The organism is Pseudomonas sp. TZ252 (genome assembly GCF_056110345.1).
On sequence record NZ_CM148566.1, the window covers coordinates 1905577 to 1962352 of the forward strand.

Here is a 56776-nt window from a genome sequence, read left to right on the forward strand (position 1 = left end):
TGTTCGGCGTTGTAGTTCTTCAGGTAGCGCTCGTTGGTGGTGCCGGCGGTGGTCACCACGTTCTTGCCCTTGAGGTCGTCGAAGTGGGCGATGCCGCTGTCCTTGCGGGTCAGCAACTGGCCCTTGACGTAGATGAAGCCGTAGGAGAACGCCACCTGTTTCTGCCGCTCGGCGGTGACCCCGGTGGAGCCGCACTCCAGGTCGACGGTGCCATTCTGCACCAGAGGGATACGGGTCTGCGAAGTGACCAGGTTGTACTTCACCTTGAGTTCCGGCTTGCCGAGGGTGCTTTTGAGCCGCTCCACCACCTTGTCGGCCAGTTCCACCGAATAGCCCATGGGCTGGCCGCTGTTATCGCCAAGGTAGGAGAAAGGCACCGAGGCATCGCGATAACCCAGGGTTATCGTGCCGTTGTCGGCAACCTTCTTCAGGGTGCCGCTGAGTTCCTCGGCCTGCGCGGCGCCGATGGCGAGCGACAGGGAGAGTGCGAGAGTGCTGGATACAAGGATTTTCATCGGAGGTTCTGCCTCTTTTTTCTTATGGCTATGGAAAGTAAGTCAGCCCCTGGCCGCCACCACGGTGATCTCCACCAGCACCGACGGACGCGCCAGCTCCGCCTGGACGGTGGTCCGGCTGGGCGCCTGGCCGGTCGGCAACCACTGGGTCCAGACCTCGTTCAGGGCGGCGAAATCGCGGGCGATGTCCTTCAGGTAGATGGTCGCGCTGAGGATACGCTCCTTGCGCGACCCGGCCTCGGCCAGCAGCGCGTCGATCTTCGCCAGCACCTCGCGGGTCTGGCCATGGATATCCTCGGCCTGGCCCGGCACCTGGCCGGAAAGAAATACCAGGGCGTCGAAGCAGACCGCGGCGGACAGGCGGTCGTTGGTGGCGATACGGGTCGGTTCCATGGGAGTGCTCCAGGTCGAGGGGAATTCAGCCAGCCAGCGCGCCGCGCGGAAGCAGGCCAGAGGTATCGATGCTCGGCGGGCGGCGGCCGATCTGCTCGGCCAGCAGGCGCCCGCTGCCGCAGGCCAGGGTGAAGCCGAGCGCGCCGTGGCCGAGGTTGAGCCAGAGGTTGCGGTAGCCGCCGTTGCCCACCAGCGGTACCCCGGTGGGCGTGGCCGGGCGCATGCCGGCCCATTCGACGGCGGCGTCGAAATCGCCGCCCTGCGGGAACGTGTCTCGCGCCTGCTGGCGCAGCAGTGCCAGGCGCGCGGGCTCGAGGCCGGGGTCGAAGCCGACGATGTCGACCATCGCGGCGATCCGCAGCCGCTCGCCGATTCGCGCGTAGACGATCTTGCGGTCGTAATCGGTGATGCTGGTATCCGGCGCGCGGTGCTGCGCGCCGACCGGCAGGGTCAGGCTATAGCCCTTGAGCGGGTATAGCGGCAGGCGCAGGCCCGGCAGCATCAATTCGGCGCTGCGGTAGCCGGCGGCCAGCACCACATGATCGGCCTCGATGAGATCGCCGCCGACCTCGACGCCACGCACCGCCGCGCCGCCCTCGACGATCTTCGTCACCCTGCGGCCATGCAGTTGCCGGCAATGTCCGGAAGCCTGCAAGCGCTCGGCAAGTTGCACGCAGAAGGCATGGCAGTCGGCGACCTCCTCGTCCGGCGTGTGGATGCCGCCGACGAAGGGCGCGTCGGACAGGGCCGGCTCCAACTCGCGGCACTCGGCGGCGGACAGGACGAATTGCGCCGAGGGATCGGCCAGGCCCTGGCGGGCCCGCGCAAAGCTGGCCGGTTGGCGAAACGCCACCAGCTTGCCGTTGCGCCGCCAGTCGAAGCCATCGAGGCCATCCTCCTCGCGCCAGTCCTGCAGGGTGCGCTGGCTGAGCAATGCCAGGCGCAGCAGGTGCGCGGCATTGCGGCGGTTCAGCGAGCCGCGGCAGGCCGCGAGGAAGCCCAGCAGCCAGCGCCACTGCGCCGGATCAAGACGCGGCCGCAGGCGCAACGGCGCATCGTTGCGCAGCAGCCAGCCGAGCGCCTGGGCCGGCACGCCGCTGTCGGCCAATGGCGCCACGTAGCGATAGGACAACTGCCCGCCATTGGCGTAGCTGGTTTCCAGCCCGCCCCGCTCGCGCGCTTCCACCAGGGTCACGTCGAATCCTTCGCGAACCAGGGCGTAGGCCGTGGCCAGGCCGACCACGCCGGCGCCGATGATGCAAACCCGCTGAGCCATGACAATCGTTATCCAGGTGTTTTCCAGGGCTTCGACGATAGGCGCGGATGACAGCGGTAGGACAATGAATAAAGATGGCCAGGGTATAAATCCAGGTTATGGGATCGCGCCGATGAAGCTCCGCCATATCGAAGTGTTCCAGGCGATCCGCCAGGCTGGCTCGGTCAGCGGCGCCGCACAGTTGCTGCATGTGTCCCAACCGGCGGTGAGCAAGGTCCTGCAGCACGCCGAGCAGCAACTGGGCTTCCCGCTGTTCTTGCGAGTGCGCGGCAAGCTGCTGGCGACTCCGGAAGCGCTGGAACTGGAGCGCGAAGTGGCCAAGCTCAGCGATAGCCTGCAGGCGGTGCGGCGCCTGGCGCAGAACCTGCGGCGCCAGCCGGGCCACAGCCTGCGCATCGGCGCCACCCCGGCCCTGGCGCTGTCGCTGCTGCCGCGGGCGATCGGCGAATGGAGCGCGCGCTATCCGCAGAGCGGCTGCGAACTGGCCACCTTGCATTCGCGCGAGCTGGTGCAGGGCCTGCTGATGCGCGAACTGGACCTGGCCCTGAGCCTGAAGCAGCCGGAACACCCCGGCCTGCGCGGCGAAGCCATCGCCAGCGGCGTATTGGTGGCCCTGGCGCCGCGCGAACACTGGCCCGAAGCGGAACGCCGGCAGCCGCTGAGCCTGGCCGGGCTGGCCGGCGAAGCGCTGATCGGGCTGTCCACCGCCGACCCGCTGTTCGCCCGCCTGGAGGATTACCTCAGCGCCGTGGAGCCACCGCCGCAGGTGAAGATCGCCGTGCAGACCTACGCCCTCGCCCGCGCCCTGGTGGAGGCTGGGGCGGGCCTGGCGCTGGTCGATCCCTTCACCGCCCTCGGCGCCGACCCGCACAGCACCGCGATCCGCCCATTGAGCCCGGCCTTCCCGGTCACCCTCTACGCCATCACCCGCGCCGACGAAACCCCGCCGCACACCCTCGCTCCGCTGCTGCGGATGCTCGCCCGCCAGGCCGAGGAGCGTTTGCGGGCCGTGCAGATGTAGCATTTGCCGCCTGGCCTGCCGCTGGAAACCTTGGACGTCGTTCTGGCCCACGCCTCGCGTACTTACCGCTCCGGCTTCCAGTCTGGGTGGTCCGCGTCGTAGCCCTGGGTGGGGTGAGGAGGCAGAGGATGGTCTTCTATCAGATGGGGGAAACGTAAGTCAGGGTCGGCCTCAAGCTTTTTGTAGATTGAATAATACGCTTCTTGCAACTTTTCGTCGGGGGCGTACCACATTGCACTTGCAGGAGGAGTCTCACTTCCGAAGACTCGTGATAGGAAAAAAGCCGCGCTCTTGCCCCCCTGAGAGACTGACGCCTGATAATAAACCAGTGCCTTTGGGAAATTGTGCTCCACTATCTTGTAATACGCTCCCAACTCATAATTAGCCGGCGCATAGCCCTGGCTAGCAGCACAGTGAGTATACGCCAACCCCAAATCCTTTTTTTTGGCCACATATATATAAAGCTTACCTAGTTCGGTTAGCGCCGGCGGATTTCCTAGGTTAGCAGCCTTATCAAGAAAAGTAAGTCCGTCAGTTGCAGGATTCTTGACCCCGGCACGATTACCGATCATTGCCCCCATATTATAGAAACCTTGAGGAATCTTCAGATCGATCATTTTCTGGTAAAGGTCTAGAGCTTTCTGAGTGTCCTTCTCCACACCTCCCGGCCAACCGGTACGATAGAGGTTCGCCAAGTTATGCATGGCCTTCCAGTGGCCACGCTCCACTGCCTTGCTGTAAAGCTCGACGATACGGCCCCAGGGCCGCAGAGTATCGGGCTTGGCCAAGGCGGCTGCTTCGCGGTACCAGACATCGGCTTGCGAATCCAACGGCGGCAGATGGCCTTTTTCATTAACGCAGACAAACGATTTGCTGTTGGCCATCACGGGGACGGCTGCAAGACACAGCACGGCCCAAAGTCCAATAGCCATCAGCCGCATCACTGCTCCGGTTTCCAGTCAGGCCGATCTGCGTCGTAGCCCTGAGTGGGATGAGGTGGTAACGGATGCTCCTTCATCAGGTTGGGAAAACGTAAATCAGGATCAGCTTCAAGCTTTTTATAGATTGAATAATATTCCTTGTGTAGTTTTTCATCGGGGGAGTACCACATTCTGTCAACATCGGGACTGGTCTTATCAAAAACTCCGGACATGAAGAGGGCAGCATCATCATTTCCTTGACTGGCAGCAAGAAGATAATATCTTGCTGCTTTTGGAAAGTTGTGTTCAACGAGTTCGTAGTAACTCCCCAACTCATAGTTTGCCGGAGCATAACCCTGACTCGCAGCACATTGGGTATATGCCAAACCCAACTCTCTGTTTTTGGCCACATAAATATAAAGCTTACCCAGTTCGGTTAGCGCCGGCGGATTTCCTAGGCTAGCAGCCTTATCAAGAAAAGTAAGACCATCAGTTGCAGGATTATTGACCCCGGCACGATTACCGATCATTGCCCCCATATTATAGAAACCTTGAGGAATCTTCAGATCGATCATTTTCTGGTAAAGGTCTAGAGCTTTCTGAGTGTCCTTCTCCACACCTCCCGGCCAACCGGTACGATAGAGGTTCGCCAAGTTATGCATGGCCTTCCAGTGGCCACGCTCCACTGCCTTGCTGTAAAGCTCGACGATACGGCCCCAGGGCCGCAGAGTATCGGGCTTGGCCAAGGCGGCTGCTTCGCGGTACCAAGCATCGGCTTGCGAATCCAACGGAGGAAGATGGTCTTTTTCATTAACGCAGACGAATGATTTGCTGTCGGCCATAACGGAAACTCCGAAACTCAGCAGGAAAGTGAACAGATAAATAGAGATACGCATCGCTCAGTCCACCGTAAAATTGGGACTATAGGGTGTGGTGACATCCCAGAACCGCAATAAATGGGTCGTTAGAGATTCACCATTTCGCTGCTGCTTCCAGTTCTTATCCATCTTCTGATTCCACAGCTTGAAGTTTTCTTCGGTCGTTTCGGCCAACTTATAAGCATGTGCCCCCCACAACTCCTCCCGCATCGCCCTCGCCAAATCCGGATTGGGTTGGGCAACCCCCAATTCGCTGTCGCTATGCATGCTGCGGACATTGATATTGGCCGAGCTGAGCAGGGTATAGAGGTCGTCCACCAGCAGCAGCTTGGAGTGCACGTAGATGTGCTTGTAGCGCGCCTTCAGCGGCGGCGCCCCGAGGGCGGCCTCGGCTTCGGCGGACATGCGTACTGGCGGCGGGCTGCCGGGGGCGGGGTCGCTGGTGGCCAGGGTGGCGATGACCACCTTGAGGCCGGGCACGTCGGCGAGCTGGTAGGGCTTGTCGTCCTCGCCGGTGTTCTTCGCCAGTTCGGGAATGTCCTGCGCGCCGAGACCGCCGAGGCGTTGCTCGACTTCCGGCGTCACGCCTTTCTCTTCGAGCGCCTCGATCTTGCGTTGCAGCCGTTCGATGTTGTTTTCCTGGCCGCGCCGGACATAGGGATCGGGGTGCGGGTTTTCCCTGAGCTGCTTCAACTGCTCGCGCTTTTCCCGCAGGTCATGCGCCAGGTCGCGCTGCACTTGCGGCATCAGCTGCTCCTGGCCCACGCCTTTCATCATGTCGTAGGTGGTCTTCGAGGCGTCGCTGGAGTCGGGGGTGTTGGTCACGACGAACAGGTACAGGTCGCCGGGCACGCCCCGGGCCTTGCGGGCCTGCGCGGTCTTCCGCAGGCGCTCGGCGAAGCCGGCATAACGGAAGTACTGGTTTTCCATGTAGACGTAGTCGGTGGCATTGCCCAGGGCCTTGAGATAGTGCTCCAGGATCGAGCGCTCGCCGTCCTGTGGCTGGGTCCGGCAAATCTGCGCAACGCTGTTGCTGGCGGGCGTGGCGATCTTCGGCAGCGGCAAGGCGTCGCGCTCGGCGGTCAGCGATGGCGTCGAGAACCAGCGCTTGTACCACGGCGTCTCGAGGTCCCAGGCCTCGCTGAAGTTGCGGCTGAGGTCGGCCAGCACCGGTCCCTGGACCTGCATGGAGATATCCTGCCAGGGCCCGAACCCGGGATCGCGACCGGCGGCGCGGTCGTCGAACAGGTGGGCACTGGTGTCCCAGTAGTTGCGGTGCATGTTGTGACCCATGACGAAGCCGATGGCCTGCGGGCTACCATAGTCGACCAGGACCATCTTCTGGTGATGGCTGGCGAACTGGGTGAGTACCAGCAACTGGCCGATGCCCAGGTCGTCGATGCCATCGGCGCGCAACAGGTGGATCAGGCTTTGCAGCCGCCCGTTGACGAGGCGTACCTGCTCGCCGTTCATCACCGGCCTGGCCGTCTGCTCGAAGTCGCGGGTACGGAACTCGACGTTCTGCAACCCACCGCCGCGTACCGCCTTGAACCAGTCGCGGGTGAATATCTGCCCCCAGGGATCCTGGCGGGTGCCGCCGGAACCGCGCTTGCCGCCGTAGCCCTGGGCCTCGCTGCTGTCGAGAGTGCGCTGGATCTCGGCGTTCTCCGCCTCCAGCTCGGCGATGCGCGCCCGCGCGTGGGCGGCGCCCCGCGGGTCGAAGCTCGGCAGCCTGCCTTCGCGGTGCAGCCGTTCCGAGCGTTCCAGGGCTTCCTGCTGCCGCGCGATGAGGTTGAGGTTATGCTGGCGCCGCTGCTCCAGCCGCAGCACCTCGTTGTCCACCGCACTGCCGCTGGCGACGCCCGAGCCCACCCAGGTGCCGCCGGAACCGCCGACGCCGGCCCCGGGGATGGTGTTTTCCTTGAGCCTGGCGAGCTGGTTGCTCCAGACCAGCACCCGCGCCTGCACTCCTTCGCGGCCCTTCGTCTGCAGCAATTCGCCGATTCGCGGTCCGTCGGGGCGCTTGAAGCGCATGGCCGGGTCGAAGCCCCAGGTGATGATGTCGATGCTGTGCCGGGCCGCTTCCATCGCCGCATGCACCGCGTCGAAGGCCGCCTGGCCATTGATCAGCGGCTTGATGTGCACACCCGCGCGCGGTGGGTAGAAGGCCTTGTTGGCGAACCAGTCGAGGGTCAGCCGGACGCTGCCGGCCTGTTGCGCGTACAGCTTGAGGGTCTGCGGTTTGTACAGGTCGCTCATGGCGTGGGCTCATCCTTGTCGGCGGCGCCGGGCCGCGAGGCGTCGCGCCGGTAGGCGTCCGGGGCGGAACGCGGCTTGTGCTGGGGCATTTCCGCCCGGTAGTCGCGGAACCCCTGTTGGGCGAGCCGATCGTCGACCTGCAGTGCGTCCGGCCGGTCGACCATCTCCACTTCGTAGGCGTGGCCATTGGCCGTCTCGATACGATAGGTGCGTTCGCCCGGAAGCGGTTCGAAGCTGATTGCGCCGCCTTCGTCGGCGATGCCCTCCTCCTTGAGGGCACCGTTGGCGTAGAGCCGATACGGTTGCCTGGCCGCCGATGCCACGCCGGGCAACGGACTGAGTTCGAAACGTAGGAGTTTCTGCGGCGCTTCGCCGATCTTCTGGGCGATGGCTCCCAACAAGGCGCCTCCCGCCGCCGCGGCGTCGGCCGCGAGCGGTTGCAGCGGCGACAGCGCACGAACGCCGCTACCGATGCCGGGGCTGCCGCCGCTGTTGATCATCACCTGGGCGCCGTCGAGGGTGACACCGCCCGGGTCGAGCCTGGCGAAGCTGCCACCGCCCTTTAGGGTCAGCTCCATGCCTGCCTCGATCACTACCTTGTCGCCGGCCTTGAAATGGATCTCGTCGCCCGCCTCGACGAACTGGCCGGTGCCGATCCTCAGGTGCAACGCGTCGGCGACGCTGAGGTGGTCGGCCGCCTTCAGTTCGACCTTGCGGTCGGCATGGACCGTGCGCTGTTCCTCGGCCCTGAACTCGCTGTAGCTATCACCCTCGACCGTGTCGTGGCGCTCGTGGCCGACGCGGATCTTCTGGTCGTGCTCGATGTTCTCGTCCCAGTCGCGCTGGGCGTGGACGAAGATCTGTTCCTGGCCCTTGCGGTCCTCGATGCGCAGTTCGTTGAAACCGCCGCCGCCGGGGTAGCTGTCGGTCTTGAAAACGCTGCGGGTCTTGTTCTGCGGCAGCTCGTAGGGCACCCGGTTTTCGCTGTGGTAGAGGCAGCCGGTGACCAGCGGCTGATCCGGATCGCCCTCCAGGAAACCCACCAGGACTTCCATGCCCACCCGCGGGATGGCGACGCCGCCATAGCGCTTGCCCGCCCAGTTGGAGGCGACGCGCAACCAGCAACTGGTGTTGTCGTCGGCCTGGCCGAGGCGATCCCAGAAGAACTGCACCTTGACCCGGCCGTATTGGTCGCAGTGGATGGTCTCGCCGGCGGGGCCGGTCACGACCGCTGTCTGGCAGCCCAGCACGCGTGGCCTGGGATGCTCCAGCGGGGGGCGGAAATGCGCGCTCCAGGGAGTGGCGACGAAATGGTTGCGATAGCCCTGGCGGAAATCGCCCTGGCCCTGCGCGACGTCGCTGTCGATCGACTCTTCCAGTACCTGCGGCTGCCGCCCTTCGTGGAGAACCTCGGTAAGCAGCCAGAGATCGTTCCATTCGCCGCGGGGATGCGCGGACAGCGTCAGGAAGTGTCCGCTGAGCAGCGCCGGTTCGTCGCTTTCGCCCCTGGCCTGTAGGTAGTCGGCGCGATGCCGTTCCAGCGCGCGACGGCTCAGGTGCTTGCCGCGCTCGCGGTGGGTGAAGCGGCCGGGATAGTCGTAGTCCTCCAGGTCCGGTTGCTGCGCCCCGGGCTGCGGGCCATGGGCGGCCTGCATCTGCAACGCGGGTTGCTCGAAGTCGTAGTCGCGCCGGGTAACCCGGCTGGCACGGGTGTCGAAGCGCACGCCGAAGCGCTTGACCACCGGCTGGTCGGCGACCAGCCCGGCGTCCTGCACGTAGGCGACGGGGCGTTGCAGCCGCGGAAAGGAGGTCTGGTCGTCGCCGAAGACCAGCACATGGCCCTGGGCAGAAAACTCATGGTGGTAATGGATGCCCTCCTCCTCGCAGAGCCTGCTGAGGAACGCCAGGTCGGTTTCGTCGTACTGCGTGCAGTATTCGCGGGCCGGGTACGGCGTCGGACCCAGCTGGAAGCGGTAGGCGTCGGCGAGAATGCCGTGGCCCTCCAGCACCCGACCGATGATTTCCGGCACGCTGAGGCGCTGGAAGATGCGTTGGTCGCTGCACAGCCCCAGGTAGGCCAGGCGCGGCTCCAGGGTCGCGCGATAGCCGGTCAGGCGCTTGCCGGAGTCCCCCTGGGCGATGCTGGTGAGCTGTCCGTGGACCCCTTGCCCGCTCGGCGAGAGGATCAGGAAGGCCGGCTGGTGCAGCAGCGCGTCGAGGTCCAGGTCGGATCGCTCGCTGACCAGTTCCAGGTCGAAGCGAAAGGGCTGGCTGATGGCTTCGCGACCGCGGAAGGCGAGTACCTGGAAGTCGTGCCGGAGGTTTTCGATGCGAAGGCTGAAGTGCGTCTGGTTGGCGGGGGCGAACATTCACTGTCCTCTTGGAAACGCAGCCGTGCGTTCCTGGCGTATTCGGTTCCGGGCGCGACGCGCGTGCGCCCGCGCGATGGAAATGCTGGCCGAGAGGATAGAGGAGAACAGTTGTGCAACTCTTTGCGCACTCGGCCTCCCGGCCGCATCAACGCTGACCTCAATAAATTTGTAACAGAAAATTTCCAGAATGCCGACGCGGACGCCCCACCCCATCCGCGGCCTTCACGTCCGCCAGGACGGGCCAGGCGTCCGCCGCCTCCGAGCACCTCAGGCGTAGCGCTCGCGACCCCAGGCGAGGAGGCTTTCCAGCAGTTCGCGGATGACTGCGCGGGTCGCTTCGGCGAGGTCCGCGCGGTAAGCGAACGGGGCCTGCTCGTCCATGTAGGTGCACTGCGCCAGCTCCAGCTGGACGGCATGGACGTGCTGCTCCGGCTGGCCGTAGTGGCGGGTGATGTGGCCGCCCTTGAAGCGCCCGTTGAGCACATGGCTGTAGCCTTCGGCGGCAGCGCAGACCGCCTCCAGGCGGGCCGCCAGCGCTGGATCGCAACTGGCGCCGGCGTTGGTGCCGAGATTGAAGTCGGGCAGTCGGCCGTCGAACAGGTGCGGCACGTGGGAACGGATCGAGTGGGCGTCCCAGAGCAGCGCGTAGCCGAACTCGGCCTTCAGCCGCGCCAGTTCCTCGGCGATGGTCCGGTGGTAGGGCGTCCACACTTCGGCCAGGTAGCGCATGCGTTCCTCGGCGGACGGCGCCATGCCTTCGCGGTAGAGCGGCCGGCCGTCGAACAGGGTGTCCGGATACAGGCCGGTAGTGGCGGTGCTGTACAGCGGCTTGTCGTCGGAAGGGCGGTTGAGATCGACCACATAGCGCGAATAGTGGGCAGCCAGGGTGCTGGCGCCCAGTTCCTCGGCGAAATCGTAGAGCCGGGGAATGTGCCAGTCGGTATCGGTCAGCGCCCGCGCCTCCTCCACCAGGCCGGCGTCCACCGCCGGGGTCAGGCGCGTGCCGGGGTGCGGCATGCTGATCAGTAGCGGCACACGGCCGCGCTTGAAACTCAGGACTTCATCCACGGTATACCTCCTCGGCGTGGCGAATGACGCGTTTCGGCAGATCGCCGCCCAGCCAGTAGGCCAGCTCCGCCGGACGCTCGATGTCCCAGGCGACGAAGTCGGCCAGCTTGCCGACCTCCAGGCTGCCGTGGCTGGCTTCCAGCCCCAGCGCCCGGGCGGCGTGCAGGGTGACACCGGCCAGCGTCTCCTCCGGGGTCAGGCGGAACAGGGTACAGGCCATGTTCAGCATCAGGCGCAACGACAGCGCCGGCGAGGTGCCGGGATTGAGATCGCTGGCAATGGCCATGGCCACGCCGTGCCGGCGCAGGGCATCGATCGGCGGCAGCTGGGTCTCGCGCAGCAGGTAGAAGGCGCCCGGCAGCAGCACCGCGACGGTACCCGCCTCGCCCATGGCGCGGGCGTCGTCCTCGGTCATGTACTCCAGGTGGTCGGCCGACAAAGCCCGGTAGCGCGCCGCCAGGCTGGAACCGTGCAGCGAGGATAGCTGCTCGGCGTGCAGCTTCACCGGCAGGCCCAGCTCGCGGGCGGCGATGAATACCCGCTCGACCTGCGCCGGGGAAAACGCCAGGTGCTCGCAGAAGGCGTCCACCGCGTCCACCAGTCCCTCCCCGGCCAGCGCGGGGAGCATCGTCGAGCAGATATGCTCGATGTAGTCGTCGGCGCGCCCGGCGTATTCCGGCGGTAGCGCATGGGCAGCCAGGCAGGTGCTGCGCACGGTCGCCGGCAGGCGTTCGCCGAGGCGGCGGATGACCCGCAGCATCTTGCGTTCGCTGGCCAGGTCGAGACCGTAGCCGGACTTGATCTCCAGCGCCGTCACGCCGTCGCGCAGCAAGGGCTCCAGGCGCTTGCGCGCGCTGGCCAGCAATTCTTCCTCGCTGGCCTCGCGGGTGGCGCGTACGGTGCTGGCGATACCGCCGCCGGCGGCGGCGATCTCGGCGTAGCTGACGCCCTCCAGGCGCTGCTCGAATTCGCCGCTGCGGTTGCCGCCGAACACCGCGTGGGTGTGGCAGTCGATCAACCCCGGGGTCAGCCAGGCGCCACCGAGGTCGATGCGTTCGGCGTAGTCGCCGGGCGGCAGTTCGGCGCGCGGGCCGATCCAGTGGATCAGCGGACCGTCGGTGACCAGGGCGGCGTCCTCGACGATCGAGTACTTGCCGCCCTTGAGGGTGGCGGCATGGCAATGCTGCCAGAGTCGTTTCATTGCAGGTCTCCTATGCTCGCGGCCAGCCGGGCGAGACTCTTCCGCTCGCCTAGGATGGCCGCCGCGCTGGCGATGTCGGGAGCCAGCCAGCGGTCGGTGTCGTACGCGGGCACGCGCTCGCGCAGGATGCCCCAGGCCGCCGCGGTGCCCTGGCCGAAGCGTTGCGGGGCGAGGAATTCGAAGGCCTGGGCGGCCAGCAGGTACTCGATGGCGAGGATCCGCCGGAGGTTCTCCAGGGCCCTGCCAAGCTTGAGCGCGGCACTGGTGCCGAGGCTCAGGTGGTCCTCCTGGAGCGCCGAGGTGACGAAGTTGTCGACCACCGCCGGCTGCGCCAGCTGGCGGTTCTCGCCAGCCAGGGAGGCGGCGACGTACTGGGTGATCATCATCCCCGAGTTGACTCCCGGCTTGCCCACCAGGAACGCCGGCAGGCCGCTGACCAGCGGGTTGACCAGGCGATCCAGGCGCCGCTCGGCGACCCCGCCCAGCTCGGCCACGGCGATCGCCAGCAGGTCGGCGGCCATCGCCACCGATTCGCCGTGGGGATTGGCCTGGGATACCACCCGGTAGGCCTCCGGCGTACCCAGCAGCAGCGGGTTGTCGGTGGCCGAGTTGAGTTCGGTCTCTATCTGCCGCGCCGCGTGGGCCAACTGGTCACGGCAGGCGCCATGGATCTGCGGTATCGAGCGGATGCTCAGGGCATCCTGGGTGCGGATGCCGCGGGCGTTCTCCAGCACCTGGCTGCCAGCCAGCAAGGCCCGCAGATTGGCGGCGACCCGCTGCATCCCGGGATGCGGCTTGAGCGCAACGATCTCGGCGTCGAACGCCGACAGTTGGCCGCGCAGGGCCTCGAAGCTCATCGCCCCGATCACGTCGGCCCACTGCGCCAGGCGCTGCGCGTCGTCCAGGGCCAGGCAGGCGAGGCCGGTCATGCACGGCGTGCCGTTGACCAGGCAGAGCCCGTCCTTGGCTCCCAGGCGCACCGTCGCCAGGCCTTCCGCCGCCAACGCGGCGGCGGCCGGCACGACGCTGCCGCGGTAGCTGACCTCGCCGATGCCGAGCAGGGCGATGCCGACGTGCGCCATGTGGGTCAGGTAGCCCACCGAGCCCTGGGCCGGCACCTGCGGGGTAATGCCGTGGTTGAGCAGCGCCAGCAGCCCTTCCACCAGCGAACGGTCGAGCCCGGACTTGCCCTGGCTGTAGTTGGCGACGGCGGCACAGATGATCGCCCGGGTCTGTTCGTCGCGCAGCGGCTCGCCGACCCCGCAGGCATGGCTGAGCAAGGTGTTGCGCGACAGCTCGGCGAGCTGCTCGCCTTCCAGCAGGACGTCGCACAGCGCGCCGAGGCCGGTACTGATGCCGTAGACACGCTCGCCGTTGGCGACGATACGGCAGACGATGGCGCGGGCGTTGTCGATCCGTGCCCAGGCCGCCGCCGACAGTTCCAGGCGCGCACCGTGCCGGGCCACCGCGACCAGTTCCTGCCAACGCAGCGGACCGTCGCCGAACACGACGCTCGGTAGGTCGCTCATAGGTTCGCCACCCGCCGCTGGACGAAGCGGTCGACGTAGTCGTCGGCCGGCTGGTGGAGGATTTCCCGTGGCGTGCCGACCTGGATCAGCTGGCCGTCCTTGAGGATCGCGATGCGGTTGCCGATGCGTACCGCCTCGTCGAGGTCGTGGGTGATGAAGACGATGGTCTTGTGCAGGGTTTTCTGCAGTTCCAGCAACTGGTCCTGCATGTCCGCGCGGATCAACGGGTCGAGGGCGCTGAAGGCCTCGTCCATGAGAATGATCTCGGTGTCGGCGGCCAGCGCGCGGGCCAGGCCGACGCGCTGGCGCATGCCGCCGGAAAGCTGGTGCGGATAGGACTTCTCGTAGCCCTTCAGGCCAACCGTGGCGATCCAGTGCAGGGCCCGCTCGTGGCACTGCGCCCGGCTTTCGCCGCGAACCTTCAGGCCATAGGCGACATTGTCGAGCACGCTCTTGTGCGGCAGCAGGCCGAAACTCTGGAACACCATGCTGATCTTGCGCCGGCGGAATTGCCGGAGGGCTTCCATGTCGTAGCGCAGGATGTCCTCGCCATCCACCAGGATCTCGCCGCTGGTGGGGTCGATCAGGCGGTTGAAATGGCGCACCAGGGTCGACTTGCCGGAACCCGACAGGCCCATGATCACGAAGATCTCGCCAGCACCGATGGTCAGTGACAGGTCGTTGACGCCGACCACGCAGCCGGTCTGCGCCAGCACTTCGGCCTTGCTGCGTCCCTGGCGGATCAGGACCAGCGCGGCATCGGCGCGCGGGCCGAAGATCTTGAACACGTTCTTCACTTCGATCTTGTTCATCTGCGCACCGCTCATTTGCTCGTCTCGTGCCGGGAACGGCCATAGGCCTGGGTGATGCGGTCGATCACCACCGCGAGGATGACGATCGCCAGGCCGGCTTCCAGGCCCTTGCCCACGTTCAGCGTCTGGATGCCCACCAGTACGTCTTCGCCGAGGCCGCGGGCGCCGATCATCGAAGCGATCACCACCATCGACAGGGCCATCATGGTGGTCTGGTTGATCCCCGCCATGATGCTCGGCAGGGCCAGCGGCAACTGCACGCCGAACAGCTGCTGCCAGCGGTTGGCGCCGAAGGCGTTGACCGCCTCCATCACCTCGCTGTCGACCTGGCGGATGCCCAGGTCGGTGAGGCGGATCAGCGGCGGCGCGGCATAGATCACGGTGGCGAAGATCGCCGGCACCTTGCCCAGGCCGAACAACATCAGCACCGGGATCAGGTACACGAAGCTGGGCATGGTCTGCATGATGTCCAGCAGCGGCATCAGCACCGCGCGCAAGCGGTTGCTGCGCGCGGCGAGGATGCCCAGGGGGATGCCGATCAGCACCGAGATGAAGGTCGCCACCAGCATCAGCGCGAGGGTCTGCATCAGCTTGTCCCAGAGGCCGACGGCGCCGACCAGGAACAGCAGGCCGGTAATCACCAGGGTCGGCAGCAGGCGCCGGGTGGCGTGCCAGGCGATCGCCGCGACGATCGCCAGCAACAGCCACCAGGGCGTGGCGCGGAGCAGCCCTTCGAGGTTGACGATGGCCCACAGCAGGGTGTCGGAGATCTTGCGGAACAGGTCGCCGTAGTTGGTCACCAGGGCGTCGACCCAAGCGTTGACCCAGTCGGCGATGGAAAATGTCAGGCGTTCGGGAAACATGGTCTGCTCTCGTCGGTCGTGGGTTCAGAGTGCCGCTTCGATCTTCTTCGCCGCGTCCTCGTCGACCCAGGCGTGCCAGACCTCGGGGTGCTCCTTGAGGAACTCGCGCGCCAGGCGCGCCGCATCGATCCGGTCCTTGGCCATCCGCGCCAGGTCGCTGTTCAGCAGCTCCGCCGGCAGGTTGACCTTCTCCAGCACCGCCACCAGCTCCGGCGCCTGGTCGTGGAAGGTCCGCGACAGGCCGACCTGGATCCTGATGCGCTTGTCGACGCCGGGCCTTTCCTCCAGGCGCACCAGGTCGGCGCGGCCCATCAGCGGCGTCGGCGACCAGTAGTAGAACAGGATAGGCTCGCCGCGCCGATAGCTCGACAGCACCGCCGCGTCCAGTGCCGGGCCGGTGCCCGGACGGAAATTGGTGAACGTCTCCTCCAGGCCGTAGCTTTTCAGCATCTCGCTGTTCTCCAGCTCGCAGGTCCAGCCGGCCGGGCAATTGTAGAAGCGCCCCTTGCCCGGCTCTTCCGGGTCGCGGAAGACCTCGGCGTACTGCGCCAGGTCGGCGATAGAGCGCAGCTTCGGCGCCTTCGCCTCGAGCTTGCGCTGCGGGTCGCCCTCGATCACGTAGCGCGGCACGTACCAGCCCTCCACCGCGCCGACGATGGGTTCGCCGACGCCGACCACCTTGCCGGCCGCGGCAGCCTTGTTCCAGGCGTCGCTGCGGCCGATCCACTCCTCGGCGAAGACCTGGATGTCATTGGTGCTCAGCGCCTGCTCCATGGTGATCGAGTTGCCCGGCAGGCTGTCGGTGGTACAGCCGTAGCCCTTGGCCAGGACGAACTGCATCAGTTCGGTGAGCAGGGTCCCGCTCTCCCAGTTCAGCCCGGCGAACTTCACCGCCTTGCCGGACTCGCACCAGCCTTCCGCCTGGGCGCCCGCCGCGGCGGCGAGCAGGCCGAGGGCACAGAGAACACTCAACATCGACTTCTTGTATCGCATGGTTCGACGCTCCAGATGCACGATTGGGAAAGGCAGTTGGAAAACCTGCGGGCCGCGCCCGGGGGAACGGCCTCGATCGTTGTTATTGGCCGGCGGCTCAGGCCGCCGTCGGTTCCGTCACAGCCCTCCCTGGGCCTGAAGCACGCCATGCGCGGCATCGCCCTTCGGCCTGACCCAGCGCCGGTAGGCGATCACCAGCAAGGCGATCCAGATAGCCCCGACCCACAGGGCCGGGCGGGTGTCCGGGAAATAGCCGAGCACCACGAAGATGAACAGCATGAAGACGATCGCCGCCGCCGGCGCGAATGGCCACAGCGGCACCGGGAACTTCAGCGCGGCGACCTGGCGCGGCCCCATGCGCCGGCGCATGCCGACCTGGGCCAGGAGGATCATCAGCCAGACCCACACGGTGGCGAAGGTGGCGATGGAAGCGATCAACAGGAATACGCTCTGCGGGATCAGGTAGTTCAGCGCTACGCCGAGCAGCAGGGCAACCGCCATCAGCAGCACGGTCATCCACGGCACGCCGTGCCGCGACACCCGCGAGAAGCCGACCGGCGCCTGGCCCTGGCGGGCCATGCCGTAGAGCATGCGACCGGCGCCGAAGATGTCGCTGTTGATCGCCGAAATCGCCGCGGTGATCACCACGACATTGAGGATCGCCGCGGCCGACTCGATCCCCAGGCCGTCGAAGATCTGCACGAAGGGACTGCCGTTGCTGCCGATCTGCTGCCAGGGGAAGATCGCCATCAGCACGAACAGGGTCAGCACGTAGAACAGCAGGATGCGCAGCGGCACCGCATTGATCGCCCGCGGGATCACCCGCTGCGGGTCCTGCGCCTCGCCGGCGGTGATGCCGATGATCTCGATGCCGCCGAAGGCGAATACCACCACCGACAGCGAGGCGACCAGCCCGGCCCAGCCGTTGGGCAGGAAGCCGCCGTGCTGCCACAGGTTGTGCACGCCGGTGGCGGACGTCGCCGCGCCGCCCAGGCTGAAGCCGAAGAACATGATGCCGAGCCCGGCGAGGATCATCGCGACGATGGCGCCGACCTTGACCAGCGACAGCCAGAACTCCAGCTCGCCGAAGACCTTGACATGACAGAGGTTCAGCCCGCCGATGAACAGCACGATGGACAGTACCCAGATCCAGCGCGGCACGTCGGGAAACCAGAACCCCATGTAGATGCCGAACGCGGTGACATCGGCGAGGCAGACGATGATCATCTCGAAAGCGTAGGTCCAGCCGGTGACGAACCCGGCCAGGGGGCCGAGATAGCTGCTGGCGTAATGGCCGAACGAGCCGGACACCGGCTCGTGCACCGCCATCTCGCCGAGCGCGCGCATCACCATGTACACCGCCGCGCCGGCGATCAGGTAGGCCAGCAGCACCGCCGGCCCGGCCATCTGGATGGCCGATGCGGAACCGTAGAACAGGCCGGTGCCGATCGCCGACCCCAGTGCCATGAAACGAATATGACGGGCGTTCAGTCCGCGCCGAAGCCCCGTGTCGTGCGTCATCCCTCGGCTCTCCTGTTGTTGTTCTTGCTGGAGCGCCCCGGCCGAGCGGCCGGGGGCGGGTATCAAAGACTCGGCAACAGCCGGGCCGGCAGCAGCGCGTTCAGGCAACCGCTGGCGAGCAACTGGCTGGCGGCCTCGATGTCAGGGGCGAAGAAGCGATCCTCCTGGTAGTACGGCACCTTGTCGCGCAGCAGGCGGCGAGCCTGCTCCAGCTTCGGCGAACTCTTCAGGCCCTCGCGGAAGTCCAGGCCCTGGCAGGCGCCCAGCCATTCCACGGCGAGAATCCCGCGGACGTTCTCGGCCATCGCCCAGAGCCGTTTGCCGGCGTTCGGCGCCATCGACACGTGGTCTTCCTGGTTGGCCGAGGTCGGCAGGCTGTCGACGCTGGCCGGATGGGCCAGGGCCTTGTTGTCGCTGGCCAGCGCGGCGGCGGTGACCTGGGCGATCATGAAGCCGGAGTTGACCCCGCCGTTGGCCACCAGGAACGGCGGCAACTGCGACATGTGCATGTCCATCATCAGCGAGATGCGCCGCTCCGACAGCGAACCGATCTCGGCCAGCGCCAGGGCCAGGTTGTCGGCGGCCATCGCCACCGGTTCGGCGTGGAAGTTGCCGCCGGAGATCACGTCGCCCTCGGCGGCGAATACCAGCGGGTTGTCGGACACCGCATTGGCTTCGATCTCCAGCACCTCGGCGGCCTGGCGCATCTGGGTCAGGCAGGCGCCCATCACCTGCGGCTGGCAACGCAGCGAATAGGGGTCCTGGACCTTGTCGCACTTCTCATGGGAACGCGCCACCTCGCTGCTGGCGGTGAGCAGGTCGCGATAGGCCGCGGCCACGTCGATCTGCCCACGCTGGCCGCGCGCGGCGTGGATGCGCGCATCGAACGGCGCCCGCGAACCGAGCATGGCCTCGACGCTGAGCCCGCCGCAGACGGTGGCGGCGGCGAACAGGTCCTCGGCCTCGAACAACCCGCGCAGCGCGTAGGCGGTGGACACCTGGGTACCATTGAGCAGGGCCAGGCCTTCCTTCGCCGCCAGGGTCAGCGGCTCCAGCCCGGCCACCGCCAGCGCTTCGGCGGCCGGCAGCCACTCACCGCGATGGCGCGCCCGGCTTTCGCCGATCAGCACCAGCGACATGTGCGCCAGCGGCGCCAGGTCGCCGGACGCACCCACCGAGCCTTTCAGCGGGATGTGCGGATAGACCTCGGCGTTGATCAGCGCGATCAGCGCGTCGATCACCTTGCGGCGGATGCCGGAGAACCCGCGAGCCAGGCTGTTCACCTTGAGCAGCATGACCAGCCGCACCATGGCGTCGTCCAGCGCCTCGCCGACGCCGGCGGCATGGGACAGGACGATGGAACGCTGGAGCTTCTCCAGGTCGGCCGGGGAAATCCGCGTCGAGGCCAGCAGGCCGAAGCCGGTGTTGATGCCGTAGGCGGTGCGGCCCTCGGCGATGATGTTCTCGACACAGGCGACGCTGGCGGCGATCAGCGCGTCGGCGCTGGGATCCAGGCTCAGGCGCACGGGGGCCAGGTAGGCTTGGCGCAGGTCGGCCAGGGTCAACTGGCCGGGTTTCAGATGCAGGCTCATCGAAGGCTCCTTGTTCGGTTCGGCGGGCTCGGCAGCGCCGTCCGCCGGCGGCGTTTCGTGGGATTGAAGGCGGCCGCGCCGCCCTGGAAATTCGTCTCAGGCCCCGTGCGCGGGACGTTCGAAGGCGCCGGGATCGGCCGGCAGGATCATTCGCGCCGGGGCCTGGCGCGTGGCCTTGCGCCGCGCCACCAGGTAGTAGAGGACCGCCGGCACCAGCAAGCCGATGATCCAGGAGATATCCACGCCGCCGAGGTGCTCGACCATCGGTCCGGTGTACAGCGTGGTCGCCAGGAACGGCATCTGCACCAGCACGCCGAGGGTATAGACGGCGATTCCCGGCAGGTTCCAGCGACCGTAGCGGCCGTCGGGGTCGGCCAGCGCGGGCACGTCATAGCGCTCGCGGGTGATGAAGTAGTAGTCGACCAGGTTCACCGCGCTCCACGGGGTGAAGAAGGTCAGCAGGAACAGGATGAAGGACTTGAACGCAGCGAGGAACGAGTGCTGGCCGAGCAGCGCGATGAGCGTCGAGGCGCCGACGATCGCGAGGACGAAGAACAGGCGTTGCACGCGGGTGATCTCCAGTTGGCCGCGTACGCTGCTGATGATGGTCGCGATGCACATGAAGCTGCCGTAGGAGTTCAGCGTGGAAATGGTCACCTTGCCGAAGGCGATGCTGAAGTAGAGCAGCGCGGCGACGGTCCCGCTGCTGCCCAGGCCGACGATGTAGGCCACCTCGCGGCCGGCGAACTGGCCGTTGGCCAGGGCTGCGGAGAACACCCCGAGGACCATCGAGGCCTGGGCGCCGAGCACCGAGCCGAGGCCGACGGCGAGGAAGGTCTTCCACGACGAGGTGGACGCCGGCAGGTAGCGTGAATAGTCGGCCACGTAGGGGCCGAAGGCGATCTGCCAGGACGCCGCCAGCGACACCGCGAGGAGGAACGAGGCCCAGCTGAAATGGCGGATGGCGAGCAGGTCGCCGATGTCGCTGAGCAGCATCAGGCGGCTGAACAGGTAGGCGAAGGCGATGATGCCGAGGACGCTGGCGATCCGCCCGATGATGTGGATGACGCGATAGCCGAGCACCGTCACCAGGACGATGAAGGCGGCGAAGATGAAGATCCCGGCGCTGTCGCTGAGCCCGGTGAGCTGGCCGATGGCCTGGCCGGAAAGCACCGTGCCGGTGGCGGTGAAGCCCAGGTACATCAGGCACACCAGGGCGATCGGGATGCAGGCGCCGTAGACGCCGAACTGCACCCGGCTGGAAATCATCTGCGGCAGCCCCAGGCGCGGCCCCTGCGCGGCGTGCAGGGCCATCACCGCGCCGCCGAGGAGCTGGCCGATGAGCAGGCCGACCAGCGACCAGAACACGTCGCCGCCGAGGACCACGGCGAGGGCGCCGGTGACGATGGCGGTGATCTGCAGGTTGGCCCCCAGCCAGAGGGTGAACTGGCTGTAGAGGCGGCCGTGGCGCTCGTTCGCCGGGATGTAGTCGATCGAGCGCCGTTCGATCAGTGGCTTGCTGTCGCTGCCCTGGGTCATGCTGCTGTACTCCGCTGCGGCTCGCGCGCCGCCATTCTTGTTGTGGCCTGGTCGGGACAGTGGGCGGCCGCCCCCACGCCCCGCCGGCGTGGAGGCGGTTTTCGAGGTCAGCGCTGGGCGGTGATCATCGGCAGGTTCAGGCCCTGCTCCTTCGCGCAATCGATGGCGACCTGGTAGCCGGCGTCGGCGTGCCGCATCACCCCGGTACCCGGGTCGTTGGTCAGCACGCGGGCGATGCGTTCGGCGGCCTCGTCGCTACCGTCGCAGACGATCACCATCCCGGAGTGCTGGGAGAAGCCCATGCCTACGCCGCCGCCGTGGTGCAGCGAGACCCAGGTGGCGCCGCTGGCGGTATTCAGCAGGGCATTCAGCAGCGGCCAGTCGGACACCGCGTCGGAGCCGTCCTGCATGGCCTCGGTCTCGCGGTTGGGGCTGGCCACCGAGCCGGAGTCGAGGTGGTCGCGGCCGATGACGATCGGCGCGGACAGCTCGCCGCTGCGCACCATCTCGTTGAAGGCCAGGCCGAGCTTGGCGCGCAGCCCCAGGCCAACCCAGCAGATGCGCGCCGGCAGGCCCTGGAAGCTGATGCGCTCGCGGGCCATGTCCAGCCAACGGTGCAGGTGGGCATCGTCGGGGATCAGTTGCTTGACCTTGGCGTCGGTCTTGTAGATGTCCTGCGGGTCGCCCGACAGCGCGGCCCAGCGGAACGGACCGATGCCGCGACAGAACAGCGGGCGGATGTAGGCCGGGACGAAGCCGGGGAAATCGAAGGCATTGGCCACCCCCTCTTCCTTGGCCATCTGGCGGATGTTGTTGCCATAGTCGAAGGTCGGCACGCCCTGCTGCTGGAACGCCAGCATGGCCCGCACGTGTACCGCCATGGACTGCTTGGCGGCCTTGACCACGGCGGCCGGGTCGGTCTGCGCGCGGTCGCGGTACTCTTCCCAGCTCCAGCCGGCCGGCAGGTAGCCGTTGAGTGGATCGTGGGCGCTGGTCTGGTCGGTGACCATGTCCGGGCGTACGCCGCGGCGAACCAGTTCCGGAAGGATCTCGGCGGCATTGCCCAGCAGGGCGATGGAGATGGCCTTGCCTTCGGCGGTGTAGCGCTGGATCCGCGCCAGGGCGTCGTCCAGGTCCTTGGCCTGCTCGTCGACGTAGCGACTGCGCAGGCGGAAGTCGATGCGGCTCTGCTGGCACTCGATGTTCAGCGAACAGGCGCCGGCCAGGGTCGCCGCCAGCGGCTGGGCGCCGCCCATGCCGCCAAGGCCGGCGGTAAGCACCCAGCGGCCCTTGAGATTGCCGTCGTAATGCTGGCGGCCAGCCTCGACGAAGGTTTCGTAGGTGCCCTGGACGATGCCCTGGCTGCCGATGTAGATCCACGAACCGGCGGTCATCTGGCCGTACATCGCCAGGCCCTTGGCGTCCAGTTCGTTGAAGTGTTCCCAGGTCGCCCAGTGCGGCACCAGGTTGGAGTTGGCCATCAGCACCCGCGGCGCGTTGGCGTGGGTCTTGAACACGCCGACCGGCTTGCCGGACTGTACCAGCAGGGTCTCGTCGTCGTTCAGTTGCTTGAGGGTCTCGACGATCCTGTCGTAGCACTCCCAGTTGCGCGCGGCACGGCCGATGCCGCCGTAAACCACCAGTTCCCTGGGGTTCTCCGCGACCTCCGGGTCGAGGTTGTTCATCAGCATGCGCAGCGGCGCTTCGGTCAGCCAGCTCTTGGCGGTCAGCGTAGTGCCGCGCGGGGCGCGGATTTCAATATCGCGGAATTTGCTCGGGGTGGTCACGGCAGGCTCCTGGGCGTGGCGTTCAACGGGCGGCGACCGGCGAGGGTGCGCCTGAATTCGGGGACGAAGCAGAGGTCGGGCTGGGTCTACCGAACACATCTATGCTTGTACATACAAGTATAAGCAAAGGAAGGGCCAATTCTGCCGCCACGCCCTCCGGCGATATCTCCACATTCCCGTGAATTTCATTCAACCCTTTGATTTTTCTGTAGTTAAGAATTAGCGAAGGTAGCCTCTCCCCCGGGAGAAGGAGCCTGCCGGAACGGCCCTGGGTGCACGTGATCGAAGCGTGCGCGCACCGGTTTGGGGCCTTCGGTAACACCGTTCAGCGCAATTGCGGGTAACCCCAGCCCTGCGCCTGACGCTCGTAGTCGAGGAGAATCCGGTAATGCTCCTCGCCGGCCGGGAGGAAGCTTTTCAGCGCCAGTGTCGCGGCCAGGTGCGGGCACTCGATCAGCGTCAGGTTCAGCGCTTCGAACAGCTCGCGGCGTTGCGCCGCACTCCAGTGCAGCGAGGTGATCAGCGGCAAGGCCGGGCTCGGCGCGCTGCGCCCGAGCACGCGCAGGCCGTCCAGGCGCTCCGGTGCGTGGCGTTGCAGGTAGCCGAAGGTCACTGCATCCACCGAGGTCAGCTCGACCTCACCCGCGGCCACCATCGCCAGGCTGCGCAGGTGGCCGCCGCTGATGTGCACCTCGGCGAAGAACGCCGAGTCTCGCCCCAGCGGCGCCAGCGCATGGCGCAGCAGGTTCATGCCGCTGTTGGAGTCGTGGTCGTTGAGCGCCAGGCGGGTATTGCGGAAGTCGCCGAGGCGCTGGCGCGCCTGTCCTTCGGCGGCGACGAACAGGCTGCAATGCTCGCCGGGAGCACAATCGGGCAAGTCGTAGCTGGGCACCGCGAGCACCGCCACCTGGCCGCGCAACTGGGTCATCAGCGGATAGCCGCAGGTCTGCGCGAACAACAGGTTAGGCTGTCGCCACTGCACCGCCAGATCGGTGGCGGCCGACGCGTAACGGCGCACGCCCAGGCGCCGGCAGACCTCGCCGATGAAGGTTGCGCCGGCCTGCCTGACGCAGTCCGGCTCGACATACATGTCCAGCGCCGCCACCACCGGGGTATCGATCATGCTCTCGTCCGCCTGCCTTCAATGCTCGGGATGCACCGGCGCATCCACTGGCCGCCAACCGTGGCGCCGCCATAGACGACCATAGCCGGGCAGGTGGAAATCGCCACTGCGTCGCCGGTAGGCACGGCGGCTTGCGCTATACACGCGCGGCAGCAGGTACCAGGGCAGGCCCGGCAGATCGTGGTGGACCAGATGCAAGTTGTTGTTGAGGAACAGCAGCCGCCACGGCCACCCCGCGTCGACCAGCACGCTGCGCTGCGCCGGCTCGCGGGCCGGACGGTGCTCGTAGAAAGAGCGCAGCATGCTCAGGCCGAGGGCCGGATAGGCCACCGCCGGCAGGTACAGCCAGGGTGGGATGCCCGCCCAGCGCCAAAGCCCGGCCAGCAACCCGCCCAGCAGCACGGCATGCAGGCCCCACAGGCGCCAGGCGGCACCCTCTCCCCGGCGCAACCGCGAACCTTCCAGGCGCGCCATCGCCGCCAGGGCCAGCAGCGGGCCGAGGGTGGCGCGACCGAGCAGGGTCTTGTCCAGGCAGAGCCAGCGCCGCCGCCAGGAGCCCAGGCGCGGCCACTCGGACAGACTGACGTAGCGACTCTCGGGGTCCAGCCCCGGGTAGGTCAGTTGCTCGTCGAGGTGGTGCCGCAAGTGGCTGTCACGGTACAGCGGATAGGGATACCAGACGGCCAGTGGCAGGTAGCCGAGCATGGCGTTGAACCTCGGCCAGCGGGTCGGGTGGCCATGGATCAGCTCATGCTGCAACGACATGTAGAGGGAGGCGAACGGCACCAGTCCCGCCAGTACCGGCCAACCCCAGCGCTCATACTGGCTGGCGAGCAGTGCCCAACCGCCGTACAGGCAGGCGATCAGCAGCCAGGTCGGCCATTCGCTGCGCGCCTGGAAGGTATCCTGGAGCCGCCGCACCAGGGTGCGCTGACGCCCGCTCAGGTAGTGCGCCATGAAGGCTGGCGAGGCTTACTTCAGGGAGGTATCGAGGCGCGCGGCGACTTCGGCCGGCACCCAGTGGCTCCAGATTTCGCGATGCTGGCGAAGAAACTGCGCACGCACCTCGCCGACCTCGCGATGATTCTGCGCCATGTCGGCGAGCAGCTCGTTGAACAGCGGCAAGGGGATCTCGACCTTGCGGAACAGCTCGACCAACGCCGGCGCCTTGTCATGGAAATCGCGGGAAACGCCAATGGTGATCTTCGCCGGCAACGAGCGGGAACCGATGGGGTCGGGGTTCTTCGGATCGGACAGGGTGGCCCAGGCCTTCTCGCTGAACGGCGGCTCTTCCAGTTGCACCAGCTTGAAACGGCCCATCAACGGAGTCGGCGACCAATAGTAGAAAAGCACCGGCTCGCCGCGCCGGAAGGCCGCACTGATCGCCGCATCCAGCGCCGGGCCGGTGCCGGTGCGGAAGTTCGTGTAGCTGTCCTGCAACCTGTAGGCCTTGAGCTTCTGGCTGTTGACGATCTCGCAGGTCCAGCCGGTCGGGCAGTTGTAGAAACGCCCCTTGGCGGGCTCCTCGGGATCGCGGAACAGCGCCTTGTAGCGCGGCAGGTCGGCGATCGACCTCAACTCCGGCGCCTTCGCCTCGATGCCTCGTTGCGGGTCGCCCTTGACCAGGTACTCCGGCACCCACCAGCCCTCGGTGGCGCCCTTCACCGTCTCGCCGACGGAGAACACCTCGCCCGCCTCCTCCGCCGCGCGCCACACCGGGCTACGCCCGGCCCATTGCTCCCCGGTGACCTGGATATCGTTCTGGCGCAGGGCGTTTTCCATGGTCACGGTATTGCCCGGCAGCGCGTCGGTCTCGCAGCCGTAGCCTTTTTCCAGTACGTAGCGCAACAGGTCGGTGGTGAACATGCCGCTTTCCCAGTTCAGCCCGGCGAACACCACTTTGCCCGGGTACGGGCATTCCGCCGCGACGGCGGTCTGGCTGGCGAGGCTGGCGCCCAGGGCGAGGACGGCGAGGATCTGGCGAAGCGGGGGCATGCGGGTCTCCCGGTTGGAGTCGGACGGCATGCGGAACTATATAGGCATTAAAAATATTGGATTAATAACGTTTGATTCTTTGGATAGACAAAAGCGCCTACCCTTTCGGTGTAGACGCTTTTTTCTGGCGGCGCCGGCGAATCACAGCGAATCGAGTTCCACCGCACAGACCCACGCCGGCTCGTGGGCCGTCAGGCGCCAATGCTGCAAGCCCTGCAGCCCCTCGGCGCACAGGCAGTCGTGGGCAGCCAGTTGCCCGCGAGGTTGCCCTTGCAAGGAAATCGCTACCCCGTCCTGCTGGGCGAACAGCAGCAGCGTGCTCGCCGTGCCGTGCCAGTCCAGCTCGCCCTCGACCCGCAGCCATTGCAGGCGCGCGCGATGGCGCTGGGGCGCATAGATCAGGTTGAAGTCGCGGATAGCTCCATCGAGCAGGGTGCAGTGCACCTCGCTGTCGCCGGAAAAAGCGAAGGCCTGCCGGGCGCGTAGCGGCGCGGATTCCGCGCCATCCACCCGCAGGCGCATGCCGCCGCCCTCCAGCACGCTGATGATCCGCTGGTAACCGGCGAAGCGGGAGAAGCCGCCGGACTCGCCGACATCGGCGATCGACAGGCGCCAGCCGAAGCCGTCCAGGCCGTCGCCGCCGTCGCGGGCGATCTCCTCGGTGGAGCCGGCGCCGTTCTTCCACGGCATTCTCGGGTAGTCGACGGCGCGCAGGATGCGGAGTTCGCTCATGAGCTGAAACGCCCTTCCAGACGGTGGCGGGAACCCGGGTGCAGCAGCCGCGCGGCGGTCACCGCGACACGCCCGGACCATGTGCGGCGGCGGATCAGCAGGCACGGCTCGCCGCGTTCGATCTGCAACAGCTTGCACTCGGCCGGCTCGGCGAGGATCGCCTCGACCACATGCTCGCCCTCGGTGAGCGGCGCCACCTGGGTCAGGTAGGCATAGGGCGTTTGCCGGGTGAAATCCTGCTTGAGGTAGTCCGGCGCCACCGCGGCGTTCACGTAGCGGTCCTCGATCTGCACCGGGATATCGTTCTCGTAGTGCACGATCAGCGAGTGGAACACCCGCTGGCCTTCGCGCACGTCCAGTGCCAGGGCGCGCTCGGGGCCGGCGACCTCCTCGCCGAGGGTGATCACCTGGCAACGATGGCGATGCCCGCGGGCCGCGATCTCGTCGGCGATGTTGTGCACCTCGAACAGCGCCGACTGGCCCTTGGGCTCGGCGACGAAGGTTCCTACCCCCTGCATGCGCACCAGCAGGCCGTCGCTGGTCAGTTCGCGCAGGGCGCGATTGATGGTCATGCGACTGAAGCCGAGCTGGCTGACCAGTTCGCTCTCGGACGGCACCCGGTGGTGCGGCGGCCAGGCGCCCGACTGGATCTGGCTGACGATCATCTGCTTGACCCGCGCGTAGAGCGGCGCCGGTACCTCGCCGAGTTGCGAGGCCAGCGGGGAACGATCGGAGGAAGAGGACGTCACGGAGAGACTCCTTGTCGAGGCGTCGATGAAGTGAGTTTACGCACCGCTTAATCGTCTGTATATGTATATACAAATAAAACAGACTGCGTGTGAGCTGATTATGTCCGCAATTTTCGCTGAACGTGCGTTGCTGCCGGAAGGCTGGGCGCGAAATGTCCGTTTCGAGATTTCCGCGGACGGAGTCCTCGCCGAGATTCGTCCCGACGCCAACGCCGACGGCGCCGAACGCCTCGGCGGCGCCGTGCTGCCGGGGATGCCCAACCTCCATTCGCACGCGTTCCAGCGCGCCATGGCCGGGCTCGCCGAAGTCGCCGGCAATCCCAACGACAGTTTCTGGACCTGGCGCGAGCTGATGTACCGGATGGTCGCTCGACTGTCGCCGGAACAGATCGAGGTCATCGCCTGCCAGCTCTACATCGAGATGCTCAAGGCCGGCTACACCGCGGTGGCGGAATTCCACTACGTCCATCACGACCTCGACGGCCGCTCCTACGCCGACCCCGCCGAACTTTCCCTGCGCATCTCCCGCGCCGCCAGCGCCACAGGTATCGGCCTGACCCTGCTGCCCGTGCTTTACAGTCACGCAGGCTTCGGCGGCCAGCCGGCCAGCGAGGGCCAGCGGCGCTTCATCAATGGCAGCGAGGCCTACCTGGAACTGCTCCAGCGCCTGCGCGCGCCGCTGGAGGCGGCAGGCCACTCCCTGGGCCTGTGCTTCCACTCCCTGCGCGCGGTGACTCCGCAGCAGATCGCCACGGTCCTCGCCGCCGGCCACGACGACCTGCCGGTCCACATCCATATCGCCGAACAGCAGAAGGAAGTCGACGACTGCCTGGCCTGGAGCGGACGCCGGCCGTTGCAATGGCTGTACGAGAACGTCGCGGTCGACCAGCGCTGGTGCCTGGTCCATGCGACCCACGCCGACCCCGCCGAGGTGGCGGCGATGGCGCGTAGCGGCGCGGTGGCCGGCCTGTGCCTGAGCACCGAGGCCAACCTCGGCGACGGCATCTTCCCGGCGACGGACTTCCTCGCCCAGGGCGGGCGCCTGGGCATCGGCTCGGACAGCCACGTCTCGCTCAGCGTGGTCGAGGAACTCCGCTGGCTGGAATACGGCCAGCGCCTGCGCGACCGGAAACGCAACCGGCTGTACCGCGACGACCAGCCGATGATCGGCCGCACGCTCTACGACGCTGCTCTGGCTGGCGGCGCCCAGGCCCTTGGGCAGCCGATCGGTAGTCTCGCCGTGGGCCGTCGCGCCGACCTGCTGGTGCTCGACGGCAACGACCCCTACCTGGCCAGCGCCGAGGGCGACGCCCTGCTCAACCGCTGGCTGTTCGCCGGCGGCGACCGCCAGGTGCGCGACGTGATGGTGGCCGGCAGATGGGTGGTGCGCGACGGCCGGCATGCAGGGGAAGAGCGCAGCGCACGGGCATTCGTCCAGGTGCTGGGGGAACTGCTCGACTGACCCTGCACAGCGGCGGACAACCGCGTTGCGCTTATCCGCCCCACTCGTTCGAGCCGTCGGGCGCTAAACGCCGATACTTCCCACGCCAGCCGCCAGGCGTGAACGGCGCTGGAAAGAAAAAACGCCCCGGCGGGGCGTTCCTTCACTGGCTCCGCTTCAACTGGCCGTCGGGTACCCGCCAGATCAGCTCGTCCACCGCGTAACCGCGGCTGCGCGCTTCTTCCAGCAGACGTTCGCGGGTCTGCTGCGAAACCTGCGGGGTACGCGACAGCAGCCACAGGTATTCACGGTTCGGATTGCCCACCAGCGCGGTACGGTAGTCGTCGTCCACCGCCAGCACCCAATAGTCGCCGCGCGCCACGTTGGGGAAGAGATTGGCGAACCAGTTGTCGAAGCGCACCCACAACTTGTCGGTGCGACCCGGCTGCTGGGCGACTGCCCGCCCCTCCACCTGCTCCCAGTCGCCATCCAGGGTCAGGCAGCGATTGATCACCTGGATGCTCTGGTCTTCCTGCAAGCGGTAATGCGCCTCCGATTGCGCGCAGTTGCGCTGGAAGAACATCGGCAAGCGCGCCAGTTCGTACCAGGTGCCCTGGTAGCGCTGGAGATCGACCTGCTCGGTGGCCGGCGGATTCTTCGGCGAGCCCGCGCAACCGACCAGCAGCAAGCCCAGCCACAGGGTGCAGAGCACCCGGATCGGCAGACCGATCACTTGAGCCCCTGGCCGGAGAAGAGCAGCGCCTTGTCGGCCGCGTACTGCACGCTGATGAAAGCCTTCTCGTCGCCCCAGGTGCAACTGGACATGCCCAGCGCGCCGGAGCACTCGGTGGGCTTGCCGAGGATCGCCTCGACCTCGGCCTTGCTCATGCCGGCCTTGAGCTTGGAATAGTTTTCCTGGTTGATCTTGCTGCAGGCGGCCAGGACGACGCAGAAAGCGACCACGGCCAGGGTACGGAACGACGCCATGAGGAACTCCTTGTTCGGGGGAAGCGCTGCCCTACAGCTTGGCACACGCGGGGGAAATCCGGAGCCTTGGAGTCAGAAACGCGAACCGGGTTCCCTGAGGAACGCCGTCTCCTCCTCGCTGGAGGGGCGGCCGAGAATGGCGTTGCGATGGGGAAAGCGACCGAAGCGGGCGACTACCGCATGATGCCGCTCGGCATAGTCGTAGAAATCGTCGAAGGGCTTGCGCACGCTGCCACCGACCTGATCGCGCAGGTCGCGGAAGCAGGCTACCGCCCGCTCCTGGCTGGGCAGGTCCTCGGCGTGCTCCAGGACCAGGTAGGCGAACACCCGGCGCACCGGCGGCAACTGGCGGTCGAAGCCTTTTTCCAGGCCCTCGCGCACCACCCGTTGCGCCCGGGCGTCGCCGGCGTAGGCGCGCGGCGTGTCGCGGTAGATCATCCGCGGCAACTGGTCGAGCAACAGGATCAGCGCCAGCCAGCCATCGGCCTCAGCCGTCCACTCCTGCAAGCCGCCGTCCAGCGCCTGGTTCACCAGGTCGCCGAAACGGCCGCCGGCATCGGCGTCCTGGCAGACGTTCTTGCCGAACCACAGGCCGTTGCGCTGGGCAACCACCTCGGCGGCATCGCTGGAGGTGCCGAACCACCAGTCGAGCAAGGTCTCCCAGGGCGCGCTCATCGGCCTACTCCGCGTGGTAGCCGGTGATGCGCTCGACTTCCTGCTTCGAGCCGAGGAACACCGCGACACGCTGGTGCAGGTTCTCCGGCTTGATGTCGAGGATGCGCTGGGTGCCGTTGGTGGCGGCGCCGCCGGCCTGCTCGATGATGAACGACATCGGGTTGGCTTCGTACATCAGGCGCAGCTTGCCGGGCTTCTCCGGCTCGCGGGCGTCGCGCGGGTACATGAAGACGCCGCCACGGGTCAGGATGCGGTGGACGTCGGCGACCATCGAGGCGATCCAGCGCATGTTGTAGTTCTTGCCCAGCGGGCCTTCCTTGCCGGCCAGCAGTTCTTCCACGTAGCGTTTCACCGGCGCTTCCCAGTGGCGCTGGTTGGACATGTTGATGGCGAACTCGGCGGTGCTTTCCGGCACGCTGATGTTGTCGTGGGTGAGGACGAAGCTGCCCAGCTCGCGATCCAGGGTGAAGCCCTTGACGCCATTGCCGAGGGTCAGCATCAGCATGGTCTGCGGGCCGTAGATGGCGTAGCCGGCGGCGACCTGGGTGGTGCCCGGCTGGAGGAAGGCTTCCTCGCGCAGGGTATCGTTCTGGTTCAGGTACTCGTTGGGGCAGCGCAGCACCGAGAAGATGGTGCCGACCGAGACGTTGACGTCGATGTTGCTGGAGCCGTCCAGCGGGTCGAAGACCAACAGGTAGGCGCCTTTCGGATAGCGCCCCGGAATCTGGTAGGGGTGGTCCATCTCCTCGGAGGCCATGCCGGCCAGGTTGCCGGCCCATTCGTTGGCTTCCAGCAGGATCTCGTTGGACATCACGTCCAGCTTCTTCTGCACCTCGCCCTGCACGTTCTCGGTGCCCATGCTGCCGAGCACGCCGCCCAGCGCGCCCTTGGACACCGCATGGCTGATTTCCTTGCAGGCACGCGCCACGACCTCGATGAGGAAGCGCAGGTCGGCCGGGGTGTTGTGGCTGCGGGTCTGCTCGATCAGATAGCGGCTCAGGGTAACGCGGGACATGGATGGCTCCGGAGAGAGGAAAAAACCCGCGCAGTTTAACGCGGAATTGGCGGTCACGCTTGACTCCGCGCAACCGCCGGTTGGAGATCGGCGGCGGCGGCGCGGTTCATTTCCGCGGCGCGCAACCGATCGACGGTCGTCAGCCGCGCCCCATCTCGCCGTTCAGGCTGGCCTGGACGATTTCCACCCAGTAGCCGTCGGGATCGCTGATGAAGGCCACGTTCTTCATGCCTCGGTCCAGCGGCTTGACGAAGTTCACCCCGAGCGTTTCGAAACGCTCGCAGGCCGCCACCAGGTCGGGCACCGAGAAACAGATATGGCCGAACCCGCGCGGGTCCTGGTTGCCGTTGTGGTACTGGCTGTCGTCGCTCTCGCTGCCCCAGTTGTGGGTCAGCTCGAGGACCGACTGGCGCCCGAAGGTATATCGCTGGCGCTCGTCGACCGCATCAGGCACTTCTTCGCCACGGGTCATGGCGAGGAAATACAGGGAGAAGCGGCCTTCCTCGAAATCCAGGCGACGCAGCAGGCGCATGCCGAGCACCCGCGAGTAGAAGTCGAGCGAGCGCTTCGGATCCTTGACCCGCAACATGGTGTGGTTGAACACGTATTCCTGGGTGATGGCGTCCGGCTCCATGCAGATGCCGGGCTGTACTTCGGTGTTGAAACTCATCGGGCGATTCCCTCGAACGAAACGGATCGGCAGTGTATGGCGGTCGACCGGGCGGCGAGTAACAGCGGGGTACTACTCTCTTGATGCCGGCGCGCGCCGTTCGTTCCGTCGGCGAGAAACGCGACCGGCGCCGCCCGGGCGCCGGTCGCCGCTACCTCAGAAGTCCAGGCTCAGCGCCAGGCTGACGCTCTGCTGGGTATCGTCCTCGCCCTTGCGCCAGTTGTAGCCGCCGCGCAGCGACAGCTCCGGTGCCAGCTTCTGGCTGAAGCCGAGGGAGACGCGGTTGAGGTGGTCCTGCGGGGTGTAGCCTTCGAGGGTGAAGCGATTGCCCGGCAGGCTGTTGAGGGACATGGTCAGGTCCTGGGTGTCGTCCTCGTACTCGCGTTCGTGGGCGTACTCGGCGAACAGCTGGGTATCGCTGCCGAACGCGTACTTGCCTTGCAGGCCGGCGCCCAGGCGCTTCGAGCTGCGCTTCTGGTCGTCGTAGTCGAGCGCGGTGGCGCTGGCGCCCTTCTCGGAATAGCCGTCGACCTCGACCCGTGCATAGTCGGCGCTGACGAACGGCGACAGGTGCCAGGGACTGTCGGCCTGCTGGGCGATGTCGTAGCCCAGGCGCGCGCTGAACGCCCACAGGTGGCCGTTGGTGTCGCCTTTCTCGCTGCGCTCGCCGCCGCCCAGGGCGAACTTGCGCTTCAGGTCGTCGTAGTCGAGGTAGCCGCCGGTCAACGCCGCGTCGGCCCACCAGCGGTTTTCCTGGTACTGCACGAAGGCGCTGGCCATGTAGCTGTTCATTCGGTAGTCGGAATCCTTGGCGCCGGCTTCCAGCTTCTGCCGGTAGAAACCGGCGGCGACCCCGGCGCGCCAGGCCTCGTCGATGCGGTAGCTGCCGCCAAGGGTCAGGTTGTAGCCATTGCCGTCGCCGCTGGCGGCGCTGTCCTGGGAGTCGAAGTCCAGGCGCTGGCCACCGCCGCCGACGAAGCCGCGCCACTGGCCGACGTTCTGCCAGTTCTCCCAGTCCGCCTGCCACTGGCTGCGCAGTTCGTCCTGGTAGGCACGCAGGGTGCCGTGGGCCATTTCCGGCAGCAGGGTCAACTCCCAGGGCGCCGACAGCAGCGAATAGGTGTAGTCGGCGATCAGGCGCTGGCCGGTGATGGTCGGGTGCACGCTGTCATTGAACAGCAGTTTGCTCGGGTCGGGCGTGCTGCCGTTGATCCCATAGGTCGGGTTCATGGTGCAGCCGTTGCCGCTGAAACAGGTGCCGATCAGGTTCTGGTCGGCGGCCAGGCCGAAGGAAGCCGGGTTGGCCATGCCTTCCTTGAGCAGCAGCGGGATGTTCAACGGAATGACGTTGGCGCCGGCCTGGCTCAACTGGGCGGTCAGCTCGGCGTTGAACGTGCCGCTGAGTTGGCTGGCGAAAGGCTGCAAGGGACCACCGAAGGTAGCCGGGGTCAGGCCCAGGTCGGGCAACAGCCAGACCACGATGTAGCGCGCGCCGGCCTGCTGCAGGGCCTGCACGCTATCCACCAGGCGACCGGCGGCCTGTTGTGCCTGGACGTCGTTGAGGATGCGCCCCTGGAGGAAGTCGTTGCCGCCGCCGGTGATGTAGTACAACGCGTTCGGATCGGCACCCAGGCCCTGGCGGGCACGGTCCACCAGGTAGCCATCGCGGCTGCGCAGGAGGGTATTGTCGCGCTCGATCAGCGAGCCGTTGGCCGCGGTGATCGAGTCGTAGATCTGGTCGGTCCGGTAGCCGCCCACCGCCCAGTTGTTGCCGTCGGCGATGCCCTGCTGGGCGTTGACCGGCGAGGTCGAGGCAGCCAGGTCGCCCGGGGCGATGCCGAGCTGATTGCCGAGCAGCATGGGCGCGGTCGGTCCGAAGATCTCGCCGCTGCCGTTCTGGTAGGTCGGGCCGACCCGGTTGGTGAAACGCGAGGTGCTTCCGGCGGGGCCGGCAGGATCGGGGAACTGCCCGGCATCGCTGAGGCTGTCGCCGAACACCACCAGCGTCGAATAGGGCGAAGGAGCAGCCTGCGGGGCGGTGGACAGCGAAGCCAGCAGGCAGGCCGCTACCAGTGGCTTGAGCGCCATTCTGATCATTCTCTTACTCCGTGATTTGTTTTTATTGTCGGGCCGCCGCGTCGTCGGCATGCGCCCCGGGGCCCGTCGTAAAGCCTCCTCAGCCGAACAGCATAGCGCGGAACCGGCTCATGGCTTGTTCGGCGAGGAACGCAGCAGGCTCATTGCCATTATTACCAGCAGAGCGACCCCCAGCAGAAGTACCGCCCACAGGCCGATCTTCTTCCAGTCGCTACCCGGTGCCGGCGCCGCGGCCGCCATGGCCACCTCCAGCGGTTCGCCCAGGCTGGCGCTACCCAGGGTGGCGCGCTTGCTCTCGGTATAGCCGGGAATCAGTACGCCGAGCGGCAGCGCCGCCGACTGCGCGCCGGGCTTGCCGAACGCCAGCCGGTACGGCGGGCTGCCGCGCACCAGGAACACCAGTTCGCTGGCCGGCAAGCCGACACTCAGGGACGGGACCTCCGGGCCCAGGCCGGTACCTCGTTGGTCCACCTGCAGACGCAGCTCGCGCACCGCCCAGCCCGGCAGTTCCAGCTCGTTCTGCCGTACGTTGCGGCCGTCGATCGGCAGCCGGTAGAGAACCCCGCGTGCCAGGCTGCTCCAGGCGGCCTCCCGGCGCGGCGAAGCGTTCTCCGTACGATCACGGCCGGATAGTTCCACCGGGACGATGGTGTGGGTCAGCGCCTGCTCCAGGGACACCCGCACCCGCTGCAACGGCAACGCCAGCGGCAACTGCCAGCGGTACTCGCCGTCCCCCGCCTGGCGCCCGGCCAGCGGCTCGGACCAGATCATCGGCGCCGGCTCGGTGCTCCGCGTGCTGCCTTGCAGGCGGGCGCCATGGAGGTCTGCCGCGGTTGCCCCGGCCGGCCAGGCCAGACGCAGGTAGCGGGCCTGGCGGCCGGGAAGCTTGACCTCGCTGACGTCGATGCGTTCGCCGTTGAAGGTCAAGCGGGCGATCTGTCCGTCACCCCAGGCCTGCCAATGCTCGAGGTCGTCGCTGGCTTCCACGGAGAAGCGCTGGAAGCCCTCCTCCGGGCTGCTCCAGTCCAGCCGCAGGCGCTCCAGGGGAAACGTCACCGCGCTCGCGTCGATCAGCCAGCCGCGCAAAGTCTCGGCAGCCGGCCCGGCGTTTTCCGGCAGCACCTCGACTATGGTGCCGCTGGTGTTGCGCTGCACCCGCAGGTTCGGTTGCGTCGCGTCGGCGGCGGACGTGCCTCGCAACGGGAACAGCCGCACCTCGGCCTCATGCGGCGTGCTGGCCTGGCGCTCGCTGCCGGCCACCAGGGCGTAGGGCAAGGCCTCGCCTTCGGCATCGAAGACCCGCAGGTCGCGCAGGTCGGCATGGGCAGCCGACAACTGCACGCTCATCGGGATGCTCAGGCGATACCAGGGACCTTCGCCCTGCAGCGACAGCGCCACCTGGCGGCTGAAACCTTCGGCAGACTCCTTCGCCGACAGCGGCAGGGACAGGCAGGCGCCCAGCAGGAGCAGGCCGGCGGTTCTGAACGAAAAGGAGCGCGTCATGGCTGCTCGGCCTCCGATGCGACCTCGGCGCGACGCGGAGGCAAGGGTGAGAAGTAGCCGACGACCAGCAACAGGACGCCGACCCCGATGAAGGAGATGATTCGCTCCAGGCTGCCACTGTTGCCCAGCTCGACGAAGAACAGCTTGACCACCACGACGCCGACCAGCGCCGCGCCGACCATCCACAGGTCGCGCCGGCCGAGACGGGTACCGGCGATGGTCAGGCCCAGCGCACAGAGCGTCCAGACCAGCGACAGCCCCGCCTGCACCAGCATCGACGCGGTCAGCGCCTCGGCCTGGAACGGTACGCCGGCCAGGTGGTGCGCGGCGCGGCACACCGCCAGGGTCAGCAGGGCGAACAGCGAGGCGCCGGCCAACGCCTGGCGCCCCAGGCGCGCGCTGGCATTGCCATCGACGAGCGAGGCCAGGCTGGCGTCGCTCCAGCGGTAGAGGGCGAACAGCACGATCAGCAGCCCCAGTTCCAGCGGGTTGGCCAGCGGCAGGTAAGGCAGCGGCTCGGCAGCGCCGTCGCTGAGCAGGTTGGCGCTCCAGAACCAGCCGAGCAGCAACAGCGCCACCGGCGCAGCGGCGAGCAGCCGATACTCCCGCGGGAAGTCGCGCAGCGGCCAGGGCAGGCTCCGCCCGCCAGCCACCAGCAGCAGGTAGGCGCTCGGGACCAACGCCCAGCCCAGCCAACGCCAGGCGTTGTACTGTTCGGCGAGCAGGGCGAACAGGTAGCGCAGCTCCAGCGCCAGCACCCCTAGCAACAGCCAGCAACCGAGCACATGGGCAACGCTCAGGGCCTTCGCCGGCAGCAACGGGGCAAGGCGTCGCAGCGACAGCAGGTGCGTGGCGAACAGCAGCGGCCAGGCCAGCCAGCCGAATTCGCCGAACGGCTGGTAATCGAAACGCCAGGCACTGGCCAGGGCCAACAGCGCCACCGGGACCAGCGCCAGGCACAGCAGGGCCAGTTCGCGCCAGCGCTCGCGCAGCGCCAGCAGCATCCACGACGCCACTGTCGCCGCGGCCACCAGCAGCAACGCATGCTCGCGCAGGCCATAAGGCACGAAGCGGACGGTTTCGCACAGCGCGGTCAGCGCCCACCAGCCGGCTCCCCAGAGCAGCAGCAAGTGCGACAGCTCGGCCAGGCCGAGGGTACCGATACCCAGCGCCCGCTCGCGCTCGCCGGCGCGGCGCAGCCGCCAGGCGCCGACCAGCGCCGCCAGGGCCAGCACTGCCGGCGTCCAGAACCCGGAATGGGCCAGGGGCCGCAGGCCTTCGCCGCTCAGCGAGCCGAACAGCGACGGCCCGGCGAGGAGGAACGCCAGGCCGCCCACTACCTGCAAGGCGAGGCCGAAGTAGAAGCTCAGGCGCTGGCGCAGCACCAGGCTCAGCCAGATGATCAGCAGCCCGCTACCGGCCCATACCGCGCTGGCGCTGCGCCAAGGCAGGACGAACAGCACTGCCAGGTTGACGAACGCCAGACCGGCCAGCAGCACCAGGCTCAAGCCCATGAGCAGCCGACTGTCGTCCTTCACCAGCGGGTCGCGCGCCGCCAGCAGCATGCCGCCGATCAGCGCCAGGCCAATCAGCGAGGCGGTCATCAAGCCACGCCAGCCCGAGTCGAATACCCCACCCTGGCCATCGCCGCCCTGCAAATGCAGGAGGAACAGCGCACCGCCCAGCAGTTGCACGGCGAAGGCGCAGAACAGGAAGGTACGCGAGCCCAGGCGCAAGCCGGCGAACAAGCTCGCCAGGCCGGCCACGGCCCAGGCGATGGCGGTGCCGTCGACGGCCAGGCAGAGCGGTGCGACCAGGTAGAGGAAGGCCAGGCCGGCGGCCGCCAGCAACGGCCGGCAGGCGGGCTCCCAGTCGGCCAGCGCTTTCGCCGGCGCGCGACGCAGCTGCCAGAAGCTGAACAGCGCCGCTGCACCGAGCATCAGCGCGCCCAGTGGCGAACCCTCCAGCAACGTCGTCTCACCCGGGCGCACGCCATTCAGGTAGGCCAACGCCGCACCGCCCTGCAACAGCAGGGCGAAGAGCCGCGCCAGGCGGCGTTGCTGGTGCAGGCCGAGCCAGTAGATGCCGGCGCCCTCGACGGCCCAGGCGGCCGAGGTCCAGCGCGCGTCCAGGCCGAGCGGAATGGCCAGGGTGCCGAAGACCACCCCCAGCGCCAGGCAGATTTCCACCAGCAGGCTGGTGCGTCCGGCCGAAGCATGGCCGCGCAGCACCCGCGCCAGGACCATGTAGAAGAGGCCCAGGGCCAGGGCGCTGAAGGCCATGCCGAAGTCGATGTGGCCGATCACCGCGCATTGCAGGCCGAACCCCACCAGTGGCGGGCCGAACAGCACGGTGGCGTCGATGTAGTCGGCCTGTCGCGCCGACCAGCGCAGCAGTTCGCCGCGCTCGGCAGGCGCCTGCGCGGCCTCCAGCAGCTTGCGGCGGGCGAAGAGCAGGCCGATCCCGACGTACATCAGGAAGAACAGGGCCAGGAACGGCTCGGTGCTGGCGAACAGCTCCGGTGTATAGGAGCGCAGTCCCCAGGCGAAGCCGATGCCGAAGGTGCCGACGAAGCCGACCAGGTTGAGCGGCCGCCAGGCGCGGAACCAGGCGATGGCGAAGATGCCGGCGTTGAGCAGGGCGAAGTAGCTGAACAGCGCTACATGGTTGCCGCTGCCGGTGGAGGTCAGGATCGGCGCGGCGAAGCCGCCGAGCGCCGCCACCACCGCCAGGCCCATGGCGTTCTGCAGCACGGCGAGGATCGCCGAGCAGATCGTCACCACCACCAGCAGGGCCAGCGCCGCGCCGGGAGAGATCAGCGGATGCAGGCGCATGGCGGCGAAGATGGTCAGGTACAGCACCGCGATACCGGTGCCTTGCAGGATCAGGCCATAGGCGGCGCGCCGCTCGCGCAACCACCAGCCGACGCCGAGCAGCGCCATCGCTGCCAGCGCCACCCCGGCGTAGCGGTACTCCACCGGCACCGCCACCCGTTCCGAGGCATAGCGCAGGAGGAAGGCCAGGCCGATGAACAGCAGCACCACGCCGATGCGCAATACCGTGTTGCCGCCGAACAGCCAGCCCTTGGCCGCGGCGAAGCCACGCTCGACCAGCGAGGGTTCGCGTGGAGGCGCTGGAGGGGCGGCACGGCGCGGCGCTGGCTGGGCGTCAGGCTGGAACGCCGGCTGACGCTCGATGGGCTGGACGGGTTCGGGGGGACGAGGCGGAGGCGGCGCAGCCTCGACGGCCGGTAGCTCGATGTCCCAGTCCAGCGGCGGGGCAACCTCGGCGGGAGGAGCGGGAGGCGTGTCTGCGAGCGGCTGGTCGATGCCGGCGGCCGGCTCGGGAACGCTTTCGGGAAGGTCCTGCGCCTGGCGCTCCACGCGCAGCAAGCGCTGGTGGATGACCTCGGTGCCGCGCTCGAAGCGTTCGGCGAATTCGCTCATCTGCTTGCGCAGGCGCTCGTTCTGTTGCGCCAGGTTCTGCAGCGAGACGGCCTGTCCCAGGGCCAGGCCGGAAAGGCCGCCGAGGAGGGCGCCGACCAGCGATTCCCCGGCGAAGCCGCCGAGGATCAGGCCCACCAGCATGAAAATCCATTGCATGCGTCGAATCCTTGATCAAGAGGTACCACGATCCACTGATACCTGCCCTGGCCATCCTGCCAGAGCGGAACCCGCGCCGGGAGTATACAGCCCGCATTCCAGAGATTCGACGCATTCCGACGCCCGCCCCGTGGCGAGCTACCTCTTCCTGGCGATGAACTGGACCACGCAGGCCGCGCCGGTGTGGAAACGGCCCTCGACCACCTCGCGCTCGATTTCCCGCGCCAGCAGCACTTCGCACTCCGGCAGCTCAGCCTCCAGCGCCGCACGGCTCACCAGCATGTCGACGTCCGCCGGGCCGCCGGTGCCGCGGCCGAGTTGTTCCGGCCGATAGGCCTCCAGCAGGAAGAGACCGCCCGGTCGCAGCGAACGCTCCAGCAGGCGGTTGAGTCTGCCGCGCACGCGACTGGGCAGGTGCGCGAAGATCGACACCACCGCGCCGAACGCCGCTGCCGGCGGTTCGTAGTCCGCCAGGTCGACCACCAGGGTGTCGATCGACACGCCTTTCGCCTCGGCCAGCCGGCGCGCCTTGGCCAGGCCGACGGCGGAGCCGTCCACGCCAAGCACCTCCAGCCCCAGCGAAGCGAGGAACACCGCGTTGCGCCCCTCGCCCTCGGCGACGCTCAGCACCGGCCCGGCCAGCCGCTGCGCATGCTCCTTCAGGAAAGCGTTGGGTTCGGTTCCGTAGACATACTCTTCGGCGGCATAGCGTTCGTCCCACATGAGGTTCACCTCGTCTGTATTTCGTCACGGCCCAGGTGCCGAAACGCTAGTCTTCCACTTCAAGTCGACTTGAGGTCAAGGGCATGCGGCAACTGGACATAGGCGAGGTCGCGCGACGATCCGGGGTACCGGCCTCGACCCTGCGCTACTACGAGGAAAAGGGACTGATCGCCTCCAGCGGCCGGCACGGCCTGCGCCGGCTGTTCGATGCAGGCGTGCTGGAGCGGCTGGCGCTGATCGGGCTGGGCCGCGCCGCCGGGTTGTCGCTGGACGAGATTGCCGGCATGGGCGCAGCCGACGGCGCGCTGCGGATCGACCGCGCGGCGCTGGCGGCCAAGGCCGACGAACTGGACCGGACGATCCGCCGCCTCGCCGCCATGCGCGACGGCCTGCGGCATGCCGCGGCCTGTCCGGCGCGCGAGCACATGGACTGCCCGACGTTCCGCCGCTTGCTGCGGGCCGCTGCCGCGGGGGCCATCAAGCCACGCCGGAAAGCGCCCGGCGCATAGCAAAACGGCCGGCAGGCCGGGCACCCCTGCCCTGCCTGCCGGCCGCGAGGCACGCCGTTGCGGCGCGCCGGTACGGCAACGGTTTAGACCTTGCTGCGCTCGTAGCGCTTGCGGTCGTTCTCGTTGAGCATCTTCTTGCGCAGGCGGATCGACTTCGGCGTCACTTCCACCAGCTCGTCGTCGGCGATGAACTCCAGCGCCTGCTCGAGGGTGAAGCGGATCGGCGGAACCAGGGCGATGACTTCGTCCTTGCCGGAAGCGCGCATGTTGTCGAGCTTCTTGCCCTTGGTCGGGTTGATCACCAGGTCGTTGTCACGGCTGTTGATGCCGGCCAACTGGCCTTCGTAGATTTCGTCGCCCGGGCCGAGGAACAGCTTGCCGCGGCTCTGCAGGGTCTCCAGCGAGTAGGTCAGGGCGGTGCCGGTGGCCATGGAGACCAGTACGCCGTTCTGGCGGTTGCTGACTTCGCCGGCCTTGATCGGACCGTAGTGGCTGAAGGTCGAGGTCAGGATGCCGGTGCCCGAGGTCAGGGTCAGGAAGTTGTTGCGGAAGCCGATCAGGCCGCGCGCCGGAATGGTGTACTCCAGGCGCACGCGGCCCTTGCCGTCGGGAATCATGTTGCTCAGGTCGCCCTTGCGCAGGCCCATCTGCTCCATCACCGAGCCCTGGTGCTGCTCCTCGATGTCGATGGTGACGTTCTCGTAGGGCTCCTGCTTCTCGCCGTCCTTCTCGATGATCACCACTTCCGGGCGGCCCACGGCCAGCTCGAAGCCTTCGCGGCGCATGGTCTCGATCAGTACCGACAGGTGCAGTTCGCCACGGCCGGAAACCTTGAACTTCTCCGGGCTGTCGCCCGGCTCGACGCGCAGCGCCACGTTATGCAGCAGTTCCTTCTCCAGGCGCTCCTTGATGTTGCGGCTGGTGACGAACTTGCCTTCGCGGCCGGCGAACGGCGAATCGTTGACCTGGAAGGTCATGCTCACGGTCGGCTGGTCGACGGTCAGCGGCGGCAGCGCCTCGACGTTCTGCGGGTCGCACAGGGTATCGGAGATGAACAGCTCCTCCATGCCGCTGACGCAGACGATGTCGCCGGCTTCCGCCTCGGCCACCTCGACGCGCTGTAGGCCGTGGTGGCCCATGATCTTCAGGATGCGGCCGTTGCGCTTGCTGCCGTCGTCGCTGATGGCCACCACCGGGGTGTTGGACTTGACCTTGCCGCGGGTGATGCGGCCGATACCGATCACGCCGAGGAAGCTGTTGTAGTCCAGCTGCGAGATCTGCATCTGGAACGGACCCTCGGTGTCCACCACCGGAGCCGGGACGTGGTCGATGATCGCCTGGAACAGCGCGTCCATGTTGTCGTCCATCTTCTCGTGGTCGAGACCGGCGATGCCGTTCAGGGCGCTGGCGTAGACGATCGGGAAGTCGAGTTGCTCGTCGGTGGCGCCGAGGTTGTCGAACAGGTCGAAGATCTGGTCGATGACCCAGTCCGGACGCGCGCCCGGGCGGTCGATCTTGTTCACCACCACGATCGGACGCAGGCCGGCCTTGAAGGCCTTCTGGGTCACGAAGCGGGTCTGCGGCATGGGGCCGTCCTGGGCGTCGACCACCAGCAGCACGGAGTCGACCATCGACATCACGCGCTCCACCTCGCCGCCGAAGTCGGCGTGACCGGGGGTGTCGACGATGTTGATGTTGTAGCCGTTCCACTTGATCGCGGTGTTCTTCGCCAGGATGGTGATGCCACGCTCTTTTTCCTGGTCGTTGGAGTCCATCACCCGCTCGCTTTCCGCTTCTTTGCGGTCGAGGGTGCCGGACAGCTTCAGCAGCTTGTCCACCAGGGTGGTCTTGCCATGGTCGACGTGGGCGATGATGGCGATGTTGCGCAGATTTTCGATCACAAGTCTTGTCTCGTTTAACGCCCGAAGCGCGGCTTCGCGGCGGTGGTGGGGTCGGACAGGGCGGCGCCCGACACGACAGGCTTCTTCAATTAAGGGGCGGGCAGCAGGAGGACGCTGCCCCGGTCCGGCCGGCACGCCGAAGGGCGGGCATCGGCCTAGGCGGCGGACGTGTCGGGAGGACGGTGGCGGATGCTGCCGCCGAACAAGCCCGGCTGCTTAAGCCGGACGATAAACACGCACATTGGTGTGCCCCTCGTTGAGCAGGTGATGGGCATGCAGGCGGCTCATCACCCCTTTGTCGCAATACAGGAGGTACTGGCGGTTGGCGTCCAGTTCCTTGAAGCGGCTGTTGATCGCGTAGAACGGCAGCGCCTGGACTTCGACGCCTTCCAGGGCCAGGGGTTCGTCTTCCTGGGCATCAGGATGGCGGATATCGATGACAATCTGACCGGGCAGCACCTCGCCGACCTCTTCCACCTGCAGGTCCTGGCCGAGTTCGTCGATCACCCGGTCGACGGTGCGCTGGGTGGCTCGCTCCAGGGCGCGCTCGAGCACCGCCATGTCGAATTTCGACTCTTCGTGCTCGACGCGGTAGGGCTTGGCCTGGGTGGTCGGGTTCACCGAGATCACCCCGCAGTATTCCGGCATGTGCCGGGCGAACTCGGCGGTGCCGATCTGCCGGGCGGTGTCGATGATGTCCTGCTTGTGGCTGACGATCAGCGGGCGCAGCACCAGGGTGTCGGTAACCCGGTCGATCACCGAGAGGTTCGGCAGGGTCTGGCTGGACACCTGGGAGATCGCCTCGCCGGTCACCAGCGCGTCCAGCTCCAGGCGCTCGGCCACGCGGCTGGCGGCGCGCAGCATCATGCGCTTGAGGGTCACGCCCATATAGCTGTCGTCGACCTTGGTGAGGATCTCGCCGACCACTTCCTCGAACGGCACGCTGACGAACAGCACGCGCTGCGAGCGGCCGTACTTCTCCCACAGGTAGTGGGCGACTTCCATCACCCCCAGTTCGTGGGCGCGCCCGCCGAGGTTGAAGAACACGAAGTGGCTGATCATCCCGCGGCGCATCATCTGGTAGGCCGCCACGGTCGAGTCGAAGCCGCCGGACATCAGCACCAGCACCTGTTCCAGCGCGCCCAGCGGATAGCCGCCCAGGCCCGGATGCTGGCGATGGATGACGAACAGGCGGTCGAGGCGGATTTCCATCCGCACCTCGACTTCCGGCTGCTTCAGGTCGATCCCGGCAGCCCCGCATTCGCGGCGCAGGCCGCTGCCGACGTAACGTTCCACCTCCATCGAGGTGAACGCGTGCTTGCCGGCGCGCTTGCAGCGCACGGCGAAGGTCTTGCCGGCCAACTGGTCGCCGAAATGCGCCTTGCACTTGGCGAGGATGTCGTCGAAATCGCCCAGCGGATACTCGTGGACCTCGAGGAAATGACCGATGCCCGGGGTGCAGGTCAGGCGCTCGATCATCTCGCGCCTGGCCTTGGCGTCGACCACGGCGGTCTCTACCTCCAGGTTGTCCCACTCGCCCTCGACCTTCAGCTCCGGGTCCAGGTCGCGCAGCACCGCGCGGATGTTCTTCGCCAACTGCCGGATGAAGCGCTTGCGCACCGGCCGGCTCTTGATGGTGATTTCCTGGAAGGTCTTGACGATGAGTTTCATGCGAGGGACGCGAACGCGCGGGGCGACGGAAAAAAAGGGGCGGAATTATATCTGAAATTGCTCACGTATTGAGCAGAAATATGCACAGTTATTTTTGCTGCACCAAAATGGAATGATGCACCAACATGGAGCACCATAACGGTGCACCCGAAGGCCGCCCAGCTACCCTGAAGAAGACCTGGCCCCGCCAAACATGGGGCCCTGCCCGATTCCGGGCACTGGCACGCAACTTGCTCACTTGTGAGGCAGGTTGCCCTGGCGGAGTATTCCGGCCGGCATCACCCGATACTGGGGCACAGAAAAAGCTCCCAGCTCTAATCCCTCCTGGAGGACAGCATGTCGTACAAGTCGCACCAACTGATCAAAGACCATGACGTGAAGTGGGTAGACCTGCGCTTCACCGATACCAAGGGCAAGCAGCAACACGTCACCATGCCGGCTCGCGACGCGCTGGACGATGAGTTCTTCGAAGCCGGCAAGATGTTCGACGGCTCCTCCATCGCCGGCTGGAAAGGCATCGAAGCCTCCGACATGATCCTGATGCCGGACGACAGCACCGCCGTCCTCGATCCGTTCACCGAAGAGCCGACCCTGATCCTGGTCTGCGACATCATCGAGCCGAGCACCATGCAAGGCTACGAGCGCGACCCGCGCAACATCGCCAAGCGCGCCGAGGAGTACCTGAAGTCCACCGGCATCGGCGACACCGTGTTCGTCGGCCCGGAGCCGGAGTTCTTCATCTTCGACGAAGTGAAGTTCAAGTCCGACATCTCCGGCTCGATGTTCAAGATCTTCTCCGAGCAGGCTTCCTGGAACACCGACGCCGACATCGAGTCCGGCAACAAGGGCCATCGCCCGGGCGTGAAGGGCGGCTACTTCCCGGTACCGCCGGTCGACCACGACCATGAAATCCGCACCGCCATGTGCAACGCCCTGGAAGAAATGGGCCTGGTGGTCGAAGTCCACCACCACGAAGTGGCAACCGCCGGCCAGAACGAGATCGGCGTGAAGTTCAACACCCTGGTCGCCAAGGCCGACGAAGTGCAGACCCTGAAGTACTGCGTGCACAACGTCGCCGACGCCTACGGCAAGACCGTGACCTTCATGCCGAAGCCGCTGTACGGCGACAACGGTTCGGGCATGCACGTGCACATGTCGATCTCCAAGGACGGCAAGAACACCTTCGCCGGCGAAGGCTATGCCGGCCTGTCCGAGACCGCCCTGTACTTCATCGGCGGCATCATCAAGCACGGCAAGGCCCTGAACGGCTTCACCAACCCCTCGACCAACTCCTACAAGCGCCTGGTCCCGGGCTTCGAAGCTCCGGTGATGCTGGCCTACTCGGCGCGCAACCGTTCCGCCTCGATCCGTATCCCCTACGTATCCAGCCCGAAGGCCCGCCGTATCGAAGCGCGCTTCCCGGACCCGGCAGCCAACCCCTACCTGGCCTTCGCCGCGCTGCTGATGGCCGGCCTGGACGGCATCCAGAACAAGATCCACCCCGGCGATGCCGCCGACAAGAACCTGTACGACCTGCCGCCGGAAGAGGCGAAGGAAATCCCGCAGGTTTGCGGCAGCCTGAAAGAGGCGCTGGAAGAACTCGACAAGGGCCGCGCGTTCCTGACCAAGGGCGGCGTGTTCACCGACGAGTTCATCGATGCCTACATCGAGCTGAAGAGCGAAGAAGAGATCAAGGTGCGCACCTTCGTGCACCCGCTGGAATACGACCTGTACTACAGCGTCTGATCCACCCTTTCCTATAACAACGAGTCACCCTCTTGAGGCCTCCTTCGGGAGGCCTTTTTTATGGGCCGGCCCATGGAGAAACGCAAAGTTCGCCGCGCCGTTCGGTTAGACTTGCCGCGCTCCCCGCCCCAAGGATAAGGACCGTCCATGCGTCACTCTCTCTGGCTCCTGCTTGCCGCCATCCTCAGCCTGCCCGCCCAGGCCGGCACCGAATGCCGCGATATCCACGACCGCGACCTGCGGCGCATGTGCAACGCACTGGAACGCGGCGACAGCGGGGATTGCGGCGACATCGACAGCCGCGACATGCGGCGTTACTGCGGCGCGCTGCTGGCGCCGGGACAGCGCTACGACTGCGACGACATCCGCGACGGCGACACGCGCCGCCAGTGCCGCGCCATCGTCCGCGGCGACCGCAAGCGCTGCGACGACATCGACAGCCGCGACATGCGCCGCCAGTGCCGGGCCGTGGTATCGCGTGCGCCGTGGCAGTGCGACGGCATCGACGACCGCGACATGCGCCGCATCTGCCGGGTCATCCTGTCGCGCTAGATGCCGCCGTCCGCCGGCGTGCCCTGCTCGTCCGGTTCCGCGGATTTCGCCTTGGGCGCCCGGCTCAACTGTACGTTGAGACGCGGCATGGACAGTTCGAGGCCGGCCTGGTCGAGGCGCCGACGCAGGCGCAGGTTGAACGCCCGCTGGACCTCCCACTGCTTGATCGGCGCGGTCTTGAAGCGGAAGCGCAGGATCGCCTGGCCGTTGTCGAAACTCTCCACGCCCTGCAATTCCATCGGCGACCACAGGTTGCGGTAGACCGCCGGGTCGCTGCGCAGCTCCATCGCGACCTCGCGCACCAGCGCCACCGCGTCGTCGATCGGCATGCTCGCCGGCACCGGCCAGCGGAACATCGCGTAGCCGAACTGGCGCGAGTAGTTCTTGATGCTCTTGATCTCGCTGAACGGGATGGTATGCACCACGCCGTCCAGGTCGCGCAGGCGCACGGTACGGATAGTCAGGCCCTCGACCGTGCCAAGGTGGCCGCCGACGTCGACGTAGTCGTCGATCGACAGCGAGTCCTCGATGATGATGAACAGGCCGGTGATCAGGTCCGCCACCAGCGACTGCGCACCGAAGCCGATGGCCAGGCCGATCACGCCGGCACCGGCCAGCAGCGGGGTGACGTTCATGCCCATGTTGGCCAGGGCGACGATCAGGGCGATCACCGCGATGGTGGCGAACAGCACGTTGCGGATCAGCGGCAGCATGGTCAGCGCGCGGGTGTTCGGCCGGCTCTTGCCGCCCAGGCCGAGGCTGTGCTGGATCGCGGTATCGGTGAGGATCCAGATCAGCCAGGCGACCAGCAGGGTGGTGCCGAAGCTGACTACCTTCATGCTGATCTGCTCGCCCTCGCCTTCCGCATAGCGAATCAGCGACATGCCCCAGACGCGCAAGGCGACCTCGATGAAGAACAGCACCACGAAGATGTGCAGCAGGGTGTAGCCGAAGCTCTGCAACTGCTCGATGTACGGCGCGCTGCGGCGCGGGCCGGCGCCGACCCGACTGGAACGGCGGCGGATCAGCCCGATCACGGTCATCGCCACCACCGCCAGCACCGCGCAGACCAGCGCCCGGCGCAACGCCGAACTGCTGTCGCCGGCGGAAACGAAGGTGGCGAACAGGGAAATCCCCACCAGCACCAGCACCGGCACGAACCACAGCGAGCCGACCAGTTGCACCAGGTCGTGCAGGCTACGGCGCTTGAGGCGGCGCTCCAGCGGCTGGTTGCGGATCAGGTGGGCGATCGGCCGGCGGAAACGCATCACGAACAAGGCGGTGAACAGCGCGGCGCTGGCGTTGGCCAGGGTACTCAGGCAGATCGAGGTGTGCTCGCCGAGGCCGGCGATCAGCCGCGGATCGTGGGCGACCTCGCCCAGCGCGGCGAGGCTGCCGATCAGCCACAACGGGCGGAACGCCTGGCGCCGCAGGATATCCAGGGCGCGCTGGCGGTGCGGGCCGCTGAGCAGCGAGAGGGAAATCACGCACAGCGCGGAGAACAGCGTGCCGCAGACCAGCACATAGGCCATGACCATCGCCAGGGTCTTGCTCAGGGAGTCCGGCAGCACCACCGACAGGTACAGGGTGATGAGGAAGGCCACCAGCCAGGGGCCCAGCTTGCGCAGGGAAAACAGCAGCAGGTCGCGGGTCTTCGGATGCTGCGGCAACTCCGCCGACAGGCCGAAGCGCTCGCGCATGCGCCGGCTGAGCCAGAGCAGCGCGCTGGCCAGGCAGGCCCAGAGGAGGATCACCACCGAAAAATCGAAGACCATCGCCGGCAGGTCGCGCCAGCTGGGAAAGCGCTCCTCGAGTTCGGCACGCGCCAGCTGGAACTGGTTGCCCCATAACGCAACCGGGCTGTTCGCGCCCTGGAACTGCTTTTCCAGGCTGGTCAGGGTATCGCCGATCAGCCCCAGCACCCCACCCTCGCTTTCCTTGCCTTTCTTGGTCACGTCGCGCAGCTGTTTCAGCTTTTTCAGCAGGTCGGCGCGCTGCCTGTCGTTCTCCAGGGTCTGGATGACCTGGTTCAGCGATTGTTCCAACTGCGCATCGCTGACCTTCTCGCCACCGGAGGAACTCCCCGCCAACGGGTTCGGCAGCGCCGCGGCGCCCGGCGGCGAGTAGAACAGAGCGGCGCAGAGGCACAGCAGCAGGGCCGCCAGGACGCGGGAGCGAAGGGTGAAGCGGGCGATGATCGGCACGAGAAAGGCAGTCCCCAAGGTGAGAAACCGAAACAGCCGCATCATACAAGCCGGACACCCGCCGTTTCGAACGGGGCCGCCGGCCGGCGGCGCAAGCACAGACACTCTGGCGCAACGAGGGTTCGCCCCGCCAGTGCCGGCTGAGACGAACGCAGCCGCGCGGCGGGGCACAGCGACCGCCAACGTGCCCCAGCGCACACCTTCGAATACCCGCATGCCGCACAATGCACGGCTTGCCAGCGCGCCGATGCGGTGCAACGCTTGGCAGGTTCACCCGGAGACCGTCCATGCGCCTGATCACCAGCTGCCTGCTCCTGGCCGCCGCCCTGCCGGCCATGGCGCAGATCTACCAATACACCGACGCCAACGGCAACAAGGTATTCACCAACCAGCCGCCAGACGGGGTGCAGGCGCAGACCGTCGAACTGCAGCCGACCAATACCGTAGGAATCGACACGCCGGAAAAGTCCTCCGCGGGCAATGCCCCGGCCGCCGATAGCGAGGCCGCCGCCTACGAGATCCTTGCCCTCAGCGACCTCCCCACGGAAGAGGCGCTGCGCGCCAACAACGGCACCTTCAACGTCAGCGTCAGCATCCGCCCGGCCCTGCACAGCGGCCACCAGTTGCAACTGGTGCTGGACGGCAAACCCTACGGCACGCCCAGCAGCGGCACCCGCTTCACCCTGCACGAGATCGACCGCGGCGACCACAGCCTCGCGGTACAGGTACTCAACGGCGAACGGGTGCTGCAATCCAGCCCGCCGGTGACCTTCACCGTGCAGCGCGTGCACCTCGGGAAGAAGCGATGATCCCGCGCATTCTCGGCGCCCTCCTGCTGTGCCTGGCCTGCGCCGCGCAAGCGGGGGTCTACACCTACATCGACGCCGAGGGCAACCGCGTCTACACCGACCAGCCGCCCAGCGGGCGCAAGGCCCAACGCGTCGAACTGGCGCCGGGCAACAGCGTGGCGCCGCCGGGCATACGCTATCGTCCGCCCGCCGCGCCGCTGGAGGTGAAGCCGCCGGCCTACCAGCTACTGCGCATCCTCTTCCCCGAACCGGACGCAACCCTGCGCGCCAACAGCGGCGACGTCATCGTCACCGTCACCAGCGAGCCGGCGCTGCTGCCCGGCCATCGCTATCGCCTGCTGCTCGACGGCAAGCCTGCCGGAGCGCCGGGACGCAGCCCGGTGTTCCCGTTGAAGAACCTCGATCGCGGCACCCACCAGGTCGCAGTGGAAATCATCGATGGCGACGGCATGACCGTCGAAAGCACCCCGAGCCAGCCCTTCCACCTGCATCGAGTGAGCATCGCCGGGCAACCCCTGCCGGAGGTCGATACGCCGCTGGTCAGCGCGGTACAGCCGAGCGAGCGCTAGCCGAACTTCCCCTGCCCACTCCGCCGTGGGCGGGATTTTCCGGTTTTTTTCCCGACTCTCCTGGCGAAAACGCCGCCGGCCACGTCAATGCACCAGATTGGTGCGATTACCCGCACCACTTTCTATACTGTCCCCATTTCGGGTCACCGCTCGTCGCCGAAAACCTTCCCGGCGCACCTCTAGCCAGCGCCTCGGCAGAAAAAACGCGCCTTTTCGGCGCCTGGTTTGCTTTTTGCATTTTCCTGCCCAACCTTGGAACAGCTGCCCGCCATGCCGACCGATACCCTGCACCGACTGTTGCTCGACAACCTGACCACCGCGGTGATCCTGCTCAACGGCGAACTGCGCCTGGAGTACATGAACCCGGCAGCGGAGATGCTCCTGGCCGTGAGCGGCCAGCGCAGCCACGGGCAATTCATCAGCGAGCTGTTCACCGAATCGCCGGAAGCCTTGAACTCGCTGCGCCAGGCGGTGGAACAGGCGCATCCGTTCACCAAGCGCGAAGCGACCCTGACCTCTATCACCGGCGTCAGCATCACGGTCGACTATGCGGTGACGCCCATCCTCAACCGCAACGAGACGCTGCTGCTGCTCGAGGTCCATCCGCGCGACCGGCTGATGCGGATCACCCGCGAAGAAGCACAGCTGTCCAAACAGGAGACCACCAAGCTGCTGGTGCGCGGGCTCGCCCACGAGATCAAGAACCCGCTCGGCGGCATCCGCGGCGCAGCGCAACTACTATCCCGCGAGCTGCCGGAAGAGTCGCTGAAGGACTACACCAACGTCATCATCGAAGAAGCCGACCGGTTGCGGAACCTGGTGGACCGCATGCTCGGCTCGAACAAACTGCCGAACCTGGCGCCGACCAACATCCATGAAGTGCTGGAGCGGGTCAGCAGCCTGGTGGAAGCGGAGAGCCAGGGCAGCATCACCCTGGTCCGCGACTACGACCCGAGCATCCCCGACCTGCTGCTCGACCGCGAGCAAATGATCCAGGCCGTGCTCAACATGGTACGCAACGCCATGCAGGCGATCGCCGGGCAGAACGACCTGCGCCTCGGTCGCATCACCCTGCGCAGCCGTACCCTGCGCCAGTTCACCATCGGCCACACGCGTCACCGCCTGGTGTGCAAGGTGGAGATCATCGACAACGGCCCGGGCATTCCGGCCGAGCTCCAGGAAACCATCTTCTACCCCATGGTCAGCGGCCGTCCGGACGGTACCGGACTCGGCCTGGCCATCGCCCAGAACATCATCAGCCAGCACCAGGGGCTGATTGAATGCGAGAGCCACTCCGGCCATACCGTGTTCAGTCTGTTCCTGCCCCTGGAACAAGGAGTGCATTGACCATGAGCCGATCAGAGACCGTCTGGATCGTCGACGACGACCGCTCCATCCGCTGGGTACTGGAAAAGGCCCTGCAACAGGAAGGCATGACCACGGTGAGCTTCGACAGCGCCGACAGCGTCATCGGCCGCCTCGGCCGGCAGCAGCCGGACGTGATCATCTCCGATATCCGCATGCCCGGCGCCAGCGGCCTCGACCTGCTGGCGCAGATCCGCGAACTGCATCCGCGCCTGCCGGTGATCATCATGACCGCGCATTCCGACCTCGACAGCGCGGTGGCCTCCTACCAGGGCGGCGCCTTCGAATACCTGCCCAAGCCGTTCGACGTCGACGAGGCGGTCTCCCTGGTCAAGCGCGCCAACCAGCACGCCCAGGAGCAGCAGGGCCTGGAGCTGCCGGCGAACCAGGCGCGCACGCCGGAGATCATCGGCGAGGCGCCGGCGATGCAGGAGGTATTCCGCGCCATCGGCCGCCTCAGCCATTCCAACATCACCGTGCTGATCAACGGCGAATCGGGTACCGGCAAGGAGCTGGTCGCCCATGCCCTGCATCGCCACAGCCCGCGCGCAGCCTCGCCATTCATCGCGCTGAACATGGCGGCGATCCCCAAGGACCTGATGGAATCCGAGCTGTTCGGCCATGAGAAGGGCGCCTTCACCGGGGCCGCCGCCCAGCGCCGCGGACGCTTCGAGCAAGCCGATGGCGGCACCCTGTTCCTCGACGAGATCGGCGACATGCCGGCCGACACCCAGACCCGCCTGCTGCGCGTCCTGGCCGACGGCGAGTTCTACCGGGTCGGCGGGCACACGCCGGTGAAGGTCGACGTGCGGATCATCGCCGCCACCCACCAGAACCTGGAAAGCCTGGTGCGCGACGGCAAGTTCCGCGAGGACCTGTTCCATCGCCTGAACGTGATCCGCATCCACATCCCACGGCTGGCCGACCGCCGCGAGGACATCCCGGCGCTGGCCCGGCACTTCCTCAGCCGCGCCGCCCAGGAGCTGGCGGTGGAACCCAAGCTGCTGAAGACGGAAACCGAGGAGTACCTGAAGAACCTCGGCTGGCCGGGCAACGTCCGCCAACTGGAGAACACCTGTCGCTGGATCACCGTGATGGCCTCCGGCCGCGAGGTGCACATCGACGACCTGCCGCCGGAGCTGCTGACCCAGCCGCAGGACAGCGCGCCGGCGGCGAACTGGGAACAGGCCCTTCGCCAGTGGGCCGACCAGGCGCTGGGCCGCGGCCAGTCGAACCTGCTGGACAGCGCCGTGCCGGCCTTCGAACGGATCATGATAGAAACCGCCCTCAAGCACACCGCCGGCCGCCGCCGCGATGCCGCCGTGCTGCTCGGCTGGGGCCGCAATACCCTGACCCGCAAGATCAAGGAGCTGGGGATGAACGTCGATGGAGCCGACGACGAAGGCGACGACTGAAGCGCCACTGCTCCCATGAGCGACCCAACGGGGCCTTCGGGCCCCGTTTTTCATGGTCCGTCGCGCGCCCGTGCCAAGCGAGACGCCGCCCCGGCCTCGGCAGGGCGCCCGCCCGGCACCACCGGTCAAATCGTAGCGTAGGGCGAATAACCGCATCGCGGTTATCCGCCGATTGTGCAGGGCCGCGGCGGATAACGCCTATGGCGTTATTCGCCCTACCGTCCGCAGCACAGCCCCAACCTCGGCGAGCGCCCGCCCGGCACCGTCGATCAAACCGGGGCGTAGGGCGGATAACCGCATCGCGGTTATCCGCCGGTTCGGCAGGACAGCGGCCCTTGCCCGGATTTTGGGCAGCGTGCACCAGCAGGCGACAAATCGGCATCAATCGCTGGCGGAAAAGCCCGCTCCGTCATTTTTCCGCAATCGACTTCCCACAAACCCCTGGGATGCCGCCAAGCCCTTGATCCACGGGCTTCCAGAGGCATTCATCACCAGCTCGCCCACAGACTTACCCACAATCCTTCAGGAAAGCGAGCGCGCCGCCAGCGCGCTCATGAGAATTGGCACAGCCCCTGCATTGGAGCAGATAACGAAGATTTCGGGGGCCTCGGTACAGGCAGGCTGGGGAATCCCCTCTTTTACACCCGGCGGCAGACGCAGCATCCGCGCGCAACCGCCACACCCGTTTCGGGGACCTCGGTACAGGCAGGCTGAGAACTCCCCTCTTTTATGCCCGGCGGTAGCGCAGTGATCCGCGCCTCCGCCCTCCCGTTTGGGGACCTCGGTACAGGCAGGCTGAGAATTCCCCCTTTTATTCCCGGCCGTCGCGCTCCTGCAGTTCGACGACCAGGCGCCAGCCCTCGCCGTCCTCCGACCACTGCCAGCGCCCCTGCAAGGGGCGGGTCGAGACCAGGCTCAACAGCAGCGCCTTTCCCTCCTCGCGGACGCGCCAGCGCAACGGTTGGCCCAGCCATCGTCCATCTCCCTGCTGCGCCGCGCCCCGGGCGACGATGCGCAACGTCAGGGCACCCTCCACCCGTGCCGCCGTAACCGCAGCCTGGCGATCGAAGCGCAGGACCAGGCCCTGCTCGCTCTCCCCGACCGCCAGCAGTTGCGGCGCAGACGTCGGCAGCGAAGCGGGACCGAACAACCTGCCGAGCATCAGCCCGAACAACAACCCGGCAAGCACCAGCGCACCCCAGACTTTCCAGCGCTGGCGCCGCAGATCGTCGATGGCGGAGGTAGAATGCCGCCCGTTATCTGCTCCGGAGCCCTGCATGTTCCACGTCATACTGTTTCAACCGGAAATTCCTCCGAATACCGGCAACATTATCAGGCTCTGCGCCAACGCCGGATGCAGTCTGCACCTGATCGAGCCGCTCGGTTTCGAACTGGACGACAAGCGCTTGCGCCGTGCCGGCCTCGACTACCACGAATACGCCAGCGTACGCCGCTACCCGGATCTGCAGAGCTGCCTCGAGGCCCTCGGCCAGCCACGCCTGTTCGCCTTCACCACCAAGGGGTCGCGGGCCTTCCACGAAGTGGCCTACCAGCGCGACGATGCCTTCCTCTTCGGCCCGGAAAGCCGCGGACTGCCGGAGGACGTGCGCAACGCCCTGCCAACCGATCGGCGCCTGCGCCTGCCGATGCGCGAAGGCTGCCGTAGCCTGAACCTGTCCAACACGGTGGCGGTGACCGTCTACGAAGCCTGGCGCCAGCTCGGCTTCGCCATGGACTGAGCCGGCCGACAGGCATGAAAAAGCCCGCGCAAGGCGGGCTTCTTCGCAAGCGCTGGGCTTACTGGACCGACGGCGTCGGGATCTCGCCGGAGGCCTGCATGCGGGCGATTTCCTGGGCGTAGAGGGCGTCGAAGTTCACCGGCGACAGCATCAGCGCCGGGAACGAACCGCGTACCACCAGGTTGTCCAGGGCTTCGCGAGCGTACGGGAAGAGGATGTTCGGGCAGAACGCGCCGAGGGTATGGCTCATGCTCGACGGATCGAGGTTCTTGATCAGGAAGATGCCGGCCTGCTGCACTTCGGCGATGAAGGCAGTGGTGTCCTCGCCGTTCTTCACGGTCACCGATACGGTCAGGACCACTTCGTAGAAGTCGCCGTCCAGCTGCTTCTGGCGAGTGTTCAGGTCCAGGCTGATGGACGGGTTCCATTCCTGGCGGAAGATTTCCGGGGACTTCGGCGACTCGAACGACAGGTCGCGCAGGTAGATGCGCTGCAGGGAGAACTGGGGTTGCTGCTCGTCGGCAGCGCCGTTGGTAGCTTGCTCGGTCATTTTCGGGCCTTCCCTTGGGTCAATTCATGAATGGTTTCAGGCAGACAGCAGCGCGTCCAGCTTGCCGGCGCGCTCCAGTGCATGAAGGTCGTCGCAGCCGCCGACATGGGTCTCGCCGATCCAGATCTGCGGCACGGTGGTCGATCCCGCCTTGCGTGCCAGCTCGGCGCGCAGTTCGGGCTTGCCGTCGCAGGCGATCTCCTGGAAGTCCACGCCCTTGCGTTGCAGCAACTGCTTGGCGCGGATGCAGTACGGACACCAGGCGGTGGTGTAGATCACGACGGGCGGCATGTCACTTCACCAGCGGCAGGTTGTCGCCGCGCCAGCTGCCGATCCCGCCGGACAGCTTGGCGGCGTTGAAGCCGGCCTTCTTCAGGACGCCGCCCCAGGTACCGGAGTGCTGGCCCATGGCGTCGACCAGGATGATGGTCTTGCCCTTGTACTTTTCCAGTTCGGTCATGCGGCTGTTCAGCTTGTCGGCCGGGATGTTCAGCGCGTCGACGATGTGCCCGCTGGCGAACTCCTTGGCCGGACGGATATCCAGGACCACCGCCTGGTCGGCATTGACCAGCGCGGTCAGCTCGCGGGTCGACAGGCTCTTGCCGCCCTTGCGCAGCTCGTGCAGCAACAGCAGGACCAGCAGGACCAGCAGCGCCGCGACCAGCAGGTAGTGGTTGGTGGCGAACTCGATCAGACGGGAAACGAATTGCATGGTGACGGATATCCAGGGCGTAAAAATGCCGGCCAGTATACAGACCGCGCCGGCCAGGGGGGAACCCGCCGGGCGGCGCCCCGCTCGGCTCCAGGAAATGGCGTCGCGGGAAACTTCACGGTTAGAATGCCGGTCCTTTTCTGTGAAGCTGGCCAGTTCCGGCCCGGGCACGGTTCGGGCGGGACAGAGGGAGCGAGGATAGCGGCATTCGGTTGCGGATCGGCGTCATCGGTTTAATCAATCAGCCTCTTCCTACGTCTTGAACGACAATGTTCCCACTAAATTTGGTCAGTTTCTGAACCCCGCGGAAATAGAGCCGGACATATGACTGCCACGCCCAAACCCCTGGTCCTGATCATCCTGGACGGCTTCGGCCACAGCGAAAGCCCTGACTACAACGCCATCTACGCCGCGAAGAAGCCGGTCTGGGATCGCCTCCTGGCAACCCAGCCGCACGGCCTGATCTCCGGCTCCGGCATGGACGTCGGCCTGCCCGACGGCCAGATGGGCAATTCCGAGGTCGGCCACATGAACCTCGGCGCAGGCCGCGTGGTGTACCAGGACTTCACCCGCGTCACCAAGGCCATCCGCGACGGCGAATTCTTCGAAAACCCGGTGATCGCCGGCGCGGTCGACAAGGCCGTCGCCGCCGACAAGGCGGTGCACATCCTCGGCCTGCTCTCCCCGGGCGGCGTACACAGCCATGAAGACCACCTGGTGGCGATGGCGCAGATGGCCGCCAGGCGCGGCGCCGGCAAGATCTACCTGCATGCCTTCCTGGATGGCCGCGATACCCCGCCGAAAAGCGCGCAGCCGTCGCTGGAGCGTCTCGACGCCACCTTCGCCGGGCTCGGCAAGGGCCGCATCGCCTCGATCATCGGCCGCTATTTCGCGATGGACCGCGACAACCGCTGGGACCGCGTCCAGGCCGCCTATGAACTGATTGTCGACGGCAAGGCCGAGTTCACCGCCGACTCCTCGGTGGCAGCCCTCGAGGCCGCCTACGCCCGCGGCGAGAGCGACGAATTCGTCAAGGCCACCGCGGTGGTCCCGGCCGGCGCCGAAGCGGTGCGGGTCGAGGATGGCGACGCGGTGATCTTCATGAACTTCCGCGCCGACCGCGCCCGCGAGCTGAGCCGCGCCTTCGTCGAGCCGGCATTCAATGAGTTCCCCCGCGAACGAG

Annotated in this window: 49 protein-coding genes (2 of these 49 running past the window's edge); 11 read left to right on the forward strand and 38 right to left on the reverse strand. The window is 66.8% G+C overall.

Features of this window, described 5'->3' with window-relative positions:
- The 3 genes in view from ACYAF3_RS08755 to ACYAF3_RS08765 are tightly spaced (at most 42 nt apart) and all read right to left on the reverse strand, a layout consistent with a single transcriptional unit that may run on beyond the window.
- Positions 1 to 515: the 5' portion of a transporter substrate-binding domain-containing protein gene (locus ACYAF3_RS08755; RefSeq protein ID WP_003103446.1), read on the reverse strand. Its footprint begins 385 nt before the window's first position; 515 of the gene's 900 nt are visible here — the first part of the coding sequence; the start codon lies at positions 513 to 515; its stop codon lies off the left edge, out of view.
- A gap of 42 nt (positions 516 to 557) precedes the next feature.
- Positions 558 to 908 (reverse strand): RidA family protein, encoded by a 351-nt coding sequence (locus tag ACYAF3_RS08760; protein ID WP_003095925.1) that lies wholly within the window; start codon positions 906 to 908, stop codon positions 558 to 560.
- A 25-nt stretch (positions 909 to 933) separates the two neighbouring features.
- Positions 934 to 2184 carry a D-amino acid dehydrogenase gene (locus ACYAF3_RS08765; protein ID WP_003103445.1) on the reverse strand — a complete coding sequence of 417 codons (1251 nt, stop codon included), beginning with the start codon at positions 2182 to 2184 and terminating at the stop codon, positions 934 to 936.
- A gap of 64 nt (positions 2185 to 2248) precedes the next feature.
- Between ACYAF3_RS08765 and ACYAF3_RS08770 the strand changes: the two genes are divergently transcribed.
- Positions 2249 to 3205 (forward strand): LysR family transcriptional regulator, encoded by a 957-nt coding sequence (locus ACYAF3_RS08770; protein WP_003121218.1) that lies wholly within the window; start codon positions 2249 to 2251, stop codon positions 3203 to 3205.
- Positions 3206 to 3267: 62 nt separating this feature from the next.
- Here the strand turns inward: ACYAF3_RS08770 and ACYAF3_RS08775 are convergent, their stop codons facing one another.
- From ACYAF3_RS08775 to hutC, 19 genes are all read right to left on the reverse strand, one after another.
- On the reverse strand, positions 3268 to 4137 hold the full coding sequence (locus ACYAF3_RS08775; RefSeq protein WP_128669370.1) for a tetratricopeptide repeat protein: 870 nt from the start codon (positions 4135 to 4137) through the stop codon (positions 3268 to 3270).
- 8 nt (positions 4138 to 4145) lie between these two features.
- Complete coding sequence (locus ACYAF3_RS08780) at positions 4146 to 5021, reverse strand: tetratricopeptide repeat protein (protein WP_023518169.1); 876 nt, start codon at positions 5019 to 5021, stop codon at positions 4146 to 4148.
- 3 nt (positions 5022 to 5024) lie between these two features.
- Entirely contained in the window at positions 5025 to 7262 is a 2238-nt protein-coding gene (gene pldB / locus ACYAF3_RS08785; RefSeq protein ID WP_057392909.1) for a type VI secrection system-dependent phospholipase D effector PldB, read from the reverse strand.
- Entirely contained in the window at positions 7259 to 9631 is a 2373-nt protein-coding gene (locus tag ACYAF3_RS08790) for a type VI secretion system Vgr family protein (RefSeq protein WP_023088652.1), read from the reverse strand. The genes pldB and ACYAF3_RS08790 overlap by 4 nt, the downstream gene beginning before the upstream one ends.
- A gap of 270 nt (positions 9632 to 9901) precedes the next feature.
- Complete coding sequence (hutG, locus tag ACYAF3_RS08795; protein WP_003095940.1) at positions 9902 to 10702, reverse strand: N-formylglutamate deformylase; 801 nt, start codon at positions 10700 to 10702, stop codon at positions 9902 to 9904.
- A complete protein-coding gene (gene hutI / locus ACYAF3_RS08800; RefSeq protein ID WP_003114456.1) occupies positions 10695 to 11903 on the reverse strand; it encodes an imidazolonepropionase in 1209 nt (402 codons plus the stop codon). The genes hutG and hutI overlap by 8 nt, the downstream gene beginning before the upstream one ends.
- Positions 11900 to 13432, reverse strand: coding sequence for an HAL/PAL/TAL family ammonia-lyase (locus tag ACYAF3_RS08805; protein ID WP_128669362.1), 1533 nt, complete (start codon positions 13430 to 13432; stop codon positions 11900 to 11902). The genes hutI and ACYAF3_RS08805 overlap by 4 nt, the downstream gene beginning before the upstream one ends.
- A complete protein-coding gene (locus ACYAF3_RS08810; protein ID WP_003146430.1) occupies positions 13429 to 14259 on the reverse strand; it encodes a quaternary amine ABC transporter ATP-binding protein in 831 nt (276 codons plus the stop codon). The genes ACYAF3_RS08805 and ACYAF3_RS08810 overlap by 4 nt, the downstream gene beginning before the upstream one ends.
- Positions 14256 to 15107, reverse strand: a complete 852-nt coding sequence (locus ACYAF3_RS08815; RefSeq protein WP_003095946.1) for an ABC transporter permease — start codon at positions 15105 to 15107, stop codon at positions 14256 to 14258. Before ACYAF3_RS08815 ends, ACYAF3_RS08810 begins: the two co-directional genes overlap by 4 nt.
- A 24-nt stretch (positions 15108 to 15131) precedes the next feature.
- On the reverse strand, positions 15132 to 16100 hold the full coding sequence (locus tag ACYAF3_RS08820; RefSeq protein WP_003095948.1) for an ABC transporter substrate-binding protein: 969 nt from the start codon (positions 16098 to 16100) through the stop codon (positions 15132 to 15134).
- Between the two features lie 117 nt (positions 16101 to 16217).
- Entirely contained in the window at positions 16218 to 17621 is a 1404-nt protein-coding gene (locus ACYAF3_RS08825; RefSeq protein ID WP_003101758.1) for an amino acid permease, read from the reverse strand.
- 62 nt (positions 17622 to 17683) lie between these two features.
- Entirely contained in the window at positions 17684 to 19213 is a 1530-nt protein-coding gene (gene hutH / locus ACYAF3_RS08830; protein WP_003123633.1) for a histidine ammonia-lyase, read from the reverse strand.
- Positions 19214 to 19309: 96 nt separating this feature from the next.
- On the reverse strand, positions 19310 to 20752 hold the full coding sequence (locus tag ACYAF3_RS08835) for a purine-cytosine permease family protein (RefSeq protein ID WP_003123634.1): 1443 nt from the start codon (positions 20750 to 20752) through the stop codon (positions 19310 to 19312).
- Between the two features lie 107 nt (positions 20753 to 20859).
- A complete protein-coding gene (gene hutU / locus ACYAF3_RS08840; protein ID WP_003123635.1) occupies positions 20860 to 22539 on the reverse strand; it encodes a urocanate hydratase in 1680 nt (559 codons plus the stop codon).
- A 325-nt stretch (positions 22540 to 22864) separates the two neighbouring features.
- Positions 22865 to 23662, reverse strand: a complete 798-nt coding sequence (locus ACYAF3_RS08845; RefSeq protein ID WP_003114463.1) for a phosphate/phosphite/phosphonate ABC transporter substrate-binding protein — start codon at positions 23660 to 23662, stop codon at positions 22865 to 22867.
- An 18-nt stretch (positions 23663 to 23680) separates the two neighbouring features.
- A complete protein-coding gene (locus ACYAF3_RS08850; protein ID WP_003101765.1) occupies positions 23681 to 24619 on the reverse strand; it encodes a fatty acid desaturase in 939 nt (312 codons plus the stop codon).
- A 15-nt stretch (positions 24620 to 24634) separates the two neighbouring features.
- Complete coding sequence (locus ACYAF3_RS08855) at positions 24635 to 25657, reverse strand: ABC transporter substrate-binding protein (RefSeq protein WP_012614639.1); 1023 nt, start codon at positions 25655 to 25657, stop codon at positions 24635 to 24637.
- A gap of 141 nt (positions 25658 to 25798) precedes the next feature.
- Entirely contained in the window at positions 25799 to 26389 is a 591-nt protein-coding gene (locus ACYAF3_RS08860; RefSeq protein WP_003121232.1) for a HutD/Ves family protein, read from the reverse strand.
- A complete protein-coding gene (hutC, locus tag ACYAF3_RS08865) occupies positions 26386 to 27138 on the reverse strand; it encodes a histidine utilization repressor (RefSeq protein ID WP_003095970.1) in 753 nt (250 codons plus the stop codon). The genes ACYAF3_RS08860 and hutC overlap by 4 nt, the downstream gene beginning before the upstream one ends.
- 100 nt (positions 27139 to 27238) lie before the next feature.
- Here hutC and ACYAF3_RS08870 point away from each other — a divergent pair, with 100 nt between their 5' ends.
- Complete coding sequence (locus ACYAF3_RS08870) at positions 27239 to 28600, forward strand: formimidoylglutamate deiminase (RefSeq protein WP_003146440.1); 1362 nt, start codon at positions 27239 to 27241, stop codon at positions 28598 to 28600.
- 142 nt (positions 28601 to 28742) lie between these two features.
- Here the strand turns inward: ACYAF3_RS08870 and ACYAF3_RS08875 are convergent, their stop codons facing one another.
- The 9 genes from ACYAF3_RS08875 to ACYAF3_RS08915 form a co-directional block, all read right to left on the reverse strand.
- On the reverse strand, positions 28743 to 29312 hold the full coding sequence (locus tag ACYAF3_RS08875) for a lipocalin family protein (RefSeq protein ID WP_003095980.1): 570 nt from the start codon (positions 29310 to 29312) through the stop codon (positions 28743 to 28745).
- Complete coding sequence (bamE, locus tag ACYAF3_RS08880) at positions 29309 to 29566, reverse strand: outer membrane protein assembly factor BamE domain-containing protein (RefSeq protein WP_003095983.1); 258 nt, start codon at positions 29564 to 29566, stop codon at positions 29309 to 29311. The genes ACYAF3_RS08875 and bamE overlap by 4 nt, the downstream gene beginning before the upstream one ends.
- Before the next feature lie 72 nt (positions 29567 to 29638).
- A complete protein-coding gene (locus ACYAF3_RS08885) occupies positions 29639 to 30241 on the reverse strand; it encodes a DUF924 family protein (protein WP_003101790.1) in 603 nt (200 codons plus the stop codon).
- Positions 30242 to 30245: 4 nt separating this feature from the next.
- A complete protein-coding gene (locus ACYAF3_RS08890; protein ID WP_003095990.1) occupies positions 30246 to 31256 on the reverse strand; it encodes a class 1 fructose-bisphosphatase in 1011 nt (336 codons plus the stop codon).
- 139 nt (positions 31257 to 31395) lie between these two features.
- Positions 31396 to 31926, reverse strand: a complete 531-nt coding sequence (gene gloA / locus ACYAF3_RS08895; RefSeq protein WP_003101793.1) for a lactoylglutathione lyase — start codon at positions 31924 to 31926, stop codon at positions 31396 to 31398.
- A 156-nt stretch (positions 31927 to 32082) separates the two neighbouring features.
- On the reverse strand, positions 32083 to 34023 hold the full coding sequence (estA, locus tag ACYAF3_RS08900; protein WP_003115524.1) for an esterase EstA: 1941 nt from the start codon (positions 34021 to 34023) through the stop codon (positions 32083 to 32085).
- Between the two features lie 108 nt (positions 34024 to 34131).
- Positions 34132 to 35526 carry a DUF3999 domain-containing protein gene (locus ACYAF3_RS08905; protein WP_034076967.1) on the reverse strand — a complete coding sequence of 465 codons (1395 nt, stop codon included), beginning with the start codon at positions 35524 to 35526 and terminating at the stop codon, positions 34132 to 34134.
- Positions 35523 to 39128 (reverse strand): DUF2339 domain-containing protein, encoded by a 3606-nt coding sequence (locus tag ACYAF3_RS08910; RefSeq protein WP_003114470.1) that lies wholly within the window; start codon positions 39126 to 39128, stop codon positions 35523 to 35525. Before ACYAF3_RS08910 ends, ACYAF3_RS08905 begins: the two co-directional genes overlap by 4 nt.
- A 138-nt stretch (positions 39129 to 39266) precedes the next feature.
- On the reverse strand, positions 39267 to 39851 hold the full coding sequence (locus ACYAF3_RS08915) for an SAM-dependent methyltransferase (RefSeq protein WP_003110179.1): 585 nt from the start codon (positions 39849 to 39851) through the stop codon (positions 39267 to 39269).
- An 83-nt stretch (positions 39852 to 39934) separates the two neighbouring features.
- Here ACYAF3_RS08915 and ACYAF3_RS08920 point away from each other — a divergent pair, with 83 nt between their 5' ends.
- Complete coding sequence (locus ACYAF3_RS08920; RefSeq protein ID WP_003114472.1) at positions 39935 to 40360, forward strand: helix-turn-helix domain-containing protein; 426 nt, start codon at positions 39935 to 39937, stop codon at positions 40358 to 40360.
- Between the two features lie 83 nt (positions 40361 to 40443).
- On the opposite strand, the gene typA is transcribed toward ACYAF3_RS08920, so the two are convergent.
- A complete protein-coding gene (gene typA / locus ACYAF3_RS08925) occupies positions 40444 to 42261 on the reverse strand; it encodes a translational GTPase TypA (protein ID WP_003096009.1) in 1818 nt (605 codons plus the stop codon).
- Positions 42262 to 42477: 216 nt separating this feature from the next.
- The gene (gene thiI / locus ACYAF3_RS08930; RefSeq protein ID WP_003096011.1) at positions 42478 to 43932 is read right to left on the reverse strand and encodes a tRNA uracil 4-sulfurtransferase ThiI; all 1455 of its coding nucleotides are present in this window, start codon (positions 43930 to 43932) and stop codon (positions 42478 to 42480) included.
- A gap of 336 nt (positions 43933 to 44268) precedes the next feature.
- Here thiI and glnA point away from each other — a divergent pair, with 336 nt between their 5' ends.
- Both glnA and ACYAF3_RS08940 read left to right on the forward strand, forming a co-directional pair.
- Positions 44269 to 45678, forward strand: coding sequence for a glutamate--ammonia ligase (gene glnA / locus ACYAF3_RS08935; protein ID WP_003096016.1), 1410 nt, complete (start codon positions 44269 to 44271; stop codon positions 45676 to 45678).
- Between the two features lie 147 nt (positions 45679 to 45825).
- A complete protein-coding gene (locus tag ACYAF3_RS08940) occupies positions 45826 to 46230 on the forward strand; it encodes a hypothetical protein (RefSeq protein WP_003114473.1) in 405 nt (134 codons plus the stop codon).
- On the opposite strand, the gene ACYAF3_RS08945 is transcribed toward ACYAF3_RS08940, so the two are convergent.
- Positions 46227 to 48434, reverse strand: a complete 2208-nt coding sequence (locus ACYAF3_RS08945; RefSeq protein ID WP_003111156.1) for a mechanosensitive ion channel family protein — start codon at positions 48432 to 48434, stop codon at positions 46227 to 46229. The two genes, ACYAF3_RS08940 and ACYAF3_RS08945, sit on opposite strands and share 4 nt — an antisense overlap.
- 287 nt (positions 48435 to 48721) lie before the next feature.
- On the opposite strand from ACYAF3_RS08945, the gene ACYAF3_RS08950 reads away from it, so the two are divergent.
- The 4 genes from ACYAF3_RS08950 to ntrC all read left to right on the forward strand — a co-directional run bounded on the left by ACYAF3_RS08950 (position 48722) and on the right by ntrC (position 52592).
- Complete coding sequence (locus ACYAF3_RS08950) at positions 48722 to 49243, forward strand: DUF4124 domain-containing protein (protein ID WP_003104660.1); 522 nt, start codon at positions 48722 to 48724, stop codon at positions 49241 to 49243.
- Positions 49240 to 49812: a DUF4124 domain-containing protein gene (locus ACYAF3_RS08955; RefSeq protein ID WP_003096027.1), complete on the forward strand. Its 573-nt coding sequence runs from the start codon at positions 49240 to 49242 to the stop codon at positions 49810 to 49812. Before ACYAF3_RS08950 ends, ACYAF3_RS08955 begins: the two co-directional genes overlap by 4 nt.
- A gap of 270 nt (positions 49813 to 50082) precedes the next feature.
- Positions 50083 to 51159: a two-component system sensor histidine kinase NtrB gene (gene ntrB / locus ACYAF3_RS08960; protein ID WP_116349796.1), complete on the forward strand. Its 1077-nt coding sequence runs from the start codon at positions 50083 to 50085 to the stop codon at positions 51157 to 51159.
- A gap of 2 nt (positions 51160 to 51161) precedes the next feature.
- Entirely contained in the window at positions 51162 to 52592 is a 1431-nt protein-coding gene (ntrC, locus tag ACYAF3_RS08965) for a two-component system response regulator NtrC (RefSeq protein WP_033968429.1), read from the forward strand.
- An 811-nt stretch (positions 52593 to 53403) separates the two neighbouring features.
- Here the strand turns inward: ntrC and ACYAF3_RS08970 are convergent.
- Positions 53404 to 53871, reverse strand: a complete 468-nt coding sequence (locus tag ACYAF3_RS08970; RefSeq protein ID WP_003096038.1) for a hypothetical protein — start codon at positions 53869 to 53871, stop codon at positions 53404 to 53406.
- Between ACYAF3_RS08970 and trmL the strand changes: the two genes are divergently transcribed.
- Positions 53870 to 54331, forward strand: coding sequence for a tRNA (uridine(34)/cytosine(34)/5-carboxymethylaminomethyluridine(34)-2'-O)-methyltransferase TrmL (trmL, locus tag ACYAF3_RS08975; RefSeq protein ID WP_003104666.1), 462 nt, complete (start codon positions 53870 to 53872; stop codon positions 54329 to 54331). The two genes, ACYAF3_RS08970 and trmL, sit on opposite strands and share 2 nt — an antisense overlap.
- Before the next feature lie 58 nt (positions 54332 to 54389).
- Here the strand turns inward: trmL and secB are convergent, their stop codons facing one another.
- Genes secB through ACYAF3_RS08990 form a run of 3 tightly spaced genes read right to left on the reverse strand, consistent with a single transcriptional unit; the run spans position 54390 to position 55593 of the window.
- Positions 54390 to 54881, reverse strand: coding sequence for a protein-export chaperone SecB (gene secB / locus ACYAF3_RS08980; RefSeq protein ID WP_003096050.1), 492 nt, complete (start codon positions 54879 to 54881; stop codon positions 54390 to 54392).
- Positions 54882 to 54917: 36 nt separating this feature from the next.
- Positions 54918 to 55172: a glutaredoxin 3 gene (gene grxC / locus ACYAF3_RS08985; protein ID WP_003096057.1), complete on the reverse strand. Its 255-nt coding sequence runs from the start codon at positions 55170 to 55172 to the stop codon at positions 54918 to 54920.
- Position 55173: 1 nt separating this feature from the next.
- Positions 55174 to 55593, reverse strand: a complete 420-nt coding sequence (locus ACYAF3_RS08990) for a rhodanese-like domain-containing protein (protein WP_003096058.1) — start codon at positions 55591 to 55593, stop codon at positions 55174 to 55176.
- A 324-nt stretch (positions 55594 to 55917) separates the two neighbouring features.
- Between ACYAF3_RS08990 and gpmI the strand changes: the two genes are divergently transcribed.
- On the forward strand, positions 55918 to 56776 hold the 5' portion of the coding sequence (gpmI, locus tag ACYAF3_RS08995) for a 2,3-bisphosphoglycerate-independent phosphoglycerate mutase (RefSeq protein ID WP_003114478.1). The gene runs 689 nt beyond the window's last position; 859 of the gene's 1548 nt are visible here — the first part of the coding sequence; the start codon lies at positions 55918 to 55920; its stop codon lies off the right edge, out of view.

Excerpts from the sequence above, each read along its gene's own strand:
- ACYAF3_RS08760 (WP_003095925.1), bottom strand. The coding sequence starts at position 908 with ATGGAACCGACCCGTATCGCCACCAACGACCGCCTGTCCGCCGCGGTC.
- ACYAF3_RS08765 (WP_003103445.1), bottom strand. The coding sequence starts at position 2,184 with ATGGCTCAGCGGGTTTGCATCATCGGCGCCGGCGTGGTCGGCCTGGCC.
- ACYAF3_RS08770 (WP_003121218.1), top strand. The coding sequence starts at position 2,249 with ATGAATAAAGATGGCCAGGGTATAAATCCAGGTTATGGGATCGCGCCG.
- ACYAF3_RS08775 (WP_128669370.1), bottom strand. The coding sequence starts at position 4,137 with ATGGCTATTGGACTTTGGGCCGTGCTGTGTCTTGCAGCCGTCCCCGTG.
- ACYAF3_RS08780 (WP_023518169.1), bottom strand. The coding sequence starts at position 5,021 with ATGCGTATCTCTATTTATCTGTTCACTTTCCTGCTGAGTTTCGGAGTT.
- pldB (WP_057392909.1), bottom strand. The coding sequence starts at position 7,262 with ATGAGCGACCTGTACAAACCGCAGACCCTCAAGCTGTACGCGCAACAG.
- ACYAF3_RS08790 (WP_023088652.1), bottom strand. The coding sequence starts at position 9,631 with ATGTTCGCCCCCGCCAACCAGACGCACTTCAGCCTTCGCATCGAAAAC.
- hutI (WP_003114456.1), bottom strand. The coding sequence starts at position 11,903 with ATGAAACGACTCTGGCAGCATTGCCATGCCGCCACCCTCAAGGGCGGC.
- ACYAF3_RS08805 (WP_128669362.1), bottom strand. The coding sequence starts at position 13,432 with ATGAGCGACCTACCGAGCGTCGTGTTCGGCGACGGTCCGCTGCGTTGG.
- ACYAF3_RS08810 (WP_003146430.1), bottom strand. The coding sequence starts at position 14,259 with ATGAGCGGTGCGCAGATGAACAAGATCGAAGTGAAGAACGTGTTCAAG.
- ACYAF3_RS08815 (WP_003095946.1), bottom strand. The coding sequence starts at position 15,107 with ATGTTTCCCGAACGCCTGACATTTTCCATCGCCGACTGGGTCAACGCT.
- ACYAF3_RS08820 (WP_003095948.1), bottom strand. The coding sequence starts at position 16,100 with ATGCGATACAAGAAGTCGATGTTGAGTGTTCTCTGTGCCCTCGGCCTG.
- ACYAF3_RS08825 (WP_003101758.1), bottom strand. The coding sequence starts at position 17,621 with ATGACGCACGACACGGGGCTTCGGCGCGGACTGAACGCCCGTCATATT.
- hutH (WP_003123633.1), bottom strand. The coding sequence starts at position 19,213 with ATGAGCCTGCATCTGAAACCCGGCCAGTTGACCCTGGCCGACCTGCGC.
- ACYAF3_RS08835 (WP_003123634.1), bottom strand. The coding sequence starts at position 20,752 with ATGACCCAGGGCAGCGACAGCAAGCCACTGATCGAACGGCGCTCGATC.
- ACYAF3_RS08845 (WP_003114463.1), bottom strand. The coding sequence starts at position 23,662 with ATGATCGATACCCCGGTGGTGGCGGCGCTGGACATGTATGTCGAGCCG.
- ACYAF3_RS08850 (WP_003101765.1), bottom strand. The coding sequence starts at position 24,619 with ATGGCGCACTACCTGAGCGGGCGTCAGCGCACCCTGGTGCGGCGGCTC.
- ACYAF3_RS08855 (WP_012614639.1), bottom strand. The coding sequence starts at position 25,657 with ATGCCCCCGCTTCGCCAGATCCTCGCCGTCCTCGCCCTGGGCGCCAGC.
- ACYAF3_RS08860 (WP_003121232.1), bottom strand. The coding sequence starts at position 26,389 with ATGAGCGAACTCCGCATCCTGCGCGCCGTCGACTACCCGAGAATGCCG.
- ACYAF3_RS08870 (WP_003146440.1), top strand. The coding sequence starts at position 27,239 with ATGTCCGCAATTTTCGCTGAACGTGCGTTGCTGCCGGAAGGCTGGGCG.
- bamE (WP_003095983.1), bottom strand. The coding sequence starts at position 29,566 with ATGGCGTCGTTCCGTACCCTGGCCGTGGTCGCTTTCTGCGTCGTCCTG.
- ACYAF3_RS08885 (WP_003101790.1), bottom strand. The coding sequence starts at position 30,241 with ATGAGCGCGCCCTGGGAGACCTTGCTCGACTGGTGGTTCGGCACCTCC.
- ACYAF3_RS08890 (WP_003095990.1), bottom strand. The coding sequence starts at position 31,256 with ATGTCCCGCGTTACCCTGAGCCGCTATCTGATCGAGCAGACCCGCAGC.
- gloA (WP_003101793.1), bottom strand. The coding sequence starts at position 31,926 with ATGAGTTTCAACACCGAAGTACAGCCCGGCATCTGCATGGAGCCGGAC.
- estA (WP_003115524.1), bottom strand. The coding sequence starts at position 34,023 with ATGATCAGAATGGCGCTCAAGCCACTGGTAGCGGCCTGCCTGCTGGCT.
- ACYAF3_RS08905 (WP_034076967.1), bottom strand. The coding sequence starts at position 35,526 with ATGACGCGCTCCTTTTCGTTCAGAACCGCCGGCCTGCTCCTGCTGGGC.
- ACYAF3_RS08910 (WP_003114470.1), bottom strand. The coding sequence starts at position 39,128 with ATGCAATGGATTTTCATGCTGGTGGGCCTGATCCTCGGCGGCTTCGCC.
- ACYAF3_RS08915 (WP_003110179.1), bottom strand. The coding sequence starts at position 39,851 with ATGTGGGACGAACGCTATGCCGCCGAAGAGTATGTCTACGGAACCGAA.
- ACYAF3_RS08920 (WP_003114472.1), top strand. The coding sequence starts at position 39,935 with ATGCGGCAACTGGACATAGGCGAGGTCGCGCGACGATCCGGGGTACCG.
- thiI (WP_003096011.1), bottom strand. The coding sequence starts at position 43,932 with ATGAAACTCATCGTCAAGACCTTCCAGGAAATCACCATCAAGAGCCGG.
- glnA (WP_003096016.1), top strand. The coding sequence starts at position 44,269 with ATGTCGTACAAGTCGCACCAACTGATCAAAGACCATGACGTGAAGTGG.
- ACYAF3_RS08940 (WP_003114473.1), top strand. The coding sequence starts at position 45,826 with ATGCGTCACTCTCTCTGGCTCCTGCTTGCCGCCATCCTCAGCCTGCCC.
- ACYAF3_RS08950 (WP_003104660.1), top strand. The coding sequence starts at position 48,722 with ATGCGCCTGATCACCAGCTGCCTGCTCCTGGCCGCCGCCCTGCCGGCC.
- ACYAF3_RS08955 (WP_003096027.1), top strand. The coding sequence starts at position 49,240 with ATGATCCCGCGCATTCTCGGCGCCCTCCTGCTGTGCCTGGCCTGCGCC.
- ntrB (WP_116349796.1), top strand. The coding sequence starts at position 50,083 with ATGCCGACCGATACCCTGCACCGACTGTTGCTCGACAACCTGACCACC.
- ntrC (WP_033968429.1), top strand. The coding sequence starts at position 51,162 with ATGAGCCGATCAGAGACCGTCTGGATCGTCGACGACGACCGCTCCATC.
- trmL (WP_003104666.1), top strand. The coding sequence starts at position 53,870 with ATGTTCCACGTCATACTGTTTCAACCGGAAATTCCTCCGAATACCGGC.
- ACYAF3_RS08970 (WP_003096038.1), bottom strand. The coding sequence starts at position 53,871 with ATGCAGGGCTCCGGAGCAGATAACGGGCGGCATTCTACCTCCGCCATC.
- secB (WP_003096050.1), bottom strand. The coding sequence starts at position 54,881 with ATGACCGAGCAAGCTACCAACGGCGCTGCCGACGAGCAGCAACCCCAG.
- grxC (WP_003096057.1), bottom strand. The coding sequence starts at position 55,172 with ATGCCGCCCGTCGTGATCTACACCACCGCCTGGTGTCCGTACTGCATC.
- ACYAF3_RS08990 (WP_003096058.1), bottom strand. The coding sequence starts at position 55,593 with ATGCAATTCGTTTCCCGTCTGATCGAGTTCGCCACCAACCACTACCTG.